47 protein-coding genes, 1 pseudogene and 1 riboswitch (1 of these 49 running past the window's edge) are annotated in these 57,671 nt (G+C 62.8%); of the genes and pseudogenes, 16 read left to right on the forward strand and 32 right to left on the reverse strand.

All coding sequences use genetic code 11. The annotated features are described in order from the left end of the window. Positions 1 to 566, forward strand: partial view of a phytanoyl-CoA dioxygenase family protein gene (locus tag JYK05_RS20795; protein WP_206470389.1) — the 3' portion only. Its footprint begins 625 nt before the window's first position; 566 of the gene's 1,191 nt are visible here — the last part of the coding sequence; its start codon lies beyond the left edge, outside the window; the stop codon is at positions 564 to 566. A gap of 14 nt (positions 567 to 580) precedes the next feature. On the opposite strand, the gene JYK05_RS20800 is transcribed toward JYK05_RS20795, so the two are convergent. Beyond that, the gene (locus JYK05_RS20800) at positions 581 to 1,414 is read right to left on the reverse strand and encodes an oxidoreductase (RefSeq protein ID WP_206470390.1); all 834 of its coding nucleotides are present in this window, start codon (positions 1,412 to 1,414) and stop codon (positions 581 to 583) included. Between the two features lie 106 nt (positions 1,415 to 1,520). Between JYK05_RS20800 and JYK05_RS20805 the strand changes: the two genes are divergently transcribed. Then, a complete protein-coding gene (locus tag JYK05_RS20805) occupies positions 1,521 to 2,468 on the forward strand; it encodes an AraC family transcriptional regulator (RefSeq protein WP_206470391.1) in 948 nt (315 codons plus the stop codon). Positions 2,469 to 2,484: 16 nt separating this feature from the next. On the opposite strand, the gene JYK05_RS20810 is transcribed toward JYK05_RS20805, so the two are convergent. The 11 genes from JYK05_RS20810 to JYK05_RS20860 form a co-directional block, all read right to left on the reverse strand. Then, positions 2,485 to 3,093 carry a c-type cytochrome gene (locus JYK05_RS20810; protein WP_206470392.1) on the reverse strand — a complete coding sequence of 203 codons (609 nt, stop codon included), beginning with the start codon at positions 3,091 to 3,093 and terminating at the stop codon, positions 2,485 to 2,487. Beyond that, positions 3,086 to 4,378, reverse strand: coding sequence for a sulfite dehydrogenase (gene soxC, locus JYK05_RS20815; protein WP_206470393.1), 1,293 nt, complete (start codon positions 4,376 to 4,378; stop codon positions 3,086 to 3,088). Before soxC ends, JYK05_RS20810 begins: the two co-directional genes overlap by 8 nt. Positions 4,379 to 4,550: 172 nt before the next feature. Beyond that, positions 4,551 to 5,333 (reverse strand): SDR family oxidoreductase, encoded by a 783-nt coding sequence (locus JYK05_RS20820; RefSeq protein ID WP_206470506.1) that lies wholly within the window; start codon positions 5,331 to 5,333, stop codon positions 4,551 to 4,553. Between the two features lie 28 nt (positions 5,334 to 5,361). Continuing rightward, on the reverse strand, positions 5,362 to 6,822 hold the full coding sequence (locus JYK05_RS20825) for an FGGY family carbohydrate kinase (protein ID WP_206470394.1): 1,461 nt from the start codon (positions 6,820 to 6,822) through the stop codon (positions 5,362 to 5,364). Between the two features lie 10 nt (positions 6,823 to 6,832). Beyond that, complete coding sequence (locus JYK05_RS20830; protein ID WP_371826470.1) at positions 6,833 to 7,915, reverse strand: ABC transporter permease; 1,083 nt, start codon at positions 7,913 to 7,915, stop codon at positions 6,833 to 6,835. A gap of 19 nt (positions 7,916 to 7,934) precedes the next feature. Next, the gene (locus JYK05_RS20835; RefSeq protein WP_175943351.1) at positions 7,935 to 9,482 is read right to left on the reverse strand and encodes a sugar ABC transporter ATP-binding protein; all 1,548 of its coding nucleotides are present in this window, start codon (positions 9,480 to 9,482) and stop codon (positions 7,935 to 7,937) included. Next, positions 9,479 to 10,114 (reverse strand): DUF2291 family protein, encoded by a 636-nt coding sequence (locus JYK05_RS20840; protein ID WP_206470395.1) that lies wholly within the window; start codon positions 10,112 to 10,114, stop codon positions 9,479 to 9,481. The genes JYK05_RS20835 and JYK05_RS20840 overlap by 4 nt, the downstream gene beginning before the upstream one ends. A gap of 74 nt (positions 10,115 to 10,188) precedes the next feature. Continuing rightward, positions 10,189 to 11,133 carry a D-ribose ABC transporter substrate-binding protein gene (locus JYK05_RS20845; protein WP_175943355.1) on the reverse strand — a complete coding sequence of 315 codons (945 nt, stop codon included), beginning with the start codon at positions 11,131 to 11,133 and terminating at the stop codon, positions 10,189 to 10,191. Between the two features lie 48 nt (positions 11,134 to 11,181). Further along, the gene (locus JYK05_RS20850; protein WP_206470396.1) at positions 11,182 to 11,979 is read right to left on the reverse strand and encodes a GolD/DthD family dehydrogenase; all 798 of its coding nucleotides are present in this window, start codon (positions 11,977 to 11,979) and stop codon (positions 11,182 to 11,184) included. Positions 11,980 to 11,993: 14 nt separating this feature from the next. Beyond that, complete coding sequence (locus JYK05_RS20855) at positions 11,994 to 12,938, reverse strand: transketolase family protein (RefSeq protein ID WP_206470397.1); 945 nt, start codon at positions 12,936 to 12,938, stop codon at positions 11,994 to 11,996. Next, a complete protein-coding gene (locus tag JYK05_RS20860) occupies positions 12,931 to 13,785 on the reverse strand; it encodes a transketolase (RefSeq protein ID WP_175943361.1) in 855 nt (284 codons plus the stop codon). Before JYK05_RS20860 ends, JYK05_RS20855 begins: the two co-directional genes overlap by 8 nt. A gap of 177 nt (positions 13,786 to 13,962) precedes the next feature. Between JYK05_RS20860 and JYK05_RS20865 the strand changes: the two genes are divergently transcribed. Continuing rightward, the gene (locus JYK05_RS20865; protein ID WP_206470398.1) at positions 13,963 to 14,730 is read left to right on the forward strand and encodes a DeoR/GlpR family DNA-binding transcription regulator; all 768 of its coding nucleotides are present in this window, start codon (positions 13,963 to 13,965) and stop codon (positions 14,728 to 14,730) included. Positions 14,731 to 14,942: 212 nt separating this feature from the next. Here the strand turns inward: JYK05_RS20865 and JYK05_RS20870 are convergent, their stop codons facing one another. Genes JYK05_RS20870 through JYK05_RS20895 form a run of 6 tightly spaced genes read right to left on the reverse strand, consistent with a single transcriptional unit; the run spans position 14,943 to position 21,458 of the window. Beyond that, positions 14,943 to 15,962, reverse strand: a complete 1,020-nt coding sequence (locus tag JYK05_RS20870; protein ID WP_175943364.1) for an ABC transporter substrate-binding protein — start codon at positions 15,960 to 15,962, stop codon at positions 14,943 to 14,945. A gap of 36 nt (positions 15,963 to 15,998) precedes the next feature. Then, the gene (locus JYK05_RS20875) at positions 15,999 to 16,907 is read right to left on the reverse strand and encodes an SMP-30/gluconolactonase/LRE family protein (protein ID WP_206470399.1); all 909 of its coding nucleotides are present in this window, start codon (positions 16,905 to 16,907) and stop codon (positions 15,999 to 16,001) included. A gap of 49 nt (positions 16,908 to 16,956) precedes the next feature. Further along, positions 16,957 to 17,943: an ABC transporter permease gene (locus tag JYK05_RS20880; RefSeq protein WP_175943368.1), complete on the reverse strand. Its 987-nt coding sequence runs from the start codon at positions 17,941 to 17,943 to the stop codon at positions 16,957 to 16,959. Further along, positions 17,940 to 18,890 carry an ABC transporter permease gene (locus JYK05_RS20885; RefSeq protein ID WP_175943370.1) on the reverse strand — a complete coding sequence of 317 codons (951 nt, stop codon included), beginning with the start codon at positions 18,888 to 18,890 and terminating at the stop codon, positions 17,940 to 17,942. Before JYK05_RS20885 ends, JYK05_RS20880 begins: the two co-directional genes overlap by 4 nt. Next, positions 18,887 to 20,380: a sugar ABC transporter ATP-binding protein gene (locus tag JYK05_RS20890; protein ID WP_206470400.1), complete on the reverse strand. Its 1,494-nt coding sequence runs from the start codon at positions 20,378 to 20,380 to the stop codon at positions 18,887 to 18,889. The genes JYK05_RS20885 and JYK05_RS20890 overlap by 4 nt, the downstream gene beginning before the upstream one ends. 43 nt (positions 20,381 to 20,423) lie before the next feature. Further along, on the reverse strand, positions 20,424 to 21,458 hold the full coding sequence (locus JYK05_RS20895; RefSeq protein ID WP_206470401.1) for a substrate-binding domain-containing protein: 1,035 nt from the start codon (positions 21,456 to 21,458) through the stop codon (positions 20,424 to 20,426). 373 nt (positions 21,459 to 21,831) lie between these two features. Here JYK05_RS20895 and JYK05_RS20900 point away from each other — a divergent pair, with 373 nt between their 5' ends. The 4 genes from JYK05_RS20900 to JYK05_RS20915 all read left to right on the forward strand — a co-directional run bounded on the left by JYK05_RS20900 (position 21,832) and on the right by JYK05_RS20915 (position 27,538). After that, the gene (locus tag JYK05_RS20900; RefSeq protein WP_206470402.1) at positions 21,832 to 23,037 is read left to right on the forward strand and encodes a sensor histidine kinase; all 1,206 of its coding nucleotides are present in this window, start codon (positions 21,832 to 21,834) and stop codon (positions 23,035 to 23,037) included. Between the two features lie 59 nt (positions 23,038 to 23,096). Further along, positions 23,097 to 23,315 carry a hypothetical protein gene (locus JYK05_RS20905; RefSeq protein WP_241270071.1) on the forward strand — a complete coding sequence of 73 codons (219 nt, stop codon included), beginning with the start codon at positions 23,097 to 23,099 and terminating at the stop codon, positions 23,313 to 23,315. A 94-nt stretch (positions 23,316 to 23,409) separates the two neighbouring features. Next, entirely contained in the window at positions 23,410 to 25,827 is a 2,418-nt protein-coding gene (locus JYK05_RS20910; protein ID WP_206470403.1) for an FdhF/YdeP family oxidoreductase, read from the forward strand. A gap of 232 nt (positions 25,828 to 26,059) precedes the next feature. Further along, a complete protein-coding gene (locus tag JYK05_RS20915; RefSeq protein WP_371826471.1) occupies positions 26,060 to 27,538 on the forward strand; it encodes a methyl-accepting chemotaxis protein in 1,479 nt (492 codons plus the stop codon). 15 nt (positions 27,539 to 27,553) lie between these two features. Here JYK05_RS20915 and JYK05_RS20920 read toward each other — a convergent pair whose 3' ends face one another. Together JYK05_RS20920 and JYK05_RS20925 are read right to left on the reverse strand one after the other, a co-directional pair. Continuing rightward, complete coding sequence (locus JYK05_RS20920; RefSeq protein WP_206470405.1) at positions 27,554 to 28,552, reverse strand: glycosyltransferase family 2 protein; 999 nt, start codon at positions 28,550 to 28,552, stop codon at positions 27,554 to 27,556. Positions 28,553 to 28,810: 258 nt separating this feature from the next. Beyond that, complete coding sequence (locus JYK05_RS20925) at positions 28,811 to 29,209, reverse strand: tautomerase family protein (protein WP_206470509.1); 399 nt, start codon at positions 29,207 to 29,209, stop codon at positions 28,811 to 28,813. A gap of 122 nt (positions 29,210 to 29,331) precedes the next feature. Between JYK05_RS20925 and JYK05_RS20930 the strand changes: the two genes are divergently transcribed. The 3 genes from JYK05_RS20930 to JYK05_RS26545 all read left to right on the forward strand — a co-directional run bounded on the left by JYK05_RS20930 (position 29,332) and on the right by JYK05_RS26545 (position 30,753). Beyond that, positions 29,332 to 30,231, forward strand: a complete 900-nt coding sequence (locus tag JYK05_RS20930) for a LysR substrate-binding domain-containing protein (protein WP_206470406.1) — start codon at positions 29,332 to 29,334, stop codon at positions 30,229 to 30,231. A gap of 114 nt (positions 30,232 to 30,345) precedes the next feature. Then, the gene (locus JYK05_RS26430) at positions 30,346 to 30,606 is read left to right on the forward strand and encodes a tautomerase family protein (RefSeq protein ID WP_241270072.1); all 261 of its coding nucleotides are present in this window, start codon (positions 30,346 to 30,348) and stop codon (positions 30,604 to 30,606) included. A 21-nt stretch (positions 30,607 to 30,627) separates the two neighbouring features. Further along, positions 30,628 to 30,753 carry a hypothetical protein gene (locus JYK05_RS26545; protein ID WP_256443441.1) on the forward strand — a complete coding sequence of 42 codons (126 nt, stop codon included), beginning with the start codon at positions 30,628 to 30,630 and terminating at the stop codon, positions 30,751 to 30,753. Between the two features lie 83 nt (positions 30,754 to 30,836). On the opposite strand, the gene JYK05_RS20940 is transcribed toward JYK05_RS26545, so the two are convergent. The 7 genes from JYK05_RS20940 to JYK05_RS20970 all read right to left on the reverse strand — a co-directional run bounded on the left by JYK05_RS20940 (position 30,837) and on the right by JYK05_RS20970 (position 40,054). After that, positions 30,837 to 32,744 (reverse strand): AAA family ATPase, encoded by a 1,908-nt coding sequence (locus JYK05_RS20940; RefSeq protein ID WP_206470407.1) that lies wholly within the window; start codon positions 32,742 to 32,744, stop codon positions 30,837 to 30,839. A gap of 632 nt (positions 32,745 to 33,376) precedes the next feature. Continuing rightward, complete coding sequence (locus JYK05_RS20945) at positions 33,377 to 34,762, reverse strand: GntP family permease (protein WP_175943395.1); 1,386 nt, start codon at positions 34,760 to 34,762, stop codon at positions 33,377 to 33,379. 70 nt (positions 34,763 to 34,832) lie between these two features. Further along, positions 34,833 to 35,720, reverse strand: a complete 888-nt coding sequence (locus JYK05_RS20950) for an amidohydrolase (protein ID WP_206470408.1) — start codon at positions 35,718 to 35,720, stop codon at positions 34,833 to 34,835. Between the two features lie 50 nt (positions 35,721 to 35,770). Further along, the gene (locus JYK05_RS20955) at positions 35,771 to 37,045 is read right to left on the reverse strand and encodes an MFS transporter (protein ID WP_206470409.1); all 1,275 of its coding nucleotides are present in this window, start codon (positions 37,043 to 37,045) and stop codon (positions 35,771 to 35,773) included. 56 nt (positions 37,046 to 37,101) lie between these two features. Next, the gene (locus tag JYK05_RS20960; RefSeq protein WP_206470510.1) at positions 37,102 to 37,827 is read right to left on the reverse strand and encodes a GntR family transcriptional regulator; all 726 of its coding nucleotides are present in this window, start codon (positions 37,825 to 37,827) and stop codon (positions 37,102 to 37,104) included. A gap of 462 nt (positions 37,828 to 38,289) precedes the next feature. Then, positions 38,290 to 38,946: an HAD family phosphatase gene (locus tag JYK05_RS20965; protein WP_175943400.1), complete on the reverse strand. Its 657-nt coding sequence runs from the start codon at positions 38,944 to 38,946 to the stop codon at positions 38,290 to 38,292. 310 nt (positions 38,947 to 39,256) lie between these two features. After that, the gene (locus tag JYK05_RS20970) at positions 39,257 to 40,054 is read right to left on the reverse strand and encodes a spherulation-specific family 4 protein (protein ID WP_371826472.1); all 798 of its coding nucleotides are present in this window, start codon (positions 40,052 to 40,054) and stop codon (positions 39,257 to 39,259) included. A gap of 53 nt (positions 40,055 to 40,107) precedes the next feature. Continuing rightward, a riboswitch (cyclic di-GMP riboswitch) is annotated at positions 40,108 to 40,195 on the reverse strand. Between the two features lie 273 nt (positions 40,196 to 40,468). Between JYK05_RS20970 and JYK05_RS20975 the strand changes: the two genes are divergently transcribed. Beyond that, positions 40,469 to 41,125: a hypothetical protein gene (locus JYK05_RS20975; protein ID WP_206470411.1), complete on the forward strand. Its 657-nt coding sequence runs from the start codon at positions 40,469 to 40,471 to the stop codon at positions 41,123 to 41,125. 220 nt (positions 41,126 to 41,345) lie between these two features. Next, entirely contained in the window at positions 41,346 to 43,607 is a 2,262-nt protein-coding gene (locus JYK05_RS20980; RefSeq protein ID WP_206470412.1) for a filamentous hemagglutinin N-terminal domain-containing protein, read from the forward strand. Between the two features lie 174 nt (positions 43,608 to 43,781). Here JYK05_RS20980 and JYK05_RS26760 read toward each other — a convergent pair whose 3' ends face one another. Together JYK05_RS26760 and JYK05_RS26765 are read right to left on the reverse strand one after the other, a co-directional pair. Beyond that, positions 43,782 to 44,564, reverse strand: a complete 783-nt coding sequence (locus tag JYK05_RS26760; protein WP_371826473.1) for a methyl-accepting chemotaxis protein — start codon at positions 44,562 to 44,564, stop codon at positions 43,782 to 43,784. Positions 44,565 to 44,606: 42 nt separating this feature from the next. Then, positions 44,607 to 45,335 (reverse strand): annotated as a pseudogene (locus JYK05_RS26765) (CHASE3 domain-containing protein); the annotation flags it as partial. A gap of 577 nt (positions 45,336 to 45,912) precedes the next feature. Between JYK05_RS26765 and JYK05_RS20990 the strand changes: the two are divergent. Further along, positions 45,913 to 48,690: a PAS domain-containing protein gene (locus tag JYK05_RS20990; RefSeq protein ID WP_206470414.1), complete on the forward strand. Its 2,778-nt coding sequence runs from the start codon at positions 45,913 to 45,915 to the stop codon at positions 48,688 to 48,690. A gap of 387 nt (positions 48,691 to 49,077) precedes the next feature. Further along, positions 49,078 to 49,728, forward strand: a complete 651-nt coding sequence (locus JYK05_RS20995; protein WP_206470415.1) for a hypothetical protein — start codon at positions 49,078 to 49,080, stop codon at positions 49,726 to 49,728. Positions 49,729 to 49,801: 73 nt separating this feature from the next. Here JYK05_RS20995 and JYK05_RS21000 read toward each other — a convergent pair whose 3' ends face one another. Next, the gene (locus tag JYK05_RS21000) at positions 49,802 to 50,152 is read right to left on the reverse strand and encodes a hypothetical protein (RefSeq protein WP_206470416.1); all 351 of its coding nucleotides are present in this window, start codon (positions 50,150 to 50,152) and stop codon (positions 49,802 to 49,804) included. Between the two features lie 491 nt (positions 50,153 to 50,643). Here JYK05_RS21000 and JYK05_RS21005 point away from each other — a divergent pair, with 491 nt between their 5' ends. Both JYK05_RS21005 and JYK05_RS21010 read left to right on the forward strand, forming a co-directional pair. Beyond that, positions 50,644 to 51,702: an acyltransferase gene (locus JYK05_RS21005; RefSeq protein ID WP_256443443.1), complete on the forward strand. Its 1,059-nt coding sequence runs from the start codon at positions 50,644 to 50,646 to the stop codon at positions 51,700 to 51,702. A gap of 616 nt (positions 51,703 to 52,318) precedes the next feature. Then, entirely contained in the window at positions 52,319 to 54,592 is a 2,274-nt protein-coding gene (locus tag JYK05_RS21010; RefSeq protein ID WP_206470418.1) for a phosphocholine-specific phospholipase C, read from the forward strand. Between the two features lie 284 nt (positions 54,593 to 54,876). Here JYK05_RS21010 and JYK05_RS21015 read toward each other — a convergent pair whose 3' ends face one another. Both JYK05_RS21015 and JYK05_RS21020 read right to left on the reverse strand, forming a co-directional pair. Beyond that, positions 54,877 to 56,103: an MFS transporter gene (locus JYK05_RS21015; RefSeq protein ID WP_206470419.1), complete on the reverse strand. Its 1,227-nt coding sequence runs from the start codon at positions 56,101 to 56,103 to the stop codon at positions 54,877 to 54,879. A gap of 394 nt (positions 56,104 to 56,497) precedes the next feature. After that, the gene (locus JYK05_RS21020) at positions 56,498 to 57,574 is read right to left on the reverse strand and encodes an MBL fold metallo-hydrolase (protein ID WP_175943421.1); all 1,077 of its coding nucleotides are present in this window, start codon (positions 57,572 to 57,574) and stop codon (positions 56,498 to 56,500) included. Positions 57,575 to 57,671 lie beyond the last annotated feature (97 nt).

The raw sequence follows: 57,671 nt of genomic DNA on the forward strand, positions 1-57,671 counted from the left end.
CGCCGTTGCTGACGCTTCAGGGCGCCGTCGCGCACAGCGACATGCCGATAGAAAGCGGGCCCACGAAGCTGCTTCCGTTCTCGCAGCGTTATGCACCGGGCTATCTCGCGTGGCGACGTCCCGACTTTCGCGACTTCTTCGAAACGCACTGCGTGCAGTTGCCGCTCGCGAAGGGCGACGCGCTCTTCTTCAATCCCGCGCTATTCCATGCGGCCGGCGCGAACCGCACGCAAGACGTGCAGCGCATGGCAAATCTCTTGCAGATCTCTTCGGCGTACGGGCGCGCGATGGAAACGCTCGATCGCATGCGCATGTGCGAAGCCGCTTATCCCGTGCTGCTGGACTATCGGGCGAGAGGCCGGTTCACTGCGAGGGACATCGATTGCGTGATTGCATCGACCGCTGAAGGCTATGCGTTCCCGACCAATCTCGATCGCGATCCGCCAGTGGGCGGTCTCGCGCCCGAGAGCCAGCAAGCGCTGATGCGCCGGGCGCTCGACGAAACATGGAACGCATCCACGCTTCGCGAGGCCCTTCGACATCAGGCGTGGAAGCGACTCAGCTAACGCATGTCGCCGCATTAGCCGTCGGTGGATCGCGTGAGCGTTTCCCACTGGCTGATTTCGTCAGCGAGCGCGGTCAGTTTGTCGCGCACCAGACCGAGCGCGTCACTGCCGAGCAAGAGATGCACGGGTGGCGCGTCGCTCTCGATGACGGCCAGCATCGCGCGCGCCGCCTTGAGCGGGTCGCCGAGCTGCTTGCCGCTCTTTTCCTCGCGCGCCCGGCGAATGGGATCGAAGAGCGCATCGTAATCGGCAATCGAACGAGGCGTGCGCGCCATCGAGCGGCCAGCCCAGTCGGTGCGGAACGAACCCGGCGCCACTGCCGTCACGGCAATGCCGAACGATTTCACTTCCTTCGCGAGCGTCTCGGAGATGCCTTCCAGCGCGAACTTGCTGCCGCAATAGTAGGCGATGCCGGGCATCGTGATGAAGCCGCCCATCGACGTGATGTTGAGAATGTGACCCTTGCGCCGCGCGCGCATGCCGGGCAGCACGGCTTTCATCATCGCGACCGCGCCGAACACGTTCACGTCGAACTGTCGACGCATCTCGGCGAGCGGCGATTCTTCCATCACGCCTTCGTGACCGTAGCCCGCGTTGTTGACAAGGACGTCGATGGGACCGACGGTCGACTCGATTTCGGCCACGACGCCGTCTATCGCGTCGAAGTCCGTCACGTCGAGCAGGCGGCCCACGGCCCTGTCCGGCGCGAGGGCTTCGAAGTCCTGCTTCGCCTGCTCGCTTCGCACAGTGCCGATCACGCGATGGCCTGCCGCGAGCGCTTCATGAGCGAGTGCCCGGCCGAAGCCGCTGCTGACGCCGGTGATGAGCAGAGTCCGGTTGGATGACATATGCACCTCTACGATGAAATGAAAGAGAGTGCATAGTATTCTTTGCACCAACGCGCTTTAAGGCCGGATATTCTGCTCTTATTGCCTATTCTTATCGTCGCCCTCGATGTCATCGAAAGAGACCGCCGCATCGCGGCAGCGTATCGTGGACCTGCTACGGCCATTGGCGCCGAATGAAGGCTACAACCTGACGCCGCTACCCGACGTGCGCATCCTGCGTTCGGACCGCGCGTTGTCGCGCACGCCTGTGCTCTACGATCCGGGCATCGTGATCGTCTGTCAGGGACGCAAGCGCGGCTATTTCGGCGATCAGGTGTATCTGTATGACGAGCTGCATTATCTGGCCGTGGCAGTGCCGGTGCCCTTCACGATGGAAACCGACGCGACGCCTGAGCATCCGCTATTGGCCATCTACATGCATCTGGATTTTCAGGTGGCGGCAGAGCTGATGATTCAGATCGACCGTCATCACATGCCGGCGCGCGCGGAACCACCGCAAAGCATGATGTCGAGTCCGATGGATGCCGACTTGCGTATGTCGGTCCTGCGCTTTCTGCAAGCGTTGAGCCGGCCGCTCGATGCAGCCGTTCTCGGTCCCGCGCTGGTGCGTGAGCTGTACTTTCGCGTGCTGACCGGCGCGCAAGGCCATGCGATGCGCTCGGCGCTCGCGATGCAGGGGCAGTTCGGCAAGATCGGCAAGGCGTTGCGCCGCATTCACGCGACCTACGCGCAGCCGCTCAATCTCACGCAACTGGCGCGCGAAGCGGGCATGAGCGTGCCGACCTTCCACAGTCATTTCAAGGCCATCACGCACACGTCGCCCATGCAGTATCTGAAGTCGACGCGGCTGCATCAGGCGCGTCTCCTGATGGTGCGTCAGGACATGACGGCGGAGGCGGCCTGTCATGCGGTGGGCTATGCGAGCGCCTCGCAATTCAATCGGGAATTCAAGCGCCTCTTCGGAACGACACCGGCCGCGGAAACGAAGCGCATGCGCGAGAGCTTCGCCGTTCCGCCGCCGTTTGCGGGCGCGGAATACGTTTCATCGCATTAGGCGAGCGCGCGCGACATCACAGATGACCCGGCCGCGGGTCCGGCACGAAGCCGTCGCGATTCGGCATGCGGATGGCAGCGAGCGAATGCGCGTCCAGCCGCGCGTCGTCGGGCACGATGCCGTTGCGGTTCAGAATCCATGCGCTCAACGCGTACACCTCGTCTGCGCTCAACGATTGCGGCGCGTTATAAGGCATCGCGCGGCGGATGTAGTCGAAGAGCGTCGTGGCATACGGCCAGTAGCTGCCGACCGTGCGTACCGGCTTGTCGCTCGCGAGCGTGCCGCGTCCGCCGATGAGCCGGTCGCCCAGGCCGCCTTCGCCGTTGGCGCCGTGACACGCGGCGCACTTCGCGGCGAAGATGTGCGCGCCGGTCGCCACGTCTCCGCTGCCCGCGGGCAGGCCACGGCCATCGGGCGCGACATCGATGTTCCATGCGGCGATTTCCGTCGCGTTCAACGGCGTGCCGATGGCGTCGATGGCCGCGCGTTGGGTCGGGTCGTGCGTGAGCGCGTTCTGCGCGCCGTCATCGCGTGTGGGCGTGCTGCATGCAGCGAGCGATACCGCAGCGACGCCGATCATCAACGGCCGCAACAGACGATGCTTCAGAGCCGGGGCGTTATGCATTTTTCACGCTGCCATCGGCGCCGATGCGCCATTGCTGAATGCCGTTGTAGTGATAGTTCGAATTCAGCCCGCGCGCGGCGACCAGCGCCTCGCGCGTCGGCTGAACGTAGCCGGTCGAATCGGTGGCGCGCGAGAGAATCGCGGCAGGCTCGCCGTTCCAGACCCAGCCTGCGTGAAAGCGCGTCAACGCGCGATCTTTCGGCGGGCCGTCGAGTTGCGCTTCCTGCCATGAGCGCCCGCCGTCGGTCGACACCTCGACCTTGCGAATCGATCCACGCCCCGACCACGCGAGCCCGATGATCGGGTAATAGCCGTGAACCGTGAGCCGATGCCCCGGCGACGGCCGCGTGATGACCGATTTCGCGTCCATCTCGAACACGAACTGGCGCGCCTGCCCGTTCGCGACCGGGTCCGTGTATTTCGACGTTTCCTCGCGTGTTTCCAGCGGCGCGTCGACGAACTTCAGCCTGCGCAGCCACTTCACGTTCGTATTGCCCTCGAAGCCGGGCACCACGAGCCGCAGCGGATAGCCGTTCTCCGGCCGCAGGCGCTCGCCGTTCTGCGCATATACGATGAGCGCGCGGTCGAGAATGCGATCGAGCGGCAGGCTGCGCGTCATCGCGGCGGCGTCGGCGCCTTCCGCGAGCATCCAGCGCGGCGTCTGACCGTCACTGGCCGCGAGACCGCCTGCGGCTTCGATCAGCGTCGAAAGCCGCACGCCGGTCCACTCGCAGCACGACAACAAGCCGTGCGTCATCTGAACCGGCAAACCGCTCGGCCCTTTCCATTCGCTTGCGGTGTTGCCCGAACACTCCAGAAAGTACACGTGCGATTCGGATGGCAGGCGCAGCAAGTCGTCCATCGTGAAGAGCTTCGGCTCGCGCACGAGACCATGAATCGCGAGCCGGTGCTGCTCCGGATCGATCTCGGGCACGCCCGCATGATGCCGCTCGTAGACGAGCCCGTTGGGCGTAATCGCGCCATGCAGATCGGCGAGCGGCGTCAGCGACGAAGCCTGGCCCGGCACGGGAAACGCGCGGGCCGCGCGGCGCACGACGTTCGCTTCGTGCGACGATGGCACGCCATACGGATGCTCGAGAATCGGCGCGCCAGGCGTGCGCGTCCACGGCTGAACCTCGAGCGGCTGCAACAGCGAGGACGCAGCGTTGGCGCTCGGCGCCACCACTGCCGAGACGGCGAGACCGCGCAACATCCGACGGCGCAATGGCGATGCCGTTGTGTCGGTATTCGCGGAAGGCGATGAAATGCGGGGAGTTCGCGGCATGCTTGGGGCGCCGGGGAGAGTGTCGGTCAGGGCGACCAGTATAGGACGCGCCTACTGGGACGCACAGCCCTTGTTTCGCCTATCGATATGAGGCCGGGTCATAAGCGCACGTCGCAGCGTTGCGCGTTGACATTTACTTAGTCATGCCTAACGACACATGCTCATCATCGCATCACGACATAAACATGCCGCCGTCCACATTGACCGTCTGACCCGTGATGTACGCGGCGTCGTCCGAGGCTAGAAACGTTACGAGCCCCGCGACGTCGCCGCCATTGCCGGCTCGCTTCATGGGGATATTGGCAACCCATTCGGCCATCAATTCGCCAGGTTTGTAATCGCCCAGCAGTTTGCCCCACGCTTCGTCGTTATACGACCACATGTCCGTCGTGATGATGCCGGGGCAGAAAGCGTTCACCGTGATGCCCGTGGGCGCGAGTTCCTTCGCGAGACTCTGCGTGATGCCGAGCACGCCGAACTTGCTCGCCGCGTAATGCGGCGTGTAGACGAAACCCTGCCGCGCCTGACCCGACGCCGTGTTGATGAGCCGCCCCGCTTTGCCTGCGCGCAGCATGCGTGTGGCCGCTTCCTGGCAGCACAGAAAAACGCCCTTGGTATTCACGGCCATGACCTTGTCCCACTCGCTTTCAGTCAGGTCCGGCAACTTGGCGATGGTGATGACCCCCGCGTTCTGCACCGACACGTCCACTTCCCCGAGTTTGCTCGCGACTTCCTCGTAAAGCGCGACGACCTGAGCTTTTTCCGTCACGTCCGTCTCGACAGAGAGCGCCTCGAAGCCCGATTCACGTAAACGCGCCGCTGCATCGTGGACGCTCTTTTCGTTCGCGCTGACGCACACCTTCGCGCCTTCTTGCGCGAAGCGCTCCGCAATGGCTAGACCGATGCCACGGCTGCCGCCCGTCACGACCACGACTTTGTTCTCGAACCGCTTCAATTGTTGCGCCACTGAGATTCTCCGGGAGTTAAAGACGCTCGATCCATCGCAGCCATTGCGCATGATTCTCCGCAGCCGCTTCGACACCACTGCCGGGCTCGACGCGTCGTGCCACGACACGATGCGTCTGCCAATCGTCGAGCGATGCGGCGAGGCCCGCCTGATACGCCGCGAGCGCCGCCGCGCCCGACGCCGAAATCTCGCTGACCGCGAGCGTGCTGACAGGCCGATTCAACGTGTCCGACAGATATTGCAAAAGAAACGGACGCTGCGTGAGGCCGCCGTCGAGGTACAACTGCGCGAGCGGCACGTCGGCCGCCTGCTCCATCACGTTGATGACGTCCTTGATCTGATAGACGATGGATTCATACGCCGCGCGCGCCACATGCTGCCACGACGTCGAAAAGTTGAGTCCGACGATCTGCGCGCCGCCCGGATACTTCCAGTGCGGACAGCCGATGCCCGAGAACGATGGAATCACGAATACGCCGCCGTTGTCGTACTCGGTGAACGCCTGCTCGGCCTTGGCGAAATCGTCGAACAGGTTGAGCTTTTCCTTGAGGAACGCGGGCGTCGATCCCGCGCTGATGATGATCCCTTCTAGCGCGTAGTTCACGCGCTTGTCGGTAGCGAAGCAGAGCGTCGAGACGAGGCCGTGTTCGGGCTCGCGCGCCTTCCCGCCGACGTTCATCATGATGGACGATCCCGTGCCCATCGTCGCCTTCGCGACGCCAGGACTCAGGCACCCTTCGCCGACGGCGGCGGCGTGTGAATCGCCGATCATCGAAAGAATAGGCAATGGCGCGTCGAGCAGGCCGTCGAAATCGGTCATGCCGAAGTCGGACGCAGACGGCCGAAGTTCGGGCAAGCGCAGTCCTTGCAGGCCGAACGTCTCGATGAGTTCGCGATCCCATTCCAGCGTGCGAAGATTGAGCAGCATGGTGCGCGACGCATTCGTCACGTCGGTGCGATACGCCGCGCCGTTCGTCAGCCGATACAGCAGCCAGCTATCGACCGTGCCGAAGTACGCGTCGCCCGCCGCGATATGCGCGTGCGCGCGTTCATCGTTCTCGTTGAGCCAGATGAGTTTGGTGCCTGAAGAATACGGGTCGATCAGCAAGCCCGTCTTTTGCGCGATGAGCGGCTGCAAGCCGTCGCGCTTGAGCCGTTCGCAAATGCCGAGCGATCGCTGGCATTGCCACGACACGCCTGGGGCGATCGGCTCGCCCTTCGCGTTCCATAAGACGACCGTCTCGCGCTGATTCGATATGCCGATGCCCGCGATGTCGCCTTTGAATCCACTCAGGCATTCGTCCACGGCTTTCAGCACGGATGCGTACAACGCATTCGCATCCTGTTCGACGAAGCCCGTGCGCGGCGTGGTGCATGTAACCGGCGCGAAGCCGCGCGCATGAACCTGTCCGGTCTGGTCGAAGACGAGGGCCTTCGTGCCGCTCGTGCCCTGATCGATGGCGAGAATATGGCTCATGGTTTCTTCCTCACGCGGTCAGCGAAACCATGCGCGACTGCAGGCGCTGCTGCAACTGGTCGATGACCACGGCGAAGATAATGACGAGGCCCTTAATGACCATCTGCCAGAAATCGCTGATGCCGCACATCACCATGCCGTCGCCCAGGATGCTGATCACGCACGCACCGACGACCGAGCCGAACACGGTACCGCGCCCGCCCATGAGCGCGGTGCCGCCGAGCACGACCGCCGCGATGGCGTTCAGTTCGTAGGTCTGTCCCGTCAACGGGTGTGCCGTCTGCAACTGCGCCGTGATCACGAGTCCGACAATCGCCGCGCAGAATCCCGAGAACATGTAGACGAAGAGCTTGACGCGATTCGTTCGGATTCCAGAGAATCGCGCCGCTTGCTCATTGCCGCCGATGGCATAGATGCGCCGGCCGAGCGGCGTCTTTCGCGCAACGAAGATGGTAATGGCCGCGAGCACAAGCATGATCCACACCGGCATCGAGAGGCCGAGAATCGTGCCGTTGCCGATGAACTCAAAGCCCGGGTTGCCGAGTGCCGGATTGCCTTCGAGGTCCGCGAAGGTGCTGCCGTTGTTGACCAGCAGCGCCGCGCCGCGCACCACGTAAAGCATGCCGAGCGTCGCGATGAATGGCGCGACGTTGAGCATGGTGATGAGATAGCCGTTCACCGCGCCGATCAACGCGCCCAGCAAACACGCGATGATCGTCACGCCCCACGGATTGAAGAACACGATGTGATGCCCGATCTTCACGCCTTCGAGCAACAGGTATCCCGCCGCCATGCCGCTAATGCCGACGATGGAGCCCACCGACAAGTCGATACCGCCCGTCAGGATCACGAGCGTCATGCCGATAGAAAGAATCGCGACCACGGTGACATGCTTCGCCATGATGAGCAGGTTGCCGGTCGAGAGGAAGCTCTCGGTGGCGAGCGAGAACACGATGATGATCGCGAATAGCGCGATAAAGATGCGCAGCTTGAGCAGATTGACCGCGACGCGCGACGCCACATAGGCGCCGTGCCGGTTGTGCTTCGCATGCACCGGCGTGACCGGCGGATTGCTGCTGTTGGGTGTATTCATGGTTCGGATCTCGGTTGCCTCACACTACGGCAGTCGCGGGCGTCGATGCGCGCACGATGCGTTCACTGTCGAATTGGGGCCGGTCGAGCACGGCGGTCAGCTTGCCGCTCGCCATCACGAAGACGCGGTTGGACACGGCCATCGCTTCGTCCAGCTCCGATGTCGCGTAGATCACGGCGATGCCCGACCGCGCGAGCAAGCTGATCGTCTTGTAGACGTCTTCTTTCGCGCCCACGTCGATACCGCGCGTCGGTTCGTCCATCAACAACACTTTGGGCTTCGTCAACAGCGCCTTGCCGATGACGACCTTCTGCATGTTTCCGCCGGATAGCGACGTGATCGGCGCATCGACGGACGCAGCTTTGATGGCCAGTTTCTTCACGATGTCGTTGGCCGCTTCCACTTGTTTGTCGCGCGTGAGCGCACCGACGAAGCGCCGCGTGAACTTGCCGAGGCTGGACAGGGTCATGTTCTCGAGTATGGTCATCAGTTGCACCATGCCCTGCTTCTGGCGGTCTTCCGGCACGAGCGCGATGCCAGCCTCGATGCGCTTCGGTATCGGCAAGTCTTCGATGGCCTTGCCTGCGAGTTCTATCTCGCCAAGCGCGAGGGGATTCGCGCCGAGTAGCGATTCGAGCAACTCGGTGCGGCCCGCGCCCATCAATCCGTAAATGCCGATCACTTCGCCGGCACGCGCGGTGAAGGACACGTGATCGACCGCATAGATCCCGTTCGAACGCTTGAGCGCAAGGTCTTTCACCTTCAGCACTTCGCGGCCGATTTCGTGCTGCTCGAACGCGAAACGCTTCTTCGAAGAGCCGACCATCGCTTCGATGATCCACGGAATGTCGATGTTGGCGATATCGTTCTCCGCCACGAGCCGCCCGTTGCGCAGCACGGTGATGCAATCGCCGATCGCCATGATCTCTTCGAGGCGATGCGAGATATAGATCACCGTCACGCCCTCTTCCTTGAGTTGGCCGATGATCTTGAAGAGAATCTCCACTTCCGTCTTCGAGAGCGCGGAAGTCGGCTCATCCATGATGAGCACCTTGATGTGCTTCGACAACGCCTTCGCGATCTCCACGAGCTGTTGCTGACCGACGTACAGATCGCCGAGCCGCGTGCGCGGATCGATCGCGATGTTCAGCCGGTCGAGCAGTACTTTCGCCTGGTGGTTCTCCATCTTCGAGCGGATCACGCCCGAGTTCGTGATCTCGTTGCCCGCGAAGATGTTCTCCGCCACCGTCATGTCCGGGAAGAGATTCAACTCCTGAAAGATGATGCCGATGCCGTGCTGCTCCGCACTGCGCACATCGGTGATCTGCGCGAGCTTCTCGTCGATCCAGATCTCGCCCGAGGTCGGCGTTTCCGCGCCCGCAAGCAGTTTCATCAACGTAGACTTGCCCGCGCCGTTCTCGCCGATCAGCACGTTGACCTTGCCGCGCCGCACCTTATAGTCCACATCGACGAGCGCCGCCGTGCCCGGATACTGCTTCGACAGCCCGCGCGTTTCGATCACGTTGATGGGGTTCATCGTGCGGGCGGTATGCTGGTTCTCGTTCATTTCCAGGCCACCGGAATCGCGCGGATCTCGCCTGCAGGCTCGCTCCAACTGCTATAGACGGCAGAGACATCGACCGAATCGCCGACCTTCAGCTTGAGGGAACTTTGCACCCGCGCCACGACGAGCTTGTTCAATTCCTGACCGAACGCGGCAAAGCGCGTCTGGTCGTCGAAGTCACTGTATTTGACTCCGGGAAAGCCGTCGCGCACGCCCGTGCCGATCACCACCGGACCTGTTTCGAGCGCGATCTGAACGGGATCGCCGCCATTCGCGGGCGCCACTTCCACGTACGCCTTGCCGACGCGCGACGTCGAATCGATCTTCGTGACCTTGCCCTGCACGCGCAGCCAGAAGTTGCACGGGAAAGCATTGCTCTGACGGAAGCCGTATTGCTTGCAGGCATCGTCGAAATTCTGGTTCAGCGCGCTGATGACCTGCGCCGCGGGCTTCGCGTTCTTGTCCGCGTACGGGACCAACTGGTCGTTCAGGATCTTGGCGGCGTCCGGGCCCTTGTGCTGCCCTTGCGCGCGGATGTCGGCCAATTCGGTATCGGTGACGACGTGGCACGCCGACAAACTGGCGATGCAAAGCATCGACACCAGCCGCCAGCGCGCGAATACGGGATGAACCATGACGACCTCGACCTCACATGACAAGCCATGTGCGGGCGCAGCCCTGCGGCGCCCGCATGGAGCAACAACGCGTATTACTTGTTGTAGTAGAAGTCCTTCACGTGCGACGCGTTGTCTTTCGTAATGAGAATGCCGCGCGTGAGCTGACGCTCCTGCTCGCCGGTCTTGCCGGTCTTGATGTATTTGTCGAGCAGATCGACGCCGTGAATCGCGATGCCCTGCGCCTGCAGCATGACGGTGGCCTTCAGCTTGCCCGCGAGCACGGAGTCGCGCTCGTCGTTGCTGCCGTCGATGCCCATGACGACCACGTCCTTATGTCCCGCAGAGTCCAGCGATGCAATCGCGCCGAGCGCAACCGGGCCATTGCCGCAAATCACGCCCTTGATGTTCGGATGCTCTTGCAAGATGGAATCCATCGCCTGCTTGCCGGGCAAAAGTGCGCCCTTCGCATCCTGACGCGCGACCATCTTGAGATCGGGATACTGGTCCAGCACCTGATGGAACGCCTGCGAGCGCGTCACGCAGTTCTTGTCCGCGAGGTTGCACGTTAGTTCGACGTACTCACCCTTCTCGCCGATGGCTTCCACGAAACGCTGCGCCACTTCGGTCCCCGCTTGCAGATTGTTATGGCTCAACTGCGCAATGGCGATCCCGTCCTTCGGAATCTCGCGGTTGATCAGCACGACCGGCACTTTCTTGTCCGCGGCTGCGCGCACCGTCGCGACGCTCGCGTTGGAATCGGCGTTATCGAGAATGATGCCCTTCACACCCTTGCCGATGACGAGATTGACCAGCTCGTTTTGCTTGTTCACGTCCTCGCCATGGGAAAGCACGATGGTGTCGTAGCCGAGCTTCTTCGCTTCTGCATCCGCGCCCTTCGCTTCGGCGGCGTAATACGGATTGTCGAGCGCATTTACAAGAATCGCGATGGTGCCTTTGCCCGCTGCATTCGCGGTGGCGGGCAACGCGGCGGCGAACGAAACGGCCACCGCTGCTGCAACTGCAAGCTTCTTCCACATGTTGTTGTCTCCGGTTTGTTTGTCTTTCTTCGACAGCGTTGGACTGGCTCAGGCGATCGTGTAGCCTCCGTCGATCATGATGTCGGCGCCCGTGATCATGTCGGCGCCGTTCGAGAGCAGAAAGAGAATCGCGGCGGCGATTTCATCGGTATAGGCGAAGCGCCCTACAGGGATCAGCTTCTTCATGTTCTCGCCCTTCTCGCCTTCCCAAGCCGCCGCGCCCATCGGCGTCAAGACGACGGTCGGCGAGACCGTGTTGACGGTAATGCCGCGCGCCGCCCATTCCTTCGCGAGCACCTTGGTCATGCCGATAAGGCCCGCTTTCGCCGACGTATACGCGCAATGCTGATCGATGGCGACGGTCGCAGCCTGCGACGCGATGTTCACGATCTTGCCGCCGTGGCCGCTTGCCAGCACCGCGCGCGCGAAGTGCTTCGAGCACAGGAAGGGACCGGTGAGATTGACGCCGATCTGCCGCTGCCATTCGTCGTAGCCGATGTTCTCCGCGGGTGTCAGCGTGATGCACCCTGCGGCATTGACGAGCAGGTGTAAATCGCCAAAATGGTCGTGAGCCGCTGCAATGGCCTTCTCGACGTCAGCCTCGTTCGCGACATCGCACGGAAAGGCTTTTGCGTTGTTCGCGCCGAGTTCTTCGATGGCGGCCTGCACGCGCGGTTCTTCGAAGCTCGGATAGAGAATCGCGACGCGTGCGCCCTTCGCGATCAGCGCGGCATTCGTCGCCATTGCGATGCCGCCGAGCCCGCCCGTCACCACTGCGACCTTGCCATCGAGCCGGAAGTCGAAGTCCACGCCATGACGCAACGACATGTCGTACTGAATGCTCATTCCTGTCTCCTCTCTTATTGAGCGCAGTGCGCGCGTACGGCATTCGCGATACCGGCCGCGTCGATGCCATAGTGTTTGCGGATGCCCTTACGCGTGCCGTACTTGGCGAACTCCCCTTCGGTGATGCCGAGCGTCGTGAGCGGCCGCCCGATCTGCCGCCGCGCCATCAGCAATGCAACGGTCGCGCCGATACCGCCGTGCAGCGAATGCTCCTCGACGGTCACGATGGTCTCGTGACGCTCGATGATCGAAGCGAGCGCGTCCTGATCCAGCGGCCGAAGCGACGAAAGGTTCACGAGCGTCGGATTGACGACGCCCTCTTTCTGAAGCGCTTCGCATGCGTCGAGCGCCTCGCCGACGACCGATCCGAGCGCGATCACCGCGACTTTCGACCCTTCGATAAGCACGTCGGGACGCCCCGGCAGAAAGCGGTACGAGGCGTCATGCACCACGGGAAACTTCGCATTGTCGAGGCGGATATAGACAGGCCCTTCTACCGATGCCGCGTAGTCGATCATTTGCGCGACTTCTGCCTCATCGCAGGGCGCGAAAATCTGCACGTTGCCGAAGCCGCTCATGATCGACAGATCGTCGATAGCGTGATGCGTCGATGCGAGCGGCCCGTATGCGACGCCCGCGTTCAAGCCAAGCATCTTCACATTCGTCGCGCTGTAACAGACGTCGTTCTTCACCTGTTCGTTGGCGCGTCCGACGAGGAACGGCGCGGCATTCGCGGTGAACACGATGTGTCCGCCGAGCGCGAGCCCCGCCGCCATGCCGACCATGTTTTGCTCCGCGATGCCCACGTTGATGACGCGGTCCGGGTAGCTTTCCAGGTACGGCCCGATCTTCGAGGTCGACGTCGAATCCGCGACCATCACGATGATGTCTCGCCCGGCCGCAGTCAGACGGCTGATCGCGTTCACCGCGCCGTCGCGCAAGTCAGCGAGTTCACGCATGGTCGAGCTCCTTCAGCGCCTGCTTGAGTTGGTCTTCGTCGGGAAACTTGTGATGCCACGCCGGCACGTTCTCCATGAACGACACCCCGCGGCCCTTGATGGTGTGCGCGATGACGACTTTCGGCTTCCGATTGTCGTAGTCGAGACTTTCCATTAGTTTCCAAATGGCGTCCGGCTGGTTTCCATTGACGTCGTGGACTTCGAAACCGAAAGCGCGAAACTTCTCGTCCAGCGGGTCGAGGTCCATGATGTTGTGCGTGAAGTCGGCAAGCTGAAGCCGGTTGCGGTCGACGATCACGACGAGGTTCGACAGTTCGAAGTGCGCCGCCGCCATCGCGGCTTCCCAATTGGAGCCTTCTTCGAGTTCGCCGTCGCCGGTCAGCACGAACACGCGGCCGGTGGCGCCTTCCGTCTTAGAAGCGTGACGCTGCTTCGCCATCGCGAGACCCGCCGCGATGGGAAAGCCGTGACCGAGACCGCCGGTATTGACGGTCACGAAGGTTGGCAGCTTCTGCCGCACCGGGTGGCCCGGCAGGCGCGAATCGTCTTTCAGATACGTGAGCAGTTCTTCGTCGCTCAGCCAGCCGAGTTCCGCGAAACAAGAATAAAGACCGCCGACACCGTGACCTTTGCTCAGAATGAATTCGTCATGCCAGCGCACCTTGCGCTCGGCATCGACTTCATATCGCATCACATGAAAATAGAGCGCCGCGAGAATGTCGGCCTCCGACATGTCGCCGCCCGTGTGACCGCTCTTGGCCGTCGCGTTCATCACGCAGATCTTCTTGCGGATCTCTTGCGCCCGGCGATGAAGCGCGTCGCCGGACTGCTTGAAGGGGTTTTCCATTCCCTGCTCCCAGACTTCCTGTTTGCTTGGAAGCAGTTTCTTTTAGTTTCTTTAGAAAGTCAAAAAGAAATCAAAGAAAAAGGGAAAACACCTAGTGAAGCACCACCGATCTTCTGATCAGGCACAATGCGCACTGGAGAGGCGCGTTCATGCAGCGCCTGCGCAGGAAAATAAAAAATGGATCAACGAACCCGGACCGAGAAGATTTTCGAACGCGTGCAGACCGCGAAACTGGTGAAGCTCTCGGAGCTTTCCAGCGAATTCGGCGTGTCGATGCCGACGATCCGCAAGGACATCGACGAGTTGCAGCGGCTAGGACGCGTCGAGCGCGTGCACGGCAACGTGCGGCTGAAGGCAGCGCAAAGCGATGGCACGCGGCGCACCTACGAGACGCCTGTGCTGCCGACGAGTCCTGAGAAGGCGATGATCGGCAAGAAGGCAGCGAGCCTGATCGAGAACGGCGATTCCGTGATTCTGGATTGCGGCGCGACCGCGACGGAGCTCGCGAAGAACCTGCTGGACCGGCAGAACCTGCGCGTGGTGACCAACGCGCTCAATATCGCCATTCTGCTGGGCGCGGAGCCGACCAACCGCGTGATGCTCACGGGCGGCATCTTCAAGCCGGAGACGATCGCAGTGTCGGGCGAGAAGGCCTCGACGTTCTTCGAGGGCATGTTCGTCGACAAGCTCTTTCTCGCGGCAGGTGGCGTGTCGATGGAGTCGGGCATTTCATACCCGGACTTCATCGATCTGCACGTCAAGCGAGCGATGATCGATGCAGCGAAGACCGTCTACCTGCTGGCGGATTCCAAAAAGTTTGGCAAGCGCGAGTTTGCCGCCTTTGGGGCGATCGACCGGATCGATTATCTGGTGACGGACGAAGGGCTCGGCGGGGAATTCGTGGACTGGATTAAAGCGAACGGAATCGAGATCTTGTACGCGTGAGCGGGCGGCGAGCGCCTCGCGCCGCGCTCACCGCGCTACCACGTCAACTCTGCGTCGTCGGCGTTCGAGAATTCGCCCATCGCCATGGCGCCTTCGCCGCTCTCCGCAATCGCCTTCCTGGCTTCGGCCCAGCGCTCTCGCGCTCGAGGCGCCGGGCGGCAGCGAAGACGCGCATTGATCCACCCGCGCGCCTCGCTTTTCTACTGATTCACCTACTTCTTCCCATCAACCACCGCGACCACTTCCTCGCGCGTGTACTCCTTGTTCGCCAGCGCGCCGGCCGGCGTCTTCGCGAGCACCGCATCGAGTTCCTCAGGCTTCACTTCGAGCACCGGCATGCGGATATCGTGCGGCACTTTCTTGCCCGCGAGAATCTGCTGCGTCACCCAGAACGCAAACGAGGAAGCGCCCGGCGGAATCGTCACCGACATCGTCTCGTAGCCGCTCTTCTTCTGATCGGCCCACCACGCGAGCTCTTCCTGCCGGTTGCCCAGAATGATGATCGGCGTCGGCCGTCCCGCCGCCTTGATCGCCTGGGCCGCGCCGTAACCGTCGCCGCCCTGCGTGACGACGCCATCGATCTTCGGCAAGGTCGGCAGAATGCCAGCCACCTGCTTCTGCGCCACCGTCTGCGTCCAGTCGCCGTGCACCGAGCCGACGATCTTCAGCCCCGGATACTTCTTCAGTTCATCGACGATGCCCTGATGAATCTCGTCGTCCACCGACACGCCCGCGAGCCCGCGAATTTCGAGCAGATTGCCCTTGCCGTTCAGGCGCTTGGCCAGATAATCCACCTGCATGCGGCCCATGCCCTGAAAATCGACCGCGATGCGGTACGCGCACGGCTCGGTCGCGATGCCGTCGAACGATACGACCGTCACGCCCGCGCCGCACGCCTGCTTGATAACGCCGTTGAGCGCCGTCGGCGAAACCGCATCCACCGCAATCGCCTTGAAGCCCTGCAAGATGAGGTTTTGTATCTGCTGAACCTGCTCGGTGGCCTGGCTTTCGGCCGTCGTGTAGCTCGGCGCGGCCGCGACGATCTTCTGCTTCACGGCGGGGTCCGCCACGTTCGACCAGCTCTTGAGCATCTGCTGGCGCCAGCTGTTGCCCGCATAGTTGTTCGAAAGCGCGATCTTCATCGAGGACGTATCGCCCGTTGCGACCTGCGCCGACGCGCCCACCGATGCCGACGCCATGCACAGCGCCAACGCGAGTTTCCTGATCTTCATGCTTGTCTCCGGTTCTTGATTTGATGTGCTGGCGTGTCAGCGTCCCGCGCCGCGCACGCCGACATGAAGCGAATAAATGGACGACGTGGCCGCGATAAACAGCCGATTGCGATTGATGCCGCCGAAGGTCACGTTCGCGACGACCTCCGGTATCAGAATCTTGCCGAGCAGCGTGCCGTCGGGCGCGTAGCAATGCACGCCGTCTTCCGCGCTCGTCCAGACGTTGCCGTGCTCGTCGAGGCGCATGCCGTCCGGCACGCCGCTTTGCATTTCGATGAACACGCGCCCGTTGCGCAATGCGCCTTCGCTCGATACGTCGAACACGCGGATATGACGCGGCGCTTCGTCGTCGTGCGATGCGGCGGAATCCGCGATATAGAGCCGCGATTCATCCGGCGAGAACGCGAGGCCGTTGGGCTTCACGAAGTCGTCGCAGACGAGCTGCACGTCGGTGCTCTGCGCCGACACGCGGTACACGTTGCATCGCCCGATCTCGCTGTCCGCGCGATACCCTTCGTAGTCGCTCAGAATGCCGTAGTCGGGATCGGTGAACCAGATGTCGCCCTTCGAATCGACGACCACATCGTTCGGTGAATTGAGCCGCTTTCCTTCGAAGTGCGAAGCAATCACGGTGACGCTGCCGTCGTGCTCCGTGCGCGTCACGCGCCGCGCGCCATGCTCGCAGGTGACGAGCCGCCCTTCGCGGTCGCGCGTGTTGCCGTTGCTGTAGTTCGACGGCGCGCGAAAGACGCCCACGCCCATGCCGGGCGCCCAGCGCAGCATGCGGTTGTTCGGAATGTCGCTCCAAATGAGCAGGTCCGTCGCCGGAAAATAGACCGGTCCCTCGGCCCACAGGCACTCGTCGGTGATTTTGGAAAGAAACGCGTTCGGCTGAAGCAGCAGCCTGAATCGCGGATCATGCACTTCGTAGTCGCTCGGTTTCATGTCTCCTCGTCCCTTCTGTGGATCGATTCTGTGGATCGAAATTGTCGGATCAGCGCGCCGTCTTGCCGCCCGCCGCCACCGTCACCGCGATGATGAGCACGCCGTAGACGATCGCGCGCACGCCCGCATCCGCGCCGACCGCGTTGAGCGCGGCGTTCGTCAGAAACAGGAACATGGACGCGCCCCACACGCCGGCAATCGTCGCCTTGCCGCCCGTCACCAGCGTGCCGCCGATCACGACGACCGCGATCGAGATCAGCATGTACTCGACGCCCATGTCGAGCGACGCGCCGCCCGAGGTCGCCGCGAGCAAGAGCGCGGTCAGCGCCGCAATCATCGAACAGAGGACGTACGCGATGCAGCGCGTCGGATGCACGTTCACGCCCGCGAGCCACGCGGCCCGCGCGTTCTGCCCGATCGCGGAAAGCCGGCGGCCATAGACCGCGCGATGCAGCAGCACCGCGAGCGCCACCGACAACGCGAGCGCGAGCAGCGCGATATACGGCACGTGAAAGAGCCGGCCCGTGGCGAACGCGCCGAGCGCGGGCGGCGGCGGCGGAAGCTGGCGTCCTTGCGTGATGGCGATCGACTGAATGATGAAGCTGGAGGACAGCGTCGCGATGATCGGCGGAATGCGCAGCAGCCGGATCAGCAGATAGTTCACGATGCCGATGGCCGCGCCGACGCCGAGCGCCGCCGCCACGCCCAGCAGAATCTGTCCGTTCTCGCCGCCCATCACGTGCATGCCGACGACGCCCGCAAGCGCGATGGTCGACGGCACCGAAAGGTCGATGTTGCCGACGCCCGACGTGATGACGAGCATCTGCCCGAGACCGACGAGCACCATGAACACGCCGTAGGTGAGCGCGGTCTGTGCGACGTTGCTCGCAATGCCGAAGCCGAAGATGCCGACGATCGCGAACCACACGAGCACCGTGCCCGCGAAAGACCACGCCCACGGCGCCTGAAGGCTTCTAAGCCGCGTCCACGCGGTTTCGTTGTTGGCGATCGCCTCGCCCGATGTCTGCGTCTTCATTGCCGCTCCCCGCGTTGCAGCAGCACGCGCAACGACAGCACGATGATCAGGATCGCGCCCTGCATGCCGACCTGCCAGTCCGCCGAGATGTTGAGAAATGCCAGAAACGATGCCGCGAGCGTCAGCGTGATCGCGCCGAGCACCGCGCCGATCACGGACACGCGCCCGCCGACGAACTCGCCGCCACCGAGAATCACCGCCGCGATGGAAAGCAGCGTGTAGCGCAGCGCGAGGTTGGCGTCGGCGGAAGTCGTGAGGCCGAGCAGCGACAGCCCCGACAGCACGCCGAAAATGCCCGCGATGCCGTAGAGCGTCGCCTTGCTGCGCACGAGCGACCAGCCGAAGCGGCGCATTGCGCGCGGGTTGCCGCCCGCGCCGCGAATGCGCACGCCGGCTGACGTCCGCATCAGCAGAAAGTGTCCGATGACGGCGATCAGCACCGACCACACGATAGGCGCGGCGATGAACGGCGTCTGGTAGCCCATCGCCGTGCCGAGCCAGCCGGGGCTCGTGCCGCCCGGAGAAGGCAGGAGCACGATGGCAAGCCCGCTCCATACGAACGAGAGCCCGAGCGTCACCACGATCGACGGAATCTGCCGCAGTTCGATCAACGCGCCGACGGCCGCATACGCGAGCACGCAGCCGACAAGCGCGAGCGTGCCGAGCCACGGTTGCTTGACCAGCAGCGTCGCGCCGATACAGGCGACCAGACTCACGAACGAACCGATGGACAAGTCGAGATCGTTGACGGTGATGATCGCGAGTTGCGCGAGCGTCGCGAGCACGATCGGCACGGCGAGATTCAAAAGCAGGCTGGAACCGAAGTAGCTCATCACCGTCGGCTGCATGATGAGAATGGGCACCAGCACCGCGACGAGCGAGATGGCGGGAAGCAGCGCACGCAGACGCGCTTGCGTGCCCTGAAACGTCGTGCGTGCGGGGGTCATGCGGCCTGCTCCTCGAAACTCGCGGCGAGGAGCGCTTCTTCCGTGCATTCGTCGGCGTGCAGCACGCGCGTGACGGCCGCCGAGCGGAACACATACGTGCGGTCGCAGTGCGACAGCTCCTCGTTTTCTGTCGTGTACCAGATGAACGTGCGGCCCTTCGCGGCTTCGTCGTGAACGAGGCGATAGATATCGCGCTTCGTGCCGACATCGACGCCGCGCGTCGGGTCGTCCATCAGAATGAGTTGCGCATCCGATGCGAGCGCGCGGGCGAACAGCACCTTCTGCTGATTGCCGCCCGAGAGCGACAGAATGCCCGCGTTCATCGACGCGCCGCGTATGCCGATCTTCGCGCGCCATGCTTCGACGAGCGCGCGCGCCGCCGCGAGATCCACGAGACCGCGCCTGGCTTTCGCGCCGCCGAGCAGCCACCGCAAGTCGAGGTTCTGCGCGATCGACCAGACCGGGAACACGCCGTCGCGCCCGCGATCGCCCGCGACGAACGCCGCCTTCACGCGAGACGCGCCGCGCTTGGTCGCGGCTTCATAGATGGCGAGCAGCGCCTCGGTCTGGCCTTGCCCCGCGAGTCCCGCGAAGCCGACGATCTCGCCGCGCGACGCTTCGATGACCGTATGTTTCTTCGCGCCAACGTGCCAGCGCAACGGCTTGTCGTCGCTGCGCGCGCTGCGCTCGCGCACGGCGGCCGGCGTCTTTTCCGCTTCGAGCTGCTGACCCATCGCCTGAATGATCGATGCGCGGCTCGACTGCTCGCGCGGCAACACGCCGACGATGCCGCCATCGCGCATCACCATCACGCGGTCCGCCACGCGCTCGATTTCGCCGAGCATATGCGTGATGAGCAGACACGTGATGCCGTTTTGCGCCGCGCGCTGCACGAAGTCGAGCAGCTGATCGGCGGTGTGCGCATCGAGCGATGAAGTCGGTTCATCGAGAATCAGAAGACGCACCGGCGTATCCGTGACCGTGAAGCCGCGCGCGATCTCGACCATCTGCTTTTGCGTGAGCGTCAGGTCGGAGACGAGTTCGTTGCCTTTCAGTCCGTTGCCCGGAAAGATCTCTTCGAGCTTCTCGCGCATGAGCGCCGTCGCGCGACGCCGCCAGCCGCGCCCGCGCAATTGCGGATGCACGACCGTCATGTTCTCCGCGATCGTCAGATTCGGGCAGAGCGAGAGTTCCTGAAACACGCAGCGCACGCCGGCCTCGCGCGCGGCATTCGCGTCGTAATGTGGCGCCTCGCGACCGTCCACTTCGATGCGCCCTTGCGTAGGCGTATACACGCCCGCGAGCACGGCCATCAGCGTCGACTTGCCCGCGCCGTTGTGTCCCGCGATGCCGATGCATTCGCCGCGCATGAACGCGAAGTCGATGTCCGCGAGCGCGCGCACCCGCCCGAAGGTCTTGCCGATGCCTTCGAAGCGGATCAGCGCGCCCTGCGCCTCGTTGCTGCTGGTTGCTGTTGCTGTTGCGCCCATTCACATGCCTCCATGCGTGGCGTCTGTCCTGCGTCTGTCGTGCTTATTTTTTGTCGAGCAAGGCCACGGTCTGCGGCAACGTGTACGTCACGTCGGCCAGGCCGCCCGGCGGCGTCGCGGCGAGCTTGGCGGGCAGCTCCTGCTGCGAGATGGCGAGCAGCGGCACGTTGATGGTCACTTCCTTCGGGATCTTCTTGCCCGCGAGCACTTGCTGCGCGACCCAGAACGCGAACGACACCGCGCCCGGCGGATTCGACAGCGAACGCGACTGATAACCTGTCTTCGTCTGCTCGCTCCACCACTGGAGTTCGGGATACGTGCTGCCGATGATCATCGGCGGCGCGGGACGATTCGCGGCCTTGAACGCCTGCGCGATGCCGAACGACATCTCGCCTTCGGTGGCGACGCCATCGACTTGCGGCAGCGTCGGCAGAATGCCGGCGACGGCTTTCTGCGCGACCGATTGCGTCCAGTCGCCGTTCACCGAGCCGACGAGCTTCATCCCCGGATGCTTCTTGAGCCCTTCGAGCACGCCTTCGTGCATCAGGTTGTCGACGGAGATGCCCGCCACGCCGCGCACTTCAAGAATGTTGCCCTTGCCGTTGAGGCGCGTCGCGAGATAGTCGACACCCTGCTCCGCCCAGCCCTTGAAGTCGAAGTTCACGCGATACGCGCAGGGTTCGTCGACCACGCCGTCGAACGACACCACGACGACGCCCGCGGCGCACGCCTTCTTGATCGTGCCGTTGAGCGCGGTAGGCGAAACGGCGTCGATGACGATCGCGTTATAGCCCTGAAGAATCAGGTTCTGCACCTGCTGCGCCTGTTCCGTCACCTGGTTCTCGGCGGTCGTGAAAGCGGGCGCGGCGGCGACCTTCTTGTCGGCGACGGCCTGCTGCGCGACGGCGTTCCAGCTCTTGAGCATCGACTGCCGCCACGCGTTGCCCGCGAAGCTGTTCGACAGCGCGATCTTCTTTTGCGACGTATCGCCTGCGGCGACCTGCGCGTGGGCAGCGCCAGCGAGCGCGCAAACGGCGAGCGTGAGCGCGGCCTTGACCGGCATTCCTTTACGGAACATCTGTTCGTCTCCTTTCATTATTCTTTTGGAGCGGCGCGACGCGACTCGGTCATCGGCACGCCCCTTCAGGCGCATTCGCACGCGGTGCGGATGCGTTGCTTTCAGTTAGTTTGCTCGATTCGTCCTGCGGTCAGGCCAATCACGGTGGTCAGGCCACCGCAATCGCGGAGCCAGTATAGCGACTGGTGCTAGCGCGCGCAATTCGCTTACGTTACCGGTAACGGCGTGCTGCGGAGGGCATCGCACGGTCCGCGGCAACGGTCGGTTTTTCCGGTTCGATGCAGGCGCAAGGTCGGCCATGCGCGAGGACGCAAGCGCCCGCCCCAACCAGTCATTAGAATGGCTGAACCGCCAGTACATTCCGTGAGAGCACATGAGCTTCGCGCGCAAAGCCACGTGGGCCGCCTGCATCGACAACCTCGCGTTCTCGGAGACCGAGACCGTGCCGGTGGCCGTGCTCCTGCGGCAGCGAAAAGCGCTGGCGAGTTTGCACGACGCATTCCAGGGCGAACGTTCGATAGCGCGGCTGCACGAGGCCGCCGCACAGGCCGCGTCGGCCGGCTGCGCATCGCCGATGGCGAAGGTCCTCGAACTTCAGCGCGCCGACAACACGCTCATATTGAAAGCGCAAGTCGGGATGGGCGCGGCGGCGATCGGGCGCGAAGCAGGCACGGCGGAAGCCGGTAATCCGCCCGGCGAGGCGCTGATTTCGGCGCGGCCGGTCGTCGTCGCCAACGTGCCTGCCGAGCGCGGCGAGCGCGCGCCCGCGATTCTGCGCGAGTACCGCGTCGTCACATCGGTGAGCCTGCCGCTCATCGGCGCCGAGGGACCGTACGGCATCCTCGAAGTGGACTACGACCAGCAGCACGAAGTCGACGCATCTCACCTTTCGTTTCTCGCTTCGATTGCGGCGATCCTCGCGGAAGGCATCGAGTCGAGGCAACGGCACGAGGAACTGACCGAAGAACGCGACGCGAAGGCCGCGCTCCTGCGCGAGCAGCAGCACCGCATCCGCAACAACTTCCAGATGATTACCGCGCTCCTCGAACGACGCGCGAGCGAGTGCGCGGACCCCGCGGTCCAGAAGGGCTATCGCGAAATCGAGCGCCGCGTGTTCGCGATGGCATCGCTCTACGATCATCTGCTGGGACTCGGCGAGCATGAGGAGAGCGTCGATCTCGGCGCGTATCTGGAAAACATGAGCGCGAGTTTCGAAGACTTCTACGATCTCCCGGGCCATGACGTCTCGCTCGCGCTGGCGCTACCGCGCGACGTGGCGGCGCTTCCCATCGACACCTGCGCGGCTATCGGCACGGTCGTCAACGAACTGGTCGCCAACGCGGTCGAGCATGCTTTCGTTGGCTGCGCGGGCGAGATTCGCGTGGCCATGCAGCGCGCAGCGGCGGGCGTGGAGATCGAAGTGAGCGACAACGGCTGCGGCTACGCCCCCGGCGCCAGCGAGAACACGGGCTTAAGCACGGTGCGACGCATCGTCGGCAGCTTCGGCGGCCAATTGACGATGCAATCGGCACAAGGCAACGGCACGCGCTGGACGCTGACCGTGAGCGCGCCTGACTGAACGCACCCGTTGCGAGCCGGATTCGCGGCGCAGGCAGACGACTTGCTGAACGACAGGCGATGACCACTAACGAGGACAACGCCATGACCCCGCTCGCCCTGCCCCTGCTTCGCTCTCCCGTAACGGCCGTGTTGTGGATGTCGACGCCATCCGGCGCGCCATCCGACGAATCTGACGACGATCTCGACGACGTGCTCGACGAGACCGGCGCAGTAACGAACCGCAGCAACGGCAAGACCGGCACCAACACGGAAGCCGAGCCCGACCCGAAGTCCTGACGCCTGCCGCAGCGGTCGAGTCCCTTCAACACGCTCTAATGCAGACCGGCATATGCATTGCTGCGATCCGCAAGTCGGATAACGGAGAGCAGTAATGAGCAAGCGAGAAGTTCCGGGCGTAGGCCCGTATGGCGGACCGGCGGGTGGATGGGGCGCGTTACAGGCCGTCGCGCGGGCGCTGAAGCAGCAAATGGGCGTCGCGCGCGAAGCGACGATGCTCCTCAAAGTCAACCAGCCCGCGGGCTTCGATTGTCCGGGCTGCGCGTGGCCGGACCCGCGCAGCACGTCGTCGTTCGAATTCTGCGAGAACGGCGCGAAGGCCGTCTCGTGGGAAGCCACGACCAAGCGCACGACGCCCGAATTCTTCGGACGCCACACCGTCAGCGAGCTGTGGACGTGGAACGACTTCGCGCTGGAAGACGAAGGACGGCTCACGCATCCCATGCGCTACGACGCCGCGTCCGACCGCTATCTGCCGATCTCGTGGGACGAGGCATTCGAGCGCATCGGCGAGTCGTTGCGGGCGTTGCCGGACCCGAACATGGCGGAGTTCTACACCTCGGGCCGCGCATCGAACGAAGCGGCGTTCCTGTATCAACTGTTCGCGCGGCGTTTCGGCACCAACAACTTCCCCGATTGCTCGAACATGTGCCACGAGCCGACGAGCGTCGGTTTGCCTGAGTCCATCGGCGTGGGCAAGGGAACGGTGACGCTCGCGGACTTCGATCATTGCGACGCGATCTTCTGCATCGGACACAATCCCGGCACCAACCATCCGCGCATGCTCGCGACGCTGCGCGCGGCCGCCCGGCGCGGCGCGAAGATCGTCGTGCTCAATCCGCTGCGCGAGCGCGGACTCGAGCGCTTCGCCTCGCCGCAGGACCCGGTCGAAATGGTGACGGGCCGCTCGACCGCCATCGCCACGGATTACATTCAGGTGCGCATTGGCGGCGATGTCGCGTTCCTCAAAGGCATGATGAAGACCGTGCTCGCGCTCGACCGCGAAAGCCAGGCGCAGGGCGGCGAAGGCGTGCTGGATCGCGCGTTCATCGACGAACACACGAGCGGCATCGACGAACTGATCGCCGATATCGACGCGACTCCGTGGGAACAGATCGTCGGCGCGTCGGGCGTCGAGCGCGAAGAGATCGAGCACATCGGCAACTTGTATGCGAATGCGAAAGCGGTGATCGCATGCTATGGCATGGGCATCACGCAGCATCACTGCGGCACGGCCAACGTGCAGCAGATCGTCAACCTGCTGCTTCTGCGCGGCAACATGGGACGCGACGGCGCGGGCATCTGCCCCTTGCGCGGACATTCGAACGTGCAAGGCGATCGCACCGTCGGCATCACCGAAATACCGCATCAGGACATGCTCGATTCGCTCGGGCGCGTGTTCGGCTTCACGCCGCCGCGCGAACACGGCCACGGCGCGATCTCGGCGATCGAAGCGATGCGCGACGGCCGCGCGAAGGCGCTCATCGCGCTCGGCGGCAATCTGCCGGTAGCGATGTCGGATACGCCCGTCTGCTATGAGGCCATGCGCAAGCTCGACCTCGCCGTGCATATCGCGACGAAGCTGAATCGCTCGCACTTGCTGGTCGCGAAGGAAACGATTCTGCTGCCGTGCCTCGGCCGCACGGAACTGGATGTGCAGGAGAGCGGGCCGCAGTCGATCACTGTCGAAGACTCGATGTCGATGGTGCACGCGTCGCGCGGGTCGCTGCCGCCCGCGTCCGAACAGCTGCGCTCGGAACCGGCCATCGTCGCGGGCATCGCGAAAGCGACGCTCGACGATCCTTCGCTCGACTGGGACGGCTGGGTGACGGACTACAACCGCATCCGCGATCTCATCGAGCAAGTATTCCCGCAGTTCGAGCGCTATAACGAGCGCATTCAGGACCCGGGCGGCTTCCGCCTTTTCAACGCCGCCGCCGCGCGCCGTTGGGATACGCCCGAGGGACGCGCGCGCTTCATCGCGCATAAGGGCGTAATGATGGACCCGCGCGTGGACCGCAGCGACGCGCTGATTCTCGCGACCATCCGCAGCCACGATCAGTACAACACGACGATCTACGGCTTCAATGACCGATACCGCGGCATCACGGGTCGGCGCGACGTGGTGTTCGTCAACGAACGCGATCTCGAAGCGCGCGGGCTTCAGCACGGCGATCTCGTGGATCTGGAGACGATCGAAAGCACGGTGAGCGTCGGCGGCTCGCGTCGTCTATGCGGACTCACTGCGGTCGCGTTCGATATCGCGCAGGGGTCCATCGCCGCGTACTATCCGGAAGCCAACTGCCTCGTGTCGCTCTCGGACAACGATGCGCGCAGCGGCACGCCGGCGTACAAGTCGATTCCTGTGCTGCTCTCGCTGAGCCAGGGCGATTGTCAGGTGGGCGCCGACGCCCACACATGGCAGCACGGCGACGTCCCCAACGACAAGACCGGCGCCACCGTCGCGGCGGAAGAGCCGGAGCATCGGCGCGTGCGGAATACGCCGAACTGAGCGGAGTATCCGACTGCGGCAGGCGAAAGCGAGCCTGCCGCATTTCCGCACGATGTGTCTATTTTTAGCACGCTATCAAGTCGGCGCAATCGTTTCCGTTATTACAGCCCAGAGGCCGCTCGGTCCGCGCTGGCCCTGAGCGAACATCAACGAAACGACGACTCGCATGACTTTTTCTAAAAAACTCTGGCTGCCCCTGCTTCTGAGCCTTGCGTGCCTGGCAGGAATTTCCGTGGCCGATGCATTCCGCATGCGCGCCGTACGCACCGAGCAAACCAAGCTCGACATCAAGCACGCGACGGAAGTCGCCAACAGCATCATCAAAGAGTTCGCTCAGCAAGCGGCGAGCGGCGCGATCACGCAAGATCAGGCCAAACAGGGCGCGTTGAGCGCGATCCGCGACATTCGCTTCGGCGACAACGGCTACTTCAGCGTGTTCGACTCGCAAGCCAAAGTGCTCGTGCATCCGATGAAACCCGAGTTCGTCGGCAAGGTCATGATGGACTTCAAGGATCCGAACGGCGTCTATCTGTACCGCGAGATCATCGACGTGGGCAAGCGCGAGGGCGCAGGCTACACCTACTATTCGTTCGCCAAGCCCGGCAGCAACGAGATTCTGCCGAAGATGTCGTATGTCTCGATGTATCAGCCGTGGGACTGGCTCATCGTGACGGGCGTGTATATCGACGACATCAATGCGGCCTTCTACGCGTCGCTCGGCTGGAGCCTCGGCGTGCTCGCGGCAATCGCGCTGGTGCTGTGCGTGGTCGTGTCGCGCCTCAATCGCGGCATTCTGCGGTCGATGGGCGGCGAGCCGTCGTACGCGGCGGAAGTCGCGAACCAGATCGCGGACAACAACCTCACCGTCGATGTCGCGACTCAGGCGGACGACCATTCCAGCCTCATGTATTCGATGGCCCGCATGCGTGCCCAATTGCTTACTGCGATCGAGAGCGTGAAGACGTCGGCCAACGCGATTGCGAGCGCGAGCCGCGAGATCGCGGTCGGCAACACGGATCTGTCATCGCGCACGGAGCAGCAGGCGGCGTCGCTGGAGGAAACGGCGGCGAGCATGGAAGAACTCACCGCGGCCGTGAAGCACAACTCGGAGAACGCGCGGCAGGCGAGCGGACTGGCCGGCACGGCGCGGGACGTCGCGAAGGAAGGCACCACGATCGTCGGCGAAGTGGTCGGCACGATGGCCGAGATCGAGCATAGCTCGCACAAGATCGGCGAGATCATCGACATGATCGAAGGCATCGCGTTCCAGACCAACATCCTCGCGCTGAATGCGGCCGTCGAAGCGGCGCGCGCGGGCGAGCAAGGCCGCGGCTTCGCGGTGGTGGCGGGCGAAGTGCGCAGTCTCGCGCAACGGTCATCGACGGCATCGAAAGAGATTCGCGAACTGATCGAGGCGTCCAGCACGCGCGTTCACGCGGGCACGCAACTCGTCGGCCGCGCTGGCGACACGATGACGAAGATCAGCGCCGCTATTCAAAAGGTAACCGACATCATGGACGAAATCGCGTCTGCTTCGAACGAGCAGAGTCGCGGCATCGAACAAGTGAATCAGGCCATTAGCCAGATGGACGAAGTCACGCAGCAAAACGCAGCGCTGGTGGAACAGGCGGCTGCGGCGGCCGGGTCGCTGCAGGATCAGGCCGAGCAGTTGAAGTCGACGATGGCCGTGTTCAGGACGGCTTCGGTTTAGTAGTGATCGCGCGAACTAACGCCCCGGCCGCGAGCCTGTGGAATGCAAGGTGGCGTGGCCGAGCGCGTTCAGCTTTCGCGATACGCGGCGAAGCAGAAAGCGGCCGACGTTCCATGCAATCCACGGGTCGCTAGCGCACGTCTTGAGCACGCTTGCGGTGCCTTCGGATTTTTGCATCGAGATGAGTTTCGTTTTGGCGTCTAGCCAACGAAGACTTTGCGAGCGTCGTGCGACGAGTGCTCGCAGACGCGGATTGTCGCTGATTGCAGGCCGCGACAACAGTTCATCCGTGGCCATCTTCATCGCGCCGTAGTTCACTTTGGTCCGGCTCATGCCGGACGACGTCTTGCTAATAGAGCCCGTTCTTTCTGTGTAGAGATAATAGGCGTCGCTGGCGCAGACCCAGACGCAGCCGGAGAGCAGTGCGTCGAGCATGAAGTGGAAGTCCTCGCCATGACGCAAGCTCGCCGAATAGCGCAGCCCTCGACTCACCAAGGCGTCGCGGCGAAATAGCGGCTTGAGCAGCCCGAAGTCGCATCCGGTCGATTCCCCTGCCGCGTTGTAGAGGAACGTATCCAGTGTGACTGCAAAATGCGGCTCCCCTTCTTTCGGACGAAACCCGGTGCGGGCGACTTTCTGTGCGACGGCGTCGTAGATCAACAGATTGTCCGTCACGATATCGGCCCCGGTATCGTTCCCGAGGCGGACGAGCCGCTCTAGCCGTTCCGGCGCGAACCGGTCGTCGGCGTCGAGAAGCGCAATCCACTGACCACGTGCGTTCGCGATGCCCGCATTGCGCGCGCCGCCGGGCCCCACGTTCTCCGTGAGATTGATCAGCTTAATGCGGCTGTCTTCCTTGCACGCAGCTTCGACGACGCTTGCTGTATCGTCGGTGGAAGCGTCGTTCACGACGATGATTTCGAGTGGCGCGAGCGTCTGCGCTTGCAGCGATGCCAGCGCGACTCGTATGAAGTCCTGCGCGTTATAAACGGGAATTACGACCGATACCGACATGCCGAATCCTCCCAAACTGCCGCACTATCGACAGATTGCGATCTGATGGTCAACGGCTGTGTTGACCACGGCGTATCGGTAGACGAAGGACACGTCGTCGTGCTTACCGAATGCTCCTTAGCATAATCAAAGCAAAATGCGAGTGCAACGCACAAACCTCGGCAGTGCGAATCACAACGTCGAATTGACGGAACGTTCGGACGATAACAGGCGCAGCCCAATCTTCAGGCGAATCGCGCTTCCGGTTTCGAATACCTCCTATCCGCCCGTTTCGTCTTTTACATAGGACGCCAAACCGTTTCCGAAGGACCATTCATCTCGTGCGTTCGGCTGCAAGACAATCAGAACGTCCTCTGGGCGCAGACCCGGATTCACCGCGAGATTGATTGCGATTGCCTTGAAGAGCGCTTTCTTCTGCGCGGTGTCGCGCCAATTGCCCGCCGTGATGTTGATGACGACGAGATCATCGGTTCGATGGATCCCGAGGTAGTCGCTGTCGTAGATGAACTCATCGCGCTCATGCTGGTGAATGAGGTGGAATCGATCGTCAGCGGGCGCGCCATACGCCTCGACCAGCGCCCGATGAACGCCGTCGCTCACTGCTCGTATATGCGCGGCGGACTTGCCCTTGATCAGAGAAATGCGGATAAGCGGCATGGCTTCTTTACTCCGGTCTAGAGACTGTGAATGACTGCGGTACTTGACGTACACACGATACGGCCCGATCATCATTCCGTAAATTTGAAACTTACGAAGAGTCGCATCTGCGAAATCGAACTATGCCTACGCGAACCAATCTCGACATGGATGTGCTGAGAACCTTCGTCACCGGGTTCGAGCTTGGCAGCTTCGCGCGCGCGGCGGAGCGCTTAGGCCGCTCGCAATCCGCGATCAGTACGCAATTGCGGAGGCTGGAGGATCAAATCGGCCGGCCTCTCGTGCAGAAGTCAGGGCGCGGGCTCGCGCTCACCACAGCGGGCGAAGGTCTGCTGAGCTACGCGAAGCGCTTGCTCGAACTCAACGACGAAGCAGTGGAAACCGTGCGGGGATCGGACCTCGAGGGCTGGGCGCGGCTCGGCTTGCCGCAGGATTTCGCGGAAAGCTGGCTGCCGGCGGTGCTTAGCCGGTTCTCGAGAGCGCATCCGAAAGTGCGCGTCGAAGTTCAGGTAGATAGAAGCGCATCGCTCATCGAAAAGACACTGACAGGTGCGCTCGATGTCGCGCTCGTCTGGGGAGACGGCAGCGCGTCGCCGCACGGCGAACGCGTGGCGGCCGTGCCCATCCAGTGGGTCGGTCGGCCGGACTGGGGTGGCGTGGACAGTCTTGGCGGGCAGCCGCTGCCCTTCGTCGCGTTCGACCCGCCCTGCACGTTCCGCTCGGCCGCCGTCGATGCAATGGATGCAGCGGGCCTGTCGTGGAGACTGGTTTTCACGAGTCCAAGTCTCTCGGGGCTATGGGCCGCGGTCGAGGGCGGCCTCGGCATCACCGTTCGAACGGCCCTCAAGATGCCGGCGTCACTCGTTGCGCTGGACTCGGCGACAACCGGCTTGCCCGCTCTGCCGCTCGCGCCGCTTTCGCTTCATCGCGCAGAAGCCGAACCCACAGCCGCAGTCACGAAGCTAACCGATATCGTGACCGAAACGATCCGTGACGAACTTGCCGCCGTGGCGATGCGCTGAGCAACGGTTCGATTTAATGAATGAAAGAGTTCTGAACTTTCAAATTGCTTGAAGCAGCGAGCAGCCATATCTTCTCGATAAGCAACTCTCTACGAGTGCTTCGAACAAGGAGAAATGGCCATGCCCTTCATTAGCGTCAAGGCGATCGGTGAACCGCTCGCGCCGCATCAAGTGAAAGCGATTCAGGAAGGCATCACTGCGTTGATGGTCGATGTCCTTCGCAAAGTCGGGCCTCTCGTGGCTGTTCTGGTCGAACAAGTACCGGCCAAGAGTTGGACCGTGGGCGGCGAGCCAGTCGCGTGTGCGGCGCAAGTCGATGCAATCGTCAGCGCCGGCACCAATACTGCCGAAGAGAAGGCGCGTTTCATCCGGTAAGCGAGCGCACTGCTTCAATCAGTGATCGGCGGCACGCTCGCGGAAGTGAGCTATGTCGTGATTCACGATGTGCCGAAAGACAGCTGGGGCTACGACGGACTCACGCAAGCGTATCGGGCGGATCAGCGTAGCTCGCGCGAATCATGACGAGCCGCTAGCGCGGCATGCCATTGAAGCAGAGAGCGAGGTGCATCACTGGCTTAACGTGATGATGCACCGCGAGCAACAGGTTAAGCCGCGAGCACCTCGTCAACCGCTTCGACAGCCGCCGCATGCTCGCGAATCAGCCGATACACCGTCTCCCCCGGCACCGTCTCCGATTCAAGCAGTTGCTCCGCGATCGCGCGAAGCACCGGTTCATTCGCCTTGAGCAGCGCGAAGCACGCATCGTTCAGGTCGGAGAGAAGCTCGTTCGCGTGTCCGATCGCCGTCTTCAACTGCAGCCCCGCGACTTGTTGCGGCAAGGCGGCGAGGCTGAAGAGATTGCCGTCGTTGTTGAAGCCGAACTTCGAGACCATATCCAGCCCGATGCGCGATGCTTCCTGCAAGTCCTGCGCCGCGCCGCTCGATGCCTCGTTGAACATCAACAGTTCCGCGTTGCGTCCGCCGAGCAGCACCTGAATCTCGTTACGCATCTCGGTTTCGCGATACAGATGCTTGTCCTGCGCCTTCGTGATGAGCGCGACACCCAGCGCGCCGCCGCGCGGCAGAATGGTGACTTCTTCGAGCACGCCCGTGTTCAGCAGCGCCGCAACGAGTCCATGCCCGGCCTCGTGAATGGCGATGCGCGTGCGTTCGTCGTCGGACAGCGCGCGCTCCGCGCCGTTGATGTCGCCGATGCGCGCGATCTTGATCGCCTCGACGAAATGATCGGCCGCGACTTCCGTCTCGCCGGCTTTGCGCGCCACAAGACCCGCCTGATTCACGATCATCGCGAGCGTGGCCGGCGACAAGCCCGTGGTGAGACGCGCGAGTTGCGTGAAATCGATGTCGCCTGCCTTCGTCTTCAGGTTCGCCGCGTAGAAACGCAGGATCTTCTCGCGGTCGTCGATATCGGGCAAACGCACTTGAATGGTCCGATCGAAACGGCCCGGGCGGCGCAGCGCCTCGTCGAGATTGTCCGGGTGATTCGTCGCTGCAACGATGATGACGCCTTCATTCGATGCGAAGCCATCCATCTCGGCAAGCAGCTGGTTGATGATGCGGTTGCTCTCGGCTTCGACCGGACCGCCGCCCGTATCCGTGCGCTTGCCGAGGCCGTCCGCTTCGTCGATGAAGATGACCGTCGGCGCGTTCTTGCGCGCGAGTTCGAACAGGTGCTTCACCTTCTGAATGCCGACGCCATAGTATTTCGCGCTGAAATAGCTACCCGTGATCGCGATGAAATTCGCGCCGCATTCGCCCGCGAGCGCCTGCGCGAGACGCGTCTTGCCGACGCCCGGCCCGCCCGTCATGAGAATGCCGCACGGCGCGCGCACGCCCATGCCGGTGAACTGCGCGGGCTCGGTCAGCCATGCGCGCACGTCCGCGAGCGCGGCTTTCGCTTCGCCTGCGCCGATTACGTCGTCGAAGCGCATGGTCGGCGATTTCGCGAGCAATTGCGCGCCGCCGCGCATCTCGCGGCGCATGAACCACAATAAGCCGGCGACCATCGCGACAGGCAACAGTATGCTCAGAATATCGCGCAGACGATTGAATTCGTCGTCCCATCGCGCCATGCCCGTATGCACGTTTGCATCCGGCAGCCAGACCAATTGATAGGGCGCGGTTTCGCCGGTCTTCATATCGCCGATCAAGAGCGCATTCGAGAACGCGCCGTCATGGTCGGCGACGTAGTACTTCTCCCCGCGCTGCGTCGATACGAGGATCGCGTCGCGGCTCACGCCGATGGCGGTCACATCGCGCGCGCGCATATCGGCCATGAGTTGCGACACGTCTTTCTCGCGATGCGTCCACGGCTTCGCGTCAGCGCGCATTGCGCTTGCGACGCCCGCGAGCGCGAGCGGTTCGTGATGCGCGGCATCGACGTGTTGACGCCACGCGATGGCGCCCGCAGTGGCGATCAGCGCGGCGACCGCGACGCCGTAAGCGACGAAGCGGCCAAAGCGTGAGCGAAGGAGGTTCCTTACCGGTTTCATCTGGCAAATCCTGGAACGCGTCGAGATGGCGACCGTTCTTTGTGTGGGGCGAAAGCACCCGGTCTGTAAAGGCGAGCTTCGGTGGCGTGATGTCCGCCGTACACGGCGCGACGATTGACCTACGACCGCAGAAGAGAGGCGCGCGTGGCACTAGTTCTTTTTACGGCGGGCGGCGGGCCTTCTTGATGTCTAAACACGAGACCGGTAATTTGTTCCCGATCCTTCACGCTCACAGAGGGCCGTCGCACGGAGTGCAGGGTATCACAGCGTGCGCAAACGCTCTCGTGCGGTAATTAATGCTGAAATGGGGCTTGATTGTTTGCGGGCGGTTTTCGCGACGTGCAAACGGTCGTCGTTGCGGTGGACGTTGCGGGCGAATGATCGGTCTCGTGATCGAGTGCGTCTCGGCGAGCCCGCACCAAGTGAACGATGAACGACGATCAAACGTGGAGCGAGCGGATGAATAGACGAAACACCGCGCTTCTCCAGCCCGCTATGCACGAGCCTAAGCGTCTCACGACCCTTCGATGGTGTTCGTTCGAGCCTGGATGCTTCGTACTTCTTATAAACAGCGGCGCGGTGTTGAACTCACGCTACGTCTTTTCGCGTAGCGTGTTGCACGTGAGCCAAACTCAGTGACTACCGATGACCGCATTGAATACAAGCGCCATGATCAGACCGACCACCGCCACGATGGACTGAACCACCGAGATCGTTTTGGTCGCTTCGCCCATCGTCATGCCGAACGATTCCTTGACCATCCAGAAACCGGCGTGGTTCGCATAGTTGAAGAACAGCGAACCGCAGCCAATCGACAAGGCCAGCAACGGCAAGTTGAGACTCGGATCGGCTCCTGCAAGCGGGGCCAGCAAACCCGCTGCGCCGACGATACCCACCGTCGCCGACCCGGTCGAGACTGAAAGCGCCATGGCGATCAGCCAGCCCAGAATCAGCGGGGGAAAGGCGAAGTGCTGCGTCAGATGCACGATAGCCTCGCCCACCTTTGCGCTCGTCAGCATCTCCTGGAATGCGCCGCCTCCCGCGATAATCATGATGATGGACGCAATCGGCTTGAGACTCGCGCCGAGCGCGTGGCGCAGCTTCTCGGCATCGCCTCCTCGCGCGAGGACCAACGTCGTCACGGCGAACAGGACGCCTAGCAACATCGCGATCAGCGGATTGCCGAGGAAGCTCGCCACATGCAGCGTCGGCGAACCCTTCGGCAAGACCATTTCAGCGACAGCATGAACCAGCATCAAGATGGCAGGCAACAAGGCCGCCAGCACGCCGAGACCGACGGAAGGCCGCCGGTCGGCGCCGCCCTCCTCGACGACAGTGAATTGATCCAGCAAGCTCTGATCAGGCCTCGTGCTCATGCGCGGCGAAATGAACGCGCCATAGAGCGGTCCTCCCAACACCATCGCTGGAATCGCCGCCAGAAAGCCGTACACCATAGTAGGGCCGACCGAAGTCTTGAGCGTGGCGATAGCGGTCAATGGCCCCGGATGGGGCGGGACCATGCCGTGCATGGCGGCCAGCGCCGAAATCACCGGCACACCGACGTACACATAAGCCGAGCCCTTGAATCGGGCGTGACTTTCCAGCTTGCGCGCAACGCTGAAGATCAGCGGCAGCATGACGACCAGCCCCACTTCGAAGAACATCGGAATGCCCACGACGAACGCCACGAGCGTCATCGCCCACGGAATCATCCGGTCAGAGGCGCGCCTTAGCATGGCTTCGGCGATCTGCTCAGTGATACCCGCATCGGCGAGGATCTTGCCGAGCATCGCGCCCAGCGCGATGACGACGCCCACCGCGCCCAATGTCTTTCCTGCGCCGTTCGTCAGATGCTTGACGATGCTTCCCGGCTCCATGCCGGTGGCGAAGCCCACGCCAATGGATACGACGAGCAACGCGAGAAGCGGATGCATCTTGATGCGCGACACGATGAGCGCGACCAACACGAGCACGCTGAAAAGCGCAGTAAGCAATAAATCGATGTCTAGAGGAGTCATTTAATCTATCTTCGGTTCGAAGTGTGTTGCCAGAGGAGCGGCGCGGCTTTGTCGGGAACGTCAGGCGCGATTACTGATTCGCGGCCTCGTCGTCGAACATGTAGAGGCTCGCCGGCGTATGCGTCAGGACGACGTTGCGTTCCTCCGGGTCCGGGATCAGCGCGTGCAATAGGTCCAGCGACCTCGACATTTGCTCGGACTTCTCGAACTGCGTATGAGGCCAGTCGCTACCCCACACCAGGCGATGCAGGCCGAAGGCATCTCTCAAGAGATCGAATGCCTCGCGTGCCTCGCGCTCGACGACGTCATGGTCCGGCCAATTGCGGTATTCCCCGGATACCTTGACCCACACGCGCTCTGATCGCGCGAAATCGAGCAGACGGCGAAAGCCTGCATCGCTCGCGCCGAGAGCCGGATCGGGCCTGCCGAAATGATCGACGACGACGTTGACGCCCGCTTCGAGAAGCGGCGCGACGATGCCTTCGAGCCTTGCTGCTTCCGCGTGCACTTCGACATGCCACGCCAGTTCCCGCACATGAGCCAACGTGCGCCCGCTGACCCAGTGGTCCAGCGAATTGTCGGCGTGCCCGATCAAATTCAGCCGGATGCCCACGATGCCCGCTTCGGCCATATCGGTCAGCGTGGGCAAATCGCAATCGCGCGCGATCACGGCGACGCCACGCAGCCTGTCGCGCGCGCTATTCAATGCGTCGATAAGATAGCCGCAATCGGTGCCGAGAAAGCTGGGCTGCACGAGCACACCGCGCGCTATCCCATGCGCGTCGAGTTGAGCGAGGTAAGCATGCAACGGCGCGTCGTAATCGGGCGCATAGCGGCGATGCTCGGCGAGCGGAAGACCGCGCCTGAAGACATGAGCATGCGTGTCCACTGGTGCGATCCCGGATCGACGATGCGCATCCTTTCGACGGCTCACGTCTGTCTCCGACTCGGGGAGCATGGGTCTTTCCTCATCAATGGTTTCGACGCCGCGCGTAAATGGCCGGCCATTCAGTGCCTTGGAGCGTGAGCGAGCGGACGCGAGTCATCCGCGCTGGGCGCGACTTCGCCCAGCACGCGGCCGCGCGTCTCAGGCAGCATCAGCACAGACAGCACGACGATGGCGTAGGCGAGGCCCGCATCGATGCCGATCGCCGTGCCGAGCGACATATTCGCCGACATATGCCCGACGAGCACAGGGAATCCCGCGGACACGACGCGACCGAAGTTGTAGCAGAACCCGACGCCCGTGCCGCGCACGCCGCGCGGATACAGCTCGTTGAACAGCGCACCCATGCTCGCGGGAATGCCCGCCGCGAAGAAACCGAGCGGAAAGCCGAAGAACAACATCGCGGTATTGCCGAGCGGAAGGGACACATAGGCGACGACCGTTATCACGCAGCAGATCGCGAACGTGAGAATGGTTCTTCGACGACCGATGCGATCCAGCAATTGCGCGCTGACGAGGCATCCGCAAAAGAACGCGACGATCACCACGGCGAGATAGCCGCCAGTACCGAGCACGGACAGATGACGCTCGCTCTTCAGGAACGTCGGCAACCACGTCATCAGAGCGTAATAACCGCCGTGCGCGCCGACGCCTAGCAACGCGCCGATCAACGTCATGCGAAGCATGCCCGCTGAGAAGATGCCGGTGTCACGCGTCGCTTGCGACGATGATGACGATCGCGCCGGCGCTTGCGGCTCCTGCACGCCGCGCCGGACGTACAGAATTAAAAGCGCAGGAACGATGCCGATTGCGAACATCACGCGCCATGCCGTGGCCGCGGGCACGAGCGAGAACATCAGCGCATACAGCAGCACGGCTGCGCCCCAGCCGACGGACCATGCGCTCTGCACGCTGCCCATCGCCTTGCCGCGATGCTCGTTGCGGATCGTCTCGGCCATGAGCACGGCGCCTGCCGCCCACTCGCCACCGAAGCCGAAACCCTGCAACGTCTTCAGCACGAGAAACTGCGGATAGTTCTGCGCGAACGCGCACAGGAAGGTGAAAACGGAGAAGAACGCGACAGTCCATTGCAGTGTTCTGACGCGTCCGAACCGGTCGGACAGCATGCCCGCGATCCATCCGCCCAGCGCCGACGCAACGAGCGTGACGCCGCTCACCAGTCCCGCTTGCGTGCGGCTGATCGACCACTCGGCGATGATCGCGGGAATGACGAGGCTGAACATCTGCACGTCGAGCGAATCGAGCGCCCATCCGCCGAAGCACGCCCAGAACGTCCTGCGTTCATTGCCTGAAATTTCTTTGAACCAGTTGAACATGCCGTCTCCGTCGCCGGTTGTAATCAGAACAACGTGCTTGCGTTAGCGCGCGATCACTAGCGGATCTCGGCTTGATAGATGAACTCGCTGGCGGGACCACGCGAACGGCGCCATTCCAGCGGCTGCCGGTCGTAGCCGAATGCAAGACGTTCGATGACGACGGCCGGCGCGCCCGGTTCGATGTTCAGGAGTCTCGCGTGCCGTGAGCCGATGGCTTCGACCGTCAGCGTTTCCGTGGCCGACGCCACGATCTGGTTGCACTGCGTCTCGTACACCGGGTACAGAAGATCACCGATTTCCTGCAAGTCCATCTTCGCGAACGCGGCAAAGCGCGCGTAGGGCAACCATATTTCTTCGGCAAGCATCGGCACGCCGTCGATCAACCGCAGACGGGACATCTGAATCACGCGGGCCGTCCGTGATATTTGCAATGTCGCGGCGACGGCGGACGGCGCATCGACGACCTCCCGGCGCAAGATCCGGCTCTCCGGGATGCGGCGTTCGCCTTGTCGCGTCTGAAAGCGGAAGAAGCGAAACAGGGAACCGTCGAAGTTCGCGCGGCGCACGAACGTCCCTCTGCCCTGGAATCGTTCGAGAAGACCTTCAGCCACGAGCAGATCGACGGCCTTTCTGACCGTACCGACGGCAAGGCCATAGCTTTGCGAAAGCGCCTGCTCGGTGGGAATCGCTTCGCCCGGTCGCCACTGACGAGCCGCAATCAGGGCTACCATTTCGTCGCGCAAGCGCTGATAACGCGGCAACCGGTCATCGGCTTCCATGATCTTTCTCCGTCGAATTCATATATATGATTGCATGTTTCCGAGTTTCGACGGATGGGGGATAACCCTGCTTAAGATCGTGGGAGCAGCGTGCGAACGTTGTTGCCTGGCGCCGAAGGGACAGAATGGAGTGGCGAACGACTAACGTTGGTTCACACGATGAAGGATGATGGCCGCGCCGCATATCCGGCTGCGATCCGGACTGCCTTGATGATGCCGGGCGCGTGGACACTGAGCCTGGCGTTGAGGTCTTCGAGCGCCGAAGCCGTATCGGACGCAATGCAAGCGATTGCACTTCAACGAAGGCCTGACGTTTCGTCACGCAGACGCTTCGCTAAGCATGGCATGCTTGAACGCGCTCATGCCGCGCAGCCATGCCAGCGGCATCGACCATGTTGGCGGACATGGGCCGTCATGACGCAAGCTTCCTAGAGACCGCGCGGACTGCGGCCCGACGTCACCGCTCTATCGCAACGCCTCAGAGGGGAGCCCGAGCTTCGCCGCGAGTTCATCCGGCGAGCGCACGATGTCCGCTTCGGAGGGAAAGAGCGCAGCGGCTTCATCATCGGCGGGCCAGCCGATCACGCGCATGTGCGCGGCGATCGCACCGAGCGCGCCGGTCGGGCTGTCCTCGACCGCGACGACCTCTTCCGGCGCGAGCCGCAAAAGCCACGCTGCGCGTTCGTAGGGCTCCGGGCTCGGCTTGCCCTGACGCACGTCGTTGACGCTGACCGTGATGAGCGAAGGATCTTCGATCCCGAGCGCGCGCAGGTTCGCTTCGAGCAACATGCGCGATGCGTTCGATACGATCGCCTGCGTGATGCCGGCCGCCTTCGCCGCGCGATACACCTCGAGCGCGCCGGGACGCGGCGTGAGCTTCGGTGCGCCGTTCAGATACGCCCGCGCCCGAAACGCCGACCACTCGCCGAAATCGACCGTCAGCCCGAATCGTTCGCGAACGAGCGCATGCACTTCGCGCCCGGTCTTGCCGAAGACGAGCGGATGCATCTCATGGCCCGCCTGCACGCCGTGATGCGCGAGCGCCTCGACGAGCGTCGCCAGATGCAGCGACTCGCTCTCGATGAGCGTGCCGTCCATGTCCCACAGAATTGCCTTGATCAAAGCCTGATTGTCCTTGTCGTGCTTGCGCTGCGAACGCGTGTGCGTCGAGCGCGTGGAGATCGTCCTGGAACTGCTGCGCGTACGCGTACAGCCCCTCGAAAATGGGCGTCATGCGATCGTACCTGTCGCTTGCGCGCGGGTCGGGTTGCACTTCGCTCTCGGACTTGACGAAGGCGCTGACCGCATCCGCGAGACGCGCGACATGTCCGTGCGCGGTAGCCGCGAGGACAGCGCAGCCTATCACGCCGCACTCCACTTCGGCAGGAACGAGGATTCGCGTGCGAGTATTCCGCCCGTCCCCGCGCCTCTCTCACTGCGCCACGGCGTTGGACACTTCATCGTTCCAGTATGCAGGAAGGCCCTTATAAGGGTTCGGCAAGGTCAGCGACGTCACATATACGCCGCCTGCGCCATGCGTCCTCGCATACGCCAATACGCCCGGCATTTGCGCCGCGCTTGCGTTGTAGACGATGTGCACGAAGCGGCTTTTCGGATACGCTGCTTGCCAGGCCATCGGCTGGAATTTCGCGTAATTCTTTGCGTTGCCTTCGAAGACCACGAACTGGTCCGCCGTCGGCAAGCTCGCGTAGATCTCGGGAATAGTGGTGCCCGGATTACCCGTGACCGAATAAGTAGACTTTAGTCCCTTGATGTAGTTATAGATAGACTGATAGAACTGAACATTCGAGGTCTGACTATCTGAAGTCATCTCGTCGATGAAGAACCCATCGACGTTATAGAGGCTCACGTACATATTGATATCGGCCACGACCGCGGACAAAGACCGCTTCGCGTAAGACGTCGATACGTAGCCTATGACCTTCCCGCCCGCCGCGTGGAGTTTGGCGACGGCGGCGGCGTAATTGGCATCCGCGCTCGTGCCCGGTCCGCTATTCGGATTCAGAATCGCAGTGGTCGTTACTTTGCTCGCAGACGCAGCGAGACTGTTCCAGTCCGCTGATGTTTTGCTCGGGTAGAAATAGGATGGCACGACGAGGCTCAGGGACGTGCTCGACCCGCCCGTACTGCCTGCCGCGAGCGCCGTGCCGCTCACCATGACCGCTGCGAGAGCAGCCCCCCACTTCAAGAACGCCCGATTGATTTGCATTTCGCCTCCTGACACGGGCATTGCTGCCGCCGTCGATTGGCCCGCCTTTCGTGGCGGGCAACTGGCAAACTCACTCGTGGTCACGCGTGAGTCCCTTTAGCTTTGCGTCGCCGGATCACTCCGGGTTTGCCTCGTCGCATTATCGGCCCACGACGTAGAATCTTTAGCCCTTTTCGTGCATTTTTTTGAACCGATGTGGTCTGGCGCTGAATGCACGCATTCGCGCTGATGAATGCCTGCGTACGGCGTCGCACGCATGGTGCACTGACGAATCGAACACCGCGCGCACGCTGCTTGCGAAAACAAATTTGCGGTCTAAGATACGCACAGTAGTACATACTATTTTTGCGGAGTGAGGCATCTATGCGAAGCTTGCCGACATTCCAGAAGCGCATCGTCAGAGCAGCGGCTGTCGTGTCAAGCGTAATCAGCGTTGCTGTGATCGGACTGGCGGCGCCGGCTTACCTGTTCGCGCAAACGGGCGGCGCGTGCATCCCGGTGAATGAACGGACTACCGAGTACGGTTGCTTTGTCCATGCCGAAGAGCATCTGCAAAAGCTACCGGACGGTCCGATCTTCTGGCATATCGATCGGTTCACGGACCGTTCATCGGCTCAAGCGGCGAAGACTACGAATGGAACGGTCGTCGAAGTTCTCGGGACCATCTGGCTTTTCACGATCGCTGACGAGTCCTGGCGATCATCAACGGGCGAACACATTGCCGATGTCGGCCCGCTGAAACGTCCCCAAGCCCGTTCCTTGATGGCCACCTACATGGAAGGAAATTTCAAGCCCGGCATGCAGTCCACGATCCATCGCCATCCGGGCACCGAAGCGTGGTTTGTTCTGAGCGGCGCTCAGTGCCTCGAAACGCCGCATGGCGCACAGCTCGGCCGGCCGGGCGCGCCGCCGGTCATCGTTGCGCCCGGAGAGCCCATGCTCCTCACCGGCATCGGCAAAGAGCAAGGGCACTGGCTGGTGCTCATTCTCATGGACGCGACCATGCCGCGTGGATTGTCAGCCGACGACTGGACGCCGAAGCATACGTGCGAACGTTTGCGCATCGACTGACAATCGCGAGCAAAGACGCGCGTCAGCTCGCCGCAGATCAAACGTCGGACGTTACAACATCAGAAGCGCACGTCCGTGCATAGAACGGGCTTACGCGCGCATTGCATTCTCCTTATCGCGGCCTATGCTTAACCATGATGCATTAGATTCGTTGTGCTACGCAACGGGAGGTCTTATGCGCGCTGCGTTCGGCTGTCGTCATCGTCTGTCCAGGACTGCGATGCTGGTTCTCCTGACATGCGCGTCGTCGCCCGTCGCCTTCGCGGCCGGCCCGTTGCCGCAGAACGGCCGCTTTGTCGCGGGATCAGGCGGCATCGCGTCGTGTCCTGATCAGATCACCATTACCCAAAACTCCGCTCGGGGCGTCATCGACTGGAACAGCTTTTCCATCGGCGCAGGCAATAGCGTGAGGGTCGTCAATGGCTCCGGCGCTACGTTGTCGCGGGTGACCGGCTCCAACATCTCGACCATCGACGGGAACCTGAGCGCGACCGGCAGCTTTTACCTCATCAATTCGCATGGTGTGCTGATCGGACGGCAAGGCGTCGTCACGACCGGCGGCCGCTTCGTCGCCTCTACGCTCGATACGTCGAACGCCGGCTTCATGGCGGGGGGTCCGCTGACTCTGTCGGGCACGAGCAACGCATCCGTGGTCAATCTCGGCCGAATCAGTTCGAGCGGTGGCGATGTGTTCCTCATTTCGATTTCTCGCACAGAAAACGAAGGACGTATCGCTGCGCCCAACGGAACCGCCGAACTCGTCACCGGCAAGCAAGTCTTGTTGAAGGACTCGGCATCTGGCACCCAAGTCTTTGTGCAGCCGGGTAGCGTGGGCGATGTCGTCAACGGAGGCAGCATTCGCGCCGCGCAGGTCCATCTAGAAGCGGCCGATGGCAACGTCTACGCCCTCGCCGGACGTCACGCCGCCTTGCGCGCGACAGGCACCGCCACGCGCGATGGCCACGTGTGGCTCGTCGCTCGTCAGGGCGATGTGCAGCAGCATGAAAGCATCGACGCGCGCAATAGCGACGGCACGGGCGGCACAGTCGACACCATCGGCAAGACGATGGAGTTCGAGCACAGCACGGTGACGGCGTCGAAGTGGAACATCGGCGTAAGCGAACTGAACGCGGGACCGCACAACGCGGCGGCGCTGTCCCGCAGCCTGTCGAGCGGCACGTCCGTGACGATCAACGCGGACAGCGACATCAATATGTTTTCGACCCTGCGCTGGACGGGCGCCGCATCCCTCGCGCTGAACGCCGGACACTCGATTCTGGTCGGACCCGTCGCCACGCTATCGAACACGGGCGCGGGCAACCTGACGCTGCGCGCCGATTCGAAAGGTGTCGACAACCACGGCAGTATCACGAACACGGGCACTATCGACTGGTCGCGAAGCACCGGCTTCGTCGCTGCGCTCTACGATTCGAACGGTCAGTACACGCCGGGCACCGTGCGCGCGAACGCCGCGTGGACCGCCGTGCCGTTTAGCGGACTCAAGACGCAAGTGACCGCTTATCGGCTCGTCAACTCGATCAGTGAACTGGAGAACATATCGCAGAACCTCGCCGGTAATTACGCACTAGGAAAGGACTTGTCCTCGACGGGCTTTTTCACGCCGATCGGTCTTGGCAACACCAACGGCTTCACCGGCCAGTTCGACGGCTTCGGGCATACCATCGACGGCTACTCCTTCTACACCACCGAGGCCTCGGAGTCCCCGCCTCTGGGCACTTTCTCCACGATCGGCGCATCCGGCGTGGTACGCAACGTGAACTTGACGAACGCTTACGCTTCGCCGGGGGGAACGCTCGCGGGGCTGCTCGCGGGGACGTCGGCCGGCTTGATCGCCAACGTCAGCGTGAAAGGCCGAATGCTGACCGAGGATATCGGCGCGGGCGCCATCGGCGGCGTAGTGGGCGACAACACGGGCACCGTGTCGCGTGCGACGAGCAGCGTGTCGATGTACGCGCAAGGCGGGATGGGCGGCATCGCGCTGTCGAACTCGGGCCTGATCGTGCAGTCGTCGTCGAATGGTGAGTACACCGGCGGGTCGCATTCTCACGTGGGTGGCATCGCGGCCGAGAACGGGGCCGACGGAATCATTCGGCAGTCCTACGCAACCGGCGTCGGAAGCGGCGTGACGGACGGCGGCTTGACCGAGTACAACGGCGGCAGGATCGAGGAGTCGTTTGCCGCGATGAGCATTCCCCCCGTTCTGCCGCCGGGCGGTACGGGTGGCATCACGTCGACCAACGCAGGCAACGTCGCGAAGGACGTCTACTGGGACCGCGAAGTGTCGGGCCAGAGCCTCGGTGCCGCTTACGGGACGCCGATCCCGGCAGCCAACGGCCTCACGACCGCGCAGATGAGCACGGCATCCAGCTTCGGGCCGACGTGGAACTTCGCGCCGGGCGGGACATGGACGTTCATTCCGGGCGTATCGCACCCGGTACTGCAATGGCAAGTGGGTAGATAAGGCGAGCTCGATCGGCCTATTCGTCGTCCTCGCGTGACATGCTCCAGTCTGATGTGGCGCAAGAGTCGCCGCAAACACGGCGGCGCGTTCGACGCTCGACGAAAAAGGGCGACTGACACAGGCGCATGTTGCGCGCCCCGTCTCAGTCGCCCTAAGTCAACGGTTGTTTCGCGCTCAGTGCGTCTTGAACGCCGACACGGCCAATCCCAGCCGACGCGCCTGATCGTCGAGCGACGTGGCCGCCGCGGCCGCTTGCTCGACGAGCGCAGCGTTCTGCTGCGTCACGTCGTCCATCTGCGCGACCGCCCGGTTGATCTCCTCGATGCCCCGGCTTTGCTCGTGCGTCGCGGCGGAGATTTCGCTCATGATGTCGTTGACACGCTGAATCGACGTAACGATTTCCTTCATGGTGTCTCCCGCCTGATCGACGAGCTGCGTGCCCGCCGTCACTTTGTCGACCGACGTCTCGATGAGCGCCTTGATCTCCTTCGCAGCCGATGCACTGCGCTGAGCCAGCGTACGCACTTCCGTCGCGACGACCGCAAAGCCCCTGCCTTGCTCGCCGGCGCGCGCGGCCTCGACCGCTGCGTTGAGCGCGAGAATGTTCGTCTGGAACGAGATACCTTCGATGACCGCGATGATCTCGGCCACGCGCGTCGAACTCTCCGAGATCTCGGACATCGTCGACACGACCTGCCCCACGACTTCGCCGCCCGTTTGCGCGGTCGCTGCCGCGTTCTCTGCGAGTTGCGCGCCCTGGCTCGCGTTCTGCGCGCTTTGCTGAACCGTGCTCGTCAGTTCCGCGAGGCTCGAGGCCGTCTGCTCGAGCGATGCAGCCTGCTCTTCCGTGCGTTGCGACAAGTCGGTGTTGCCGGCCGACACTTCGCTCGATGCCGTGCCGATCGAATCGGAGCTCGTGCGAATCTGGGTCATCAGGTTCACGAGGTTGGCTTGCATGGCAGCCAGCGCGGCCAGAAGCAGGCCGGGTTCGTCCTGACTGTCGGCTTCGATGCGCGCGGTCAGGTTGCCCTTCGCGATGCCGTCGGCGGCCTCCACTGCGCGACGCAGCGGAACGCAGATGGCGCGGGTCAGCCACAGGCCGAGCATCGAGGCGAGCGCCACGGCGATCAACGTGCCGACCGCGAGAACGGCAACCGTCACCGAACGAAGGTGCTGCACTTCATCGCTGCGCTGAGTCAAGAGCGCGGCCTCTGCGTCGCGAAACTCGCGCAGCGTCCCCCGCATTCCGTCCATCTCCGCCTTGCCGGACTGCGACTTGAAGTTGCGGGCGAACTCGTCGAGCGAACCGTTGCCGGCAGCGACCGCGCGGCGCGTTGCCATCATCGGCTCAACAACGGTCGCGTACCAGGCGCGTTGCTGCTCGCCCAGTACCTTCAGGCGCGCCTGCTGCTGCGCGTTGTCGCTTGTCAGCGAGCGCAGTTCCTCGAAGCGCTCCGCGAAGCGTTGCTTGCCCGAGTTGAGCGGCGCGAGGACCTCGTCGTCGCCGCTGACCGCGAATGCGCGCAGACCGGTTTCCATATTGACGAGGGAGAGCGTCGCGTCGTCCGCCGCTGCGAGGACCTTATACGAGTGGTCGTTCCACGCGACGGCTTCGGATAAGCGCGACAGGTTGCTGTAGCTCACGCTTGCGAGAAGCACGAGGATCGCCAGCACGGCGCCGAAAGCGATTGCCAGCTTCTTTGATACCGGAAAATTTCGAATGCTCATAGATAAGTCGGTCGTCGGCGTGGCACACCATGCCTCGGACACGGTCGTACGTCCATCGGAGCGCGCATACGCTTACGCACTTGCTGTCGCATTTCGTGGCGAGGCCGGTTGGTCTCGATCGGACATGCAGCCCCGTTATCGGCGTGGTTTCGCCGATTCTTTAATTCATTCGACAAGCCGACAAGGCGGCCCTCGACCGTCATTGCAGAAGTCAGAAATTGTTACTTGCAACCTCGGCAGCTTCGCGCGGACTCGACGCTCGAGCCCGCGTGCTTCATGAGCCGATGCGATCCATCGCGCCGCCGCCGATGCCCGAACCGTCGACGCGAAATCAGATGTCGACACGCGCAAACATTGGACCGTCGCTGCCCGTCCTCGACGAACACCGTAACCAGCGGCCGGCTCGCTGAACAACGGTGCGTCATCGCAATGCGCTCCTTTCGTCTAAAATAAACCGTTCCCGGCTGCATCGTGAGTGCGATGCGAGAACCCGCTGACGATCGTTCCAACCAGCCCGGACCGGACCATCGTCGCACTCTTGAGTTCCAGTAACCGCATGCACGCTAACGAAGACGCATTGACGCTTGCACTGCTGGACGCGAACCCCGCGTCGTGCGCAATCCTCGGGGCAGACCTCCGCGTCGTCCAGGCCAATACGCGGTTCAAGCAGCTGTTCGGATGGTCGCCGACAGATCTCGACGCCGAGCCGTTTCTGTCCGTCATTCGCGTCAGGCTGCCCTTCCCCTCTGTCGATGTGTCGTGCGCCCGGCTCACGGCAGCGGCAACGCAAGCGCTCGACGAGCGCCGCGTCGCCAGCACCACCGAAGCCTTGACCGACGAGTCGACAGCCGTCGGCATCCGGACGTGGCGCTTCGAGTTCCGCCCGTTCGCCACAGCCGATGCCGCACCGTCCGCGCCGGCCCTTCTCCTTATCGCGCAGCCGCACGCAGGACTCGCGCTCACAGAGGCCGAGCGCGCGTTGCCCGACTCGGGCGAGCGCGGCGCCGGCTCCGACGAAAACGCACCTTCAGCGGACGCGAACGGAACGGCGGACGACTATCGGCTGCTCGCCGAATTCATGCCGATCATCGTCTGGACCGCGCGGCCCGACGGCGCGCTGGATTACCTGTCGAGCGTCGCGTTCCAGCACACCGACGCGGATCAGCACTTGCTCGGGCGCGCCTGGGAAGCTCTCCTGCATCCGAACGACCGCGAGAACACGCTGGCGCGCTGGGCGGCAGCAGTCGCGAGCGGCGCGGATTACCAGATCGACCATCGCTTCCGGCAGATGGACGGCACGTATCGCTGGATGCGCTCGCTCGCGAGTCCCATGCGCCACGGCGACGGCGCTATCGTGCGCTGGGTCGGCGCGACCATCGACGTCGGGAATCCCGGCAACATCGAACTCGATCGCATGCGCCTCGAGTCGCGGTATCGCGCGCTCGTGGCAGTGGCGAGCGCGGTGGCGTATGTCTGCGATGCGAAAGGCCGGTTCATCGCGCCGCAGCCGTCCTGGGAGCGCTACACGGGACAGCCGTGGGAAGAACACCGCGGTTATGGCTGGGCCGAGATGATTCATCCGGACGACCGCGCGACGGCTCAGGCGGCGCTCGACCAGTCGCTTCAGACCGACATGCCGTATCGCGCGGACGTGCGCGTGTGGCACGCCGCGTCGTCCACGTACCGGCGCTGCCAGGTGCGCGCGGCCGGCAGCCACGACGATCAGGGCGCGATATTCGAGTGGGTCGGCATGATCACCGACGTGGAGGAAACGCTGCGCACGGCGCAAAGCCTGCGCGACGAACGCCACCGTCTGCATTTGTCGATCGAAGCGGCCGACATCGGCACGTTCCATTGCCCGCTGCCGCTCGACCGCATCGTCTGGAACACCAAGTGCAAGGAGCACTTCTGGCTGCCGGCGAACGCGGGCGTGAGCATGGACCTGTTCTACGCGAGACTGCACCCCGATGACCGCGACAAGACGCGCGTGGCTGTCGAGCAGTCGATTACGCACGGCGTTCCGTACGACGTGGAATTCCGCACGGTGTCGCCCGCCGGCGAGATCCGCTGGATTCGCGCGAAAGGCCGCACGCACGTGGACGAGCAAGGCCAGCCGCTGCGTTTCGACGGCATCACCATCGACATCTCGCGCCACAAGACGCTGGAGTTCGAACGCGACCGGCTCTTGACCAACGAGCGCCTCTTGCGCCTCGAAGCGCAACACACGAACCAGCTGAAGGACACGTTTCTCGCGACCGTGTCGCACGAATTGCGCACGCCGCTCAACGCAATGCAATCGTGGCTCTTTCTTCTCAAGCAGGAGAACGCGAATCCCGGCCTGATGGCGCGCGGCATCGAAGCCATCGCGCGCAACGTTCAGTTGCAATCGCGGCTCGTCGACGATCTGCTGGACCTGAGCCGCATCGCGGCGGGCAAGATGCTCATCAGCGCGGAGCCGTTCGATCTCGTGCCGCTCCTCAAGTCGGAGGTCAGCGACATCGAGCTCGCTGCTGGCGCGAAGCGCGTCACGGTGACGGCCGATCTGCCCGATACGCTCATCATCGAAGGCGATCAGATGCGGCTGCGCCAGGTCTTCTCGAACCTGCTTAGCAACGCGCTCAAGTACAACGGACAGAACGGGCGCATCTGCGTGCACGCGACGAGCAAAAGCAATCGCGTGGAAGTGCAGGTTGCGGACAACGGCGCGGGCATTCCGGCTTCGTTCATCGACCGCGTGTTCGAGCCGTTCGCGCAAGCGTCGCAGGCGACCACGCGCACCTTCGGCGGACTCGGCATCGGGCTCGCGATTGCGCGCAGCATCGTGACGCTGCACGGCGGCTCGATCACGGCACATAGCGACGGCGAAGGACGTGGCAGCACGTTCACGGTTCAGCTTCCGCTGGCGTCGGCGGAGCGCTCGTTGCAAGCCGCCTCGGGCGCGGCGCACGTCGCGCCGTCTTCCGACGAGGCGCTCGCGGACCTGTCGATCCTACTCGTCGAAGACGAAGCCGACGCGCGCGAGGCGATGCGCGCCGTGCTGGAATCAGCGGGCGCCGTCGTGCGCGATGCCGAGTCGGCAGCCGAGGCCCGCCAGTGCATCGCGGCGCAAGCGTTCGATATCGTGCTGTCGGACATCGGCATGCCTCGGGAAGACGGCTACGTGCTGATGCGGTCGTTGCGCGAGGCGGGCTGCACGTTCCCGGCCATCGCCGTGACGGCGTTCGGCAGGCCTGAAGACAAGGCTCGCGCAATGCAGGCGGGGTTCGACCTGCATTTGGCCAAGCCCGTCGATCCGGAAACGCTATTCAACGCGATCAGGCAGCTGATGGCGACGCATCGCCGGGCAAGCCTTTGAGCGTGTAAACCTAACGCGGCGCCACGTTCGCTGGCGCCGTGTCGGGCGATGGAATGCGAATCCGGCAGCCTCGATCAGAACGCGCAGCCACCGGGAACGAGCGAGCTTCGAAAGTTGCGGAATCGATTGAAGCGCCGTGCCCCAGGCGCTGGGCCAATGGTCGTTTGCGGGCGATCCGGCCGTCTCGGCGGCGAACGCCAGCGATGCGGCGGTGAACGGCAAAGCAAGCGCGGCCGCGCTGAATCCGCGTACCGCGCGCGGAAGTCACTCGCGACCACGCAAGCTCAAGATTGTTCGAGCGGCTCCGTAAACACAACTATCAGAAGACATCGGCGCGTCGCCCACTCAGCGCGACGCGTTCACCTCAGCCAGGAAGCTCCCGCAATCATGAAGTTGTTGCTCGCTGTCGCGGCAGGCGCTGTCGCGCTCTCCGCCCCGCTCGTTCACGCACGCGAAATCTACGGCCAGATCGGCACGGAAGGCGCAGGCATTGGTTTTTCTCAGCCGCTCGGCAGCCGCGACAACGTGCGCGCCGAGTTCAACGGCGTGCAGTTCTCGCACAGCTTCAACTCGGGCGATCTGCACTACGACGGCACCGCGCATATCTATCACGGCGGCCTCTATCTCGACTTCTTTCCCGCGCCGGACACCGTGAGCTTCCGGTTCACGGCGGGCGCGCTGATCGGCAACGATAATGTCGATGCCACCGCCACCAGCCCGAGCGGCACCTACACGATCAACGGCACGCCGTATCCGACGCTCGGCGAAAGCATTCACGCTAAAGCCCGCTTTCCGACGGTGCGGCCGTATCTCGGCATCGGGTTCGGGCATACGCCGATGGCGCAAAAGGGCTTTTCCGCTTTCTTCGATGCAGGCGTCGCCTATGGCCGTCCCCACGTCGACTTCGACGTGCCGGCCGATATCGTTGCCGAAGCCGGCGCGGCGAACATCGAAGCCGAGGAGCGCAAATTACAGGACAAGGCTGACAAGCTGCGGTTCTATCCGATCGTCAAAGTCGGCGTGACGTATCGGTTCTGATGTGTGACGCAGCGTCGTGGTTGCGGCATCGTTCAGCCGTTGCCACTCGTGCGGTTCGCCAAAGCGTCCCGATCTAGCCCTGCTGGCCGGGGCCTGGCGGAGTCGGCGTGGCTGCGTCGATGGTGCGGCCACCGGCCCGCTGAAGCGCGGCCTCGACGTCCTGAGCGCGAGCTTCATCGACGCGCGCAGTCAGAATGTAGCGTGACACTTCGCCCTGATGCCTGAAACGCCTGTCGTACTCCTCTTCCGTACTCAGCGATGTCACGCTGTCGCCCGCGAGAAAATTGCCGCGCACAGGGCCCGCTTCGTCTGCCTGAAACGCGATATCAACCGCGTCCGCGTCGACGCCGGCCTGTAGAAGCGCTTCACGCGCTTGCTCGGTTTCTTCAAGAGACCGAAAAACTCGTGCGATCGTCGTCTCCATGCTTTCCCCCTGTCGACATGAGGATGACGCAATCGTCGTGCCGCAATGGGCTCTTAATGTGCGCGAGTACGTGCGAGTAGCTTGAGCCATCCATCGATGATTACGCCGCCTCAGCGGCGCCTCGATATGCGGCGCAGAGGACGCCCAACGCGACTCGTGAGCAAAGATGGCTCACCGTCTGCTTTGGAACACAACGACCAAGTTGGCCCGCGGTTCGGGCGGCGTTGCAAATCGTCGAGAAGTTGCCAACGACGAGATCGCAACACCGTTGAAGCTACACGACGATGCGACGCCTCCTGCGAAGAGCATGAAAGTGAAGGCCGAAGCGTGCTCGCTGGGTGACCGCCGAGGCGGCCGATGAGCGCCGGAGGGCGTGACGACATTGCTCTATACTCGCAGCTTTGCGACTTTCGGCTGGATCACGCAGCGCCCAGCTCCGCTCGCGATACGGTCGGATGGAGCACACGAAACTGCGCCGACAAACGATCCAGATGCATAGGAACAACTTTGACTTCTTAAGACTCGCGGCAGCAATGATGGTGCTGTTCGCCCACCAGTTTGCCTTGTTAGGTCACGAGCCACCCTCGCTCGGTGCGCGGCTGGACCCCGGTGCAATCGCCGTCGCCACCTTCTTTGCAATAAGTGGCTTCCTGGTCGCCCAAAGCTGGACGGTCGACCCGCACGCATGGCGCTTCGCAGCAAGGCGCGTCCTACGGATCTGGCCGGCACTGATCTTGACCACAGTCGTCTGCGCGTTCGTACTGGGTCCGCTCGTTAGCGCACTGCCCGCCAGCGCCTATTTCACATCGCATGAGACATACGCATATCTTTCATGGCTTCGGCTTCGCTCAACGTTCAATCTGCCTGGCGTCTTCGCTAATCTGCCTTATCCGAACGCAGTCAATGGCTCTTTGTGGAGCATTCCGCTCGAAGTCCATTGGTATCTGATATTCATTCTGATTGCACTGGTCGGATTGCTGCGCTACCGCTGGGCCGTGGCGGCTGCTACGCTGGCTTTCGCTGCCTATCACTTCGGTGTCTATCATGCGGAGACAAACGTACCGCAGTGGACCAACGAATACGGGTTGTTCTTCTGTGCAGGCGTAACGCTCTTCTTCCTCCGTGACTATTGGTCCGACAGAAAGCTTCTTATCGCACTCGGCCTAACGCTGCTTGCAGGAGGACTCGTCGCTTATGGGCATCGGCTCATTGCCATGTGGATTGCATGGCCTTTTCTTGTCGTGGCGTTCGGAACGTCGTCAACACCCATCCTTCGTGATTTCGGCCGGTTGGGAGACTTTTCATACGGTGTCTACATCTTCGCCTTCCCGGTTCAGCAAACGTTGATCTTGGCGACATCCGGGCGATGGTCGGTTAGCCAGTACCTCGCGTCGGCAACGGTGCTGTCACTCATGCTCGCAGCATTTTCATGGCATTGCGTCGAAGAGCCTGCATTGCGACTGAAGCCTCGTCGGCCCGCAGAGAGACCGAAACATCCCATTTCGACGCTCCTGTCGCCCATCAGGAGGTTGCGGACGAGGGCTCGATGATTCAGCGATGGAGATCTAAAACCGGGGTGCGCTGCTTCGCAGTGAATGCCTCAACCGCCGAAGTGCGGCCTCCGACTGTGAACTGCCTACTCTGCCCGGCTTGAGCCGGGCTTTTCTTTTCGAGGTCGCTTCGTCGCAACGACGAAGGCACGTAAGCGCCACTGAAGTGCGGGTTTTCTCGGGCAGTCGAGTGACTTTAGGTCGTCTATGTTGCATATCCTGGCGACCGCGCGTTTTCGAACGCCCTTTTCTTACTAATAGGATGCGGTAGCGATCCGCAACCGTTTGCGCGCAAGTGACTCTGGGATATGCCGCGTCGCTTCACAGTTTTGCCAATAACTCGGCGTATTTTCTGATGAACGGCTAATCGCCGTTTCGATGATCCTGTCCGCTCAACTATCTTAACCTTAGGTGAAGTCTTCCATGCGCCACTGGCCTCTGCTGGGCAAACCACTATTTCTGGCCGGGTGTATGTGCGTAGTGCTGACACTCTCCGCATGCGGCGGAAGCAGCTCCTCGTCCAACGTTTCGGCGTCCACTGCGTCGAGCTGTAACGCAAGTCATTGCGCACCGACTCCCTAAATCGTACATCTGAAAAATACAACTACAGGCAAGCATGACTGATCAGTCCAAGCGGCGATTCCTTAAAGCGTCTCTTAATACAGCTGCCGCGGCAACGATGCTGTCCACTTTCCCTCCGGCAATTCGGCGAGCTCTGGCCATAGATGCGAACAATAAGACCGGGACAATAAAGGACGTCGAGCACGTCGTTCTGCTGATGCTGGAGAATCGTTCATTCGACAGCTACTTCGGCACTTTCAAGGGTGTTCGAGGCTACGGCGATCGCTTCGCTATTCCTTCACCCATCGCCCGGAATATCTTCTACCAAGAGTTCACCCAGGCCGGCACCAAAAAGACTCTCATTCCTTATCATCTCGACGAGGCGGCCGGCAATGCACTCCGGCCAGGAAGCACACTTCACACATGGCTCGACACTCAGGCCGCATGGGATAACGGAAGGATGGCTGCGTGGCCAACCGCCAAGAGTCCCTTGTCGATGGGCTATTACGAGGCAGCAGAGGTGCCCTTCCAACGCGCTCTCGCCGACGCGTTCACGTTATGCGAGGCCTATCACTGTTCTATGCATGCGGGCACAATCTCCAATCGTCTGTTCTATTGGAGCGGAACGAACGGGCCCCGAGGACTGAGGCCTTCTGACGACACACCGGTGACGGTGGCCGCACTGAACAATGAGTTCAACGTGGGAAACGGTATTGGACCGTCCACTGACGGCTGGACGTGGACGACATACGCCGACCGGCTGGAGCGTGCGGGCGTGACGTGGAAGGTGTATCAGAGCCTGCTCGACAACATGGGCTGCAACCAGATGTTAGGCTTTCGCCACTGGAGAGCGGCGATCGAGCGAATGCCCGAGGCGCGCCGTCCGGCTTTCGTCCCTGTCGCCAACCTCCAGCAGCCGTCCACCGCCGCCGGACCCGCCTACGATCCCGCAATCGACAACGCGCTGAGCCCCCTCGCGAAGGGCTTCGGGAACACGATGCCGCAGGGCTTCCTCGAGACGTTTAGGGACGACATACAGAAAGGCACCCTGCCGTCGGTGTCATGGATCATCCCTCCCTCGATGTACAGCGAGCATCCCGCTCCTTCCAGTCCGGTGCAGGGAAGCTGGTATGTACAAGAAGTGCTTGACGCGCTGACATCGAACCCGGACGTGTGGAGCAAAACAGTACTTCTCGTCAACTATGACGAGAACGACGGCTTGTTCGATCACGTTCCACCGCCGAGTGCGCCCTCGCATTTCGCTGATGGCACGCTCGCCGGCGGAAGCACCCTATCCGATAGCGACATGGCCTATGAGTACCACAATTTCCAACCCGCAACGAGCAGTCAGCCGCCCGTCGACGGCAGACCGTACGGGCCCGGAACGCGCGTACCAATGTTGGTCATATCACCGTGGAGCCGCGGGGGCTTCGTGAATTCGCAGGTTTTCGATCACACGTCCACGCTCATGTTCCTCGAACGGCGCTTTGGCGTAGTCGAGCCTCAGATCAGCCGTTACCGTCGCGCGATCTGCGGCGATCTGACGTCCTGTTTCGACTTCGTCGATCCCAACAACGCCAGCCTGCCGACGCTAGCAGGACGCACCACAAAGGCGGCGGCCGACGCGCTTGCGACAACGCAAGCCAAGGCGTCCGCCATCGAGATTCCGAGTGCAACAGAGCACTCAACACTGCCTCGCCAGGCAACCGGCACGCGGCCATCGCGGGCGCTGCCGTATGAACTGCACACGACAGCGCATATCGCCGCAGGCAGACAGTCGGTGACGTTGGAATTCGCGAATGGAAGCACGAATGCTGCGGGCGCCGTGTTCCACGTGTACGACAAGAATCATCTCGACGTGCCGCCGCGCCGCTATGTCGTGGAGGCCGGGAAGACGCTCGCTGGCACGTGGACGATACCCGCTGGGGACAGCGGCCGGTATGACCTATGGATAGTCGGACCAAACGGCTATCATCGTCAATTCTCCGGCGATTTGCGTGACGTCAGTTCGGCGGCGAACCCAGAGATCCAGGTTTGCTACCAACCGTGCGACTCGTCATGGGTAATGGTCAAGCTGCATAACCGCGGCACCCAGGCGTGCACGTTCACCGTCGAAGCGCTCGCCTACCGCAACGACGGCCCGTGGACCGTGCCGGTTCCCGCGAACTCGGTGAGCGAACTCAGTTGGGCGGTGACTAACAGTGGAAACTGGTATGACTTTAGTGTAACCAGCAACGCATCTACTGCTTTCAAGCGCCGATTCGCTGGGCGAATCGAAAATGGCAAGGACCTCATATCGGATCCGGCCATGGGAGTCGTGGTGGCGTGATGGCGAAGACTGCTACTGGGCTCCGGACGATACGCGCTCGAAGGAGTAGACCTATTGACTTGAATCAAGAGTCAATGCGCTTGGCGAGACGAAGGGGCGAGTACGTGCGGCACGCGGTGACTCAATTTCGCTGACGGGTCCGGGGCGCGGGCTCCATGACAACGAGCGGCGCGTCGCCGTGATCGAGCACAGGCGAGAGCCCTCGCCGTCGGCCAATTGCAACCGGTAGACCGCCCGCGATCGTTCTCAGACCCAACCGCAACCTCACCCAAACCGGTCGAACATCAATCGAGCGACGGCTTCGCCGCCATCGCCATGCCCGAGCGCCCCAGCGCCGTCACGCGATGCAACGTCACAAGACCGAGCACCGCCAGCACCGCGCCGAGCATGAAGTCGGTTTCCACTCCCGCATGGTCGACAATCGCGCCGCCGACGGCCGACCCCGTCGCAATGGCCACCTGAATGATGCTCACGAACATCGCGGAGCCGGCTTCCGGATAATCCGCCGTCCCGCTTTGAATCCACACGCTAAAGCACAGCGGCAGCGCGCCGAAGGCAATGCCCCAGATCAGCATGGCGGCAGTCTCGCCGATGTGCGAATGCCCGAGAAGCAGCATCGACATGATTGCGGCGAGAAGCAGCACGATCATGGCCCCGACGGATTTGACGAGATGTTTCGCCACGATCATCGACATGAGCGCGTTCGAGAAGAAGCCGATGATGCCGAAGCCCAGCAATAGCAAGGTGATGGCATTCAGCGAGAAGTCCTGCTCCAGCAACGGCGCGATATACGTGTAGGTCGAAAAATGCGCGCCGAAAGCGAACGCGACCATCACCATGCTGAGCCGCGCGTGCGGCCGCGCGAGCAGCGCCCGGAAGTCCTGAAGACGCAGCGCGGATGCGGACGGCAGCCGCGGCACGAGCAGCGCCTGAGCGATCAGCGCCACCGCGACGAGGCCCGCGGTCGCTGCGAACGAAAGACGCCACGACGCGAACGATGCGATGAAGATGCCGAGCGGCACGCCGATGACCGTGGCGAACGTCACGCCCGTGAGGATGATCGCCGTGGCTTTCGCCGCATCGTTGCCTTGCACGAGTCGCGGGGCCGCAGCCGTCGCGAGCGTCCAGAATCCGCCGAGCGCCGCGCCGAGTAGCGCGCGACCGACGAGCATCGTAGTAAGGCCCGGCGCCATCGCGCAGACGACGTTGGAGACGAAGAGCACCGCCGTGAGCAGCAGAAAGACGTATCGACGGTCCATGCGGCCCGCACCGACGAGCAGCGTCGGGGCGAAGATGGCGGCCATCACGCCGGGCGTCGTCACCATCAGGCCCGCGACGCCCGGACTCACGCCCAGGTCGTGCGCGATTTGCGGCAGCAGGCCGACCGGCAGGAATTCCGCCGTCACGAACGCAAATGCGCTCACTGCGACGGCGAGCACCGCGAGCCATTGACGCAGCGTGGTTGTCTGGCCGTTCGATGTTCCGGAGTTCGTAGTGGTGTCGAGGTGCATGGGGATCGAGGCGAATAGGGAGCAACGCTTCGGCGTAGCGTTCGACATCGAACGGCCGGCGCGACGAATGCCACACTGTAGGGGTATACGCGATCACGAAAAAGGCCGGAGCCTCGAATTGACAATCCGGGGCGGGCGAACAATCGCGCGAAGAATTGAGGCGGGGGCTGGACGTGCGGCTGGTCGATTTGACCGAATAGGCAGGTTCCGTACGTCACGTTCTTACTGACGTCTCGCATCGTGAACGAAGCATGTCTTCTGCGTCGGATGTCGCCTCTTGTGAGCGATCGAGCCGCAGTGAGACAACGTTCGTCGAAGGCAGTTCAGTACGCCACGGGCGGCACGCTCATTAGCGTGTCGCAATGACATAGCGGGAACTCGGACGGCGCGCCCTTCAGGTGCCGCCCATGTAAAACTCGTCACGGTTATTGCCGCTCGTCCGAATGCAGATCGGCGACCGATACAGCGGCTCGGCATACTTCGTCCCCGGCAGTTCGTCGCGTATCTTCGTGAAGAGCGGCGCGAGGCCGTTGTCTAACCACAAGCCCCAGATCGCATCGTGATGGTCGGGCAGGAAGAGCTTCGGTTTGAACAACTGAAGATGCTGGAACGTGAAGCTCAATTGCGTTTCCGCGATCGGATGCGGCGTCCACGGAAAGATGCCGACATCCACGCCCGGCGCCACGCTCGTCGCAAGCTGCAACTCTTCGGGGCTGGGATTGCTCACGCTGTCGAACCACACGATCTTGAAGCCGTTCGGGAACGTGAACGTGAAGCCCATCGTGCCTTGCGTGACGATGTTCGGATCGCTCGATCCGCGCGCCGAAACCGCATCGTGTTGCTGCTGTTCGGCGGCGGTCAGCGGTGGCGCATCGAGTGCGTAGAGCGCGGCGAGCTGAGTCGTCAATCCGGCTTCGATCGTGCTGTGGATGATATGCGTCGGCGTGATGCTGATATCGCCATACGTGAACTTCTCGGTGTTGTTGCCCGTCACCGTGGTGGTCTGCGCGACGGGCACGCCGAGCACCTGCGCTTCCTTCGTCGTGATCGCGGAGCCGATGACCTGTGCCTTCGTCTGCGCCGCGACCGCGGCGACATCGCTGATGTGATCGGAATGCGCGTGGCCGATCAGTATCACATTCGCCTTTTGCACCTGCGACACGGTGAAGCCGAGCGGCGCCGTGCGCGCGGGCCGCTCGTAGTACGTGTCCATGATGACGACCACGCCGTGATACGCGAGCTCGTAGTTCGCGGTGCCGAGCCAGCGCAGCACTGCGGTATCGCCTTGCGGAAGCGGCCCGCCTTGCGATGCGGGAACGAGACTCTGACACGCGGGATCGGACGCGAGCGGCGCGTCCGCCGCGTTGGCCGGCGTGATGCCGGAGTCGTGGTCGTGACCGCACGCGGATAGCAACGAAGTCGATGCAATCAGCGCCGCGATCAAGGTTCGCAAATGGCCAGCCCTTCTCATGACATGTCTCCTTGGTGGACTACCGACAGAAAACCTGAATCCTCGGGTCATGCGAAAGCTGGCTTCGAAACGATACTAGTCCTCGAAAAACGCGCGC

Source organism: Caballeronia sp. M1242, from assembly GCF_017220215.1.
Taxonomy (GTDB): Bacteria; Pseudomonadota; Gammaproteobacteria; order Burkholderiales; family Burkholderiaceae; genus Caballeronia.

Bases quoted from the DNA above. Each gene is read 5' to 3' on its own strand.
- JYK05_RS20800 (WP_206470390.1), bottom strand. From the start codon at position 1,414: ATGTCATCCAACCGGACTCTGCTCATCACCGGCGTCAGCAGCGGCTTC.
- JYK05_RS20805 (WP_206470391.1), top strand. From the start codon at position 1,521: ATGTCATCGAAAGAGACCGCCGCATCGCGGCAGCGTATCGTGGACCTG.
- JYK05_RS20810 (WP_206470392.1), bottom strand. From the start codon at position 3,093: ATGCATAACGCCCCGGCTCTGAAGCATCGTCTGTTGCGGCCGTTGATG.
- soxC (WP_206470393.1), bottom strand. From the start codon at position 4,378: ATGCCGCGAACTCCCCGCATTTCATCGCCTTCCGCGAATACCGACACA.
- JYK05_RS20825 (WP_206470394.1), bottom strand. From the start codon at position 6,822: ATGAGCCATATTCTCGCCATCGATCAGGGCACGAGCGGCACGAAGGCC.
- JYK05_RS20830 (WP_371826470.1), bottom strand. From the start codon at position 7,915: ATGAATACACCCAACAGCAGCAATCCGCCGGTCACGCCGGTGCATGCG.
- JYK05_RS20835 (WP_175943351.1), bottom strand. From the start codon at position 9,482: ATGAACGAGAACCAGCATACCGCCCGCACGATGAACCCCATCAACGTG.
- JYK05_RS20840 (WP_206470395.1), bottom strand. From the start codon at position 10,114: ATGGTTCATCCCGTATTCGCGCGCTGGCGGCTGGTGTCGATGCTTTGC.
- JYK05_RS20845 (WP_175943355.1), bottom strand. From the start codon at position 11,133: ATGTGGAAGAAGCTTGCAGTTGCAGCAGCGGTGGCCGTTTCGTTCGCC.
- JYK05_RS20850 (WP_206470396.1), bottom strand. From the start codon at position 11,979: ATGAGCATTCAGTACGACATGTCGTTGCGTCATGGCGTGGACTTCGAC.
- JYK05_RS20855 (WP_206470397.1), bottom strand. From the start codon at position 12,938: ATGCGTGAACTCGCTGACTTGCGCGACGGCGCGGTGAACGCGATCAGC.
- JYK05_RS20860 (WP_175943361.1), bottom strand. From the start codon at position 13,785: ATGGAAAACCCCTTCAAGCAGTCCGGCGACGCGCTTCATCGCCGGGCG.
- JYK05_RS20865 (WP_206470398.1), top strand. From the start codon at position 13,963: ATGGATCAACGAACCCGGACCGAGAAGATTTTCGAACGCGTGCAGACC.
- JYK05_RS20870 (WP_175943364.1), bottom strand. From the start codon at position 15,962: ATGAAGATCAGGAAACTCGCGTTGGCGCTGTGCATGGCGTCGGCATCG.
- JYK05_RS20875 (WP_206470399.1), bottom strand. From the start codon at position 16,907: ATGAAACCGAGCGACTACGAAGTGCATGATCCGCGATTCAGGCTGCTG.
- JYK05_RS20880 (WP_175943368.1), bottom strand. From the start codon at position 17,943: ATGAAGACGCAGACATCGGGCGAGGCGATCGCCAACAACGAAACCGCG.
- JYK05_RS20885 (WP_175943370.1), bottom strand. From the start codon at position 18,890: ATGACCCCCGCACGCACGACGTTTCAGGGCACGCAAGCGCGTCTGCGT.
- JYK05_RS20890 (WP_206470400.1), bottom strand. From the start codon at position 20,380: ATGGGCGCAACAGCAACAGCAACCAGCAGCAACGAGGCGCAGGGCGCG.
- JYK05_RS20895 (WP_206470401.1), bottom strand. From the start codon at position 21,458: ATGTTCCGTAAAGGAATGCCGGTCAAGGCCGCGCTCACGCTCGCCGTT.
- JYK05_RS20900 (WP_206470402.1), top strand. From the start codon at position 21,832: ATGAGCTTCGCGCGCAAAGCCACGTGGGCCGCCTGCATCGACAACCTC.
- JYK05_RS20905 (WP_241270071.1), top strand. From the start codon at position 23,097: ATGACCACTAACGAGGACAACGCCATGACCCCGCTCGCCCTGCCCCTG.
- JYK05_RS20910 (WP_206470403.1), top strand. From the start codon at position 23,410: ATGAGCAAGCGAGAAGTTCCGGGCGTAGGCCCGTATGGCGGACCGGCG.
- JYK05_RS20920 (WP_206470405.1), bottom strand. From the start codon at position 28,552: ATGTCGGTATCGGTCGTAATTCCCGTTTATAACGCGCAGGACTTCATA.
- JYK05_RS20925 (WP_206470509.1), bottom strand. From the start codon at position 29,209: ATGCCGCTTATCCGCATTTCTCTGATCAAGGGCAAGTCCGCCGCGCAT.
- JYK05_RS20930 (WP_206470406.1), top strand. From the start codon at position 29,332: ATGCCTACGCGAACCAATCTCGACATGGATGTGCTGAGAACCTTCGTC.
- JYK05_RS26430 (WP_241270072.1), top strand. From the start codon at position 30,346: ATGGCCATGCCCTTCATTAGCGTCAAGGCGATCGGTGAACCGCTCGCG.
- JYK05_RS20940 (WP_206470407.1), bottom strand. From the start codon at position 32,744: ATGAAACCGGTAAGGAACCTCCTTCGCTCACGCTTTGGCCGCTTCGTC.
- JYK05_RS20945 (WP_175943395.1), bottom strand. From the start codon at position 34,762: ATGACTCCTCTAGACATCGATTTATTGCTTACTGCGCTTTTCAGCGTG.
- JYK05_RS20950 (WP_206470408.1), bottom strand. From the start codon at position 35,720: ATGCTCCCCGAGTCGGAGACAGACGTGAGCCGTCGAAAGGATGCGCAT.
- JYK05_RS20955 (WP_206470409.1), bottom strand. From the start codon at position 37,045: ATGTTCAACTGGTTCAAAGAAATTTCAGGCAATGAACGCAGGACGTTC.
- JYK05_RS20970 (WP_371826472.1), bottom strand. From the start codon at position 40,054: ATGCAAATCAATCGGGCGTTCTTGAAGTGGGGGGCTGCTCTCGCAGCG.
- JYK05_RS20980 (WP_206470412.1), top strand. From the start codon at position 41,346: ATGCTGGTTCTCCTGACATGCGCGTCGTCGCCCGTCGCCTTCGCGGCC.
- JYK05_RS26760 (WP_371826473.1), bottom strand. From the start codon at position 44,564: ATGCAAGCCAACCTCGTGAACCTGATGACCCAGATTCGCACGAGCTCC.
- JYK05_RS20995 (WP_206470415.1), top strand. From the start codon at position 49,078: ATGAAGTTGTTGCTCGCTGTCGCGGCAGGCGCTGTCGCGCTCTCCGCC.
- JYK05_RS21000 (WP_206470416.1), bottom strand. From the start codon at position 50,152: ATGGAGACGACGATCGCACGAGTTTTTCGGTCTCTTGAAGAAACCGAG.
- JYK05_RS21005 (WP_256443443.1), top strand. From the start codon at position 50,644: ATGCATAGGAACAACTTTGACTTCTTAAGACTCGCGGCAGCAATGATG.
- JYK05_RS21010 (WP_206470418.1), top strand. From the start codon at position 52,319: ATGACTGATCAGTCCAAGCGGCGATTCCTTAAAGCGTCTCTTAATACA.
- JYK05_RS21015 (WP_206470419.1), bottom strand. From the start codon at position 56,103: ATGCACCTCGACACCACTACGAACTCCGGAACATCGAACGGCCAGACA.
- JYK05_RS21020 (WP_175943421.1), bottom strand. From the start codon at position 57,574: ATGAGAAGGGCTGGCCATTTGCGAACCTTGATCGCGGCGCTGATTGCA.